The sequence below is a fragment of the Pseudomonas sp. 2,4-D genome, from assembly GCF_030418155.1.
Taxonomy (GTDB): Bacteria; Pseudomonadota; Gammaproteobacteria; order Pseudomonadales; family Pseudomonadaceae; genus Aquipseudomonas; species Aquipseudomonas alloputida.
Genome location: NZ_JAUHUI010000041.1, coordinates 1 through 48,883, shown reverse-complemented (window position 1 = coordinate 48,883; position 48,883 = coordinate 1). Strand labels below are relative to the sequence as shown.

General features: G+C 63.3%; 45 protein-coding genes and 1 pseudogene. 27 read left to right on the top strand and 19 right to left on the bottom strand.

The window, feature by feature from the left end; genetic code table 11:
* Window positions 1-122: 122 nt before the first annotated feature.
* The 5 genes from QYE47_RS22615 to QYE47_RS22595 all read left to right on the top strand — a co-directional run bounded on the left by QYE47_RS22615 (window position 123) and on the right by QYE47_RS22595 (window position 4,041).
* Window positions 123-827: a TetR/AcrR family transcriptional regulator gene (locus tag QYE47_RS22615; protein ID WP_019437363.1), complete on the top strand. Its 705-nt coding sequence runs from the start codon at window positions 123-125 to the stop codon at window positions 825-827.
* 30 nt (window positions 828-857) lie between these two features.
* Window positions 858-1,406, top strand: a complete 549-nt coding sequence (locus QYE47_RS22610; protein WP_014592169.1) for a hypothetical protein — start codon at window positions 858-860, stop codon at window positions 1,404-1,406.
* A 139-nt stretch (window positions 1,407-1,545) separates the two neighbouring features.
* Window positions 1,546-2,823, top strand: a complete 1,278-nt coding sequence (locus QYE47_RS22605; RefSeq protein WP_003252215.1) for a flavohemoglobin expression-modulating QEGLA motif protein — start codon at window positions 1,546-1,548, stop codon at window positions 2,821-2,823.
* Complete coding sequence (locus QYE47_RS22600; RefSeq protein WP_070384302.1) at window positions 2,795-3,718, top strand: alpha/beta hydrolase; 924 nt, start codon at window positions 2,795-2,797, stop codon at window positions 3,716-3,718. The genes QYE47_RS22605 and QYE47_RS22600 overlap by 29 nt, the downstream gene beginning before the upstream one ends.
* A complete protein-coding gene (locus QYE47_RS22595) occupies window positions 3,715-4,041 on the top strand; it encodes a hypothetical protein (protein ID WP_003252219.1) in 327 nt (108 codons plus the stop codon). Before QYE47_RS22600 ends, QYE47_RS22595 begins: the two co-directional genes overlap by 4 nt.
* A gap of 116 nt (window positions 4,042-4,157) precedes the next feature.
* On the opposite strand, the gene QYE47_RS22590 is transcribed toward QYE47_RS22595, so the two are convergent.
* From QYE47_RS22590 to QYE47_RS22580, 3 genes are all read right to left on the bottom strand, one after another.
* A complete protein-coding gene (locus QYE47_RS22590; RefSeq protein WP_014592167.1) occupies window positions 4,158-4,949 on the bottom strand; it encodes an OmpA family protein in 792 nt (263 codons plus the stop codon).
* Window positions 4,950-4,999: 50 nt separating this feature from the next.
* Window positions 5,000-5,413, bottom strand: a complete 414-nt coding sequence (locus QYE47_RS22585; RefSeq protein ID WP_014592166.1) for a DUF4398 domain-containing protein — start codon at window positions 5,411-5,413, stop codon at window positions 5,000-5,002.
* Between the two features lie 275 nt (window positions 5,414-5,688).
* Window positions 5,689-6,033, bottom strand: coding sequence for a hypothetical protein (locus tag QYE47_RS22580; RefSeq protein WP_014592165.1), 345 nt, complete (start codon window positions 6,031-6,033; stop codon window positions 5,689-5,691).
* Window positions 6,034-6,214: 181 nt separating this feature from the next.
* Between QYE47_RS22580 and ppc the strand changes: the two genes are divergently transcribed.
* The 7 genes from ppc to QYE47_RS22545 all read left to right on the top strand — a co-directional run bounded on the left by ppc (window position 6,215) and on the right by QYE47_RS22545 (window position 13,407).
* On the top strand, window positions 6,215-8,842 hold the full coding sequence (gene ppc / locus QYE47_RS22575; protein WP_070384301.1) for a phosphoenolpyruvate carboxylase: 2,628 nt from the start codon (window positions 6,215-6,217) through the stop codon (window positions 8,840-8,842).
* Between the two features lie 257 nt (window positions 8,843-9,099).
* A complete protein-coding gene (adk, locus tag QYE47_RS22570; protein ID WP_004575467.1) occupies window positions 9,100-9,750 on the top strand; it encodes an adenylate kinase in 651 nt (216 codons plus the stop codon).
* A 139-nt stretch (window positions 9,751-9,889) separates the two neighbouring features.
* The gene (gene tsaB, locus QYE47_RS22565; RefSeq protein ID WP_070384300.1) at window positions 9,890-10,564 is read left to right on the top strand and encodes a tRNA (adenosine(37)-N6)-threonylcarbamoyltransferase complex dimerization subunit type 1 TsaB; all 675 of its coding nucleotides are present in this window, start codon (window positions 9,890-9,892) and stop codon (window positions 10,562-10,564) included.
* A 131-nt stretch (window positions 10,565-10,695) separates the two neighbouring features.
* Window positions 10,696-10,986: a hypothetical protein gene (locus QYE47_RS22560; protein ID WP_070384299.1), complete on the top strand. Its 291-nt coding sequence runs from the start codon at window positions 10,696-10,698 to the stop codon at window positions 10,984-10,986.
* A gap of 3 nt (window positions 10,987-10,989) precedes the next feature.
* On the top strand, window positions 10,990-11,859 hold the full coding sequence (locus QYE47_RS22555; protein WP_014592160.1) for a DUF72 domain-containing protein: 870 nt from the start codon (window positions 10,990-10,992) through the stop codon (window positions 11,857-11,859).
* Between the two features lie 28 nt (window positions 11,860-11,887).
* Window positions 11,888-12,718 carry an oxaloacetate decarboxylase gene (locus QYE47_RS22550; RefSeq protein WP_070384298.1) on the top strand — a complete coding sequence of 277 codons (831 nt, stop codon included), beginning with the start codon at window positions 11,888-11,890 and terminating at the stop codon, window positions 12,716-12,718.
* The gene (locus QYE47_RS22545) at window positions 12,718-13,407 is read left to right on the top strand and encodes an extensin family protein (protein ID WP_014592158.1); all 690 of its coding nucleotides are present in this window, start codon (window positions 12,718-12,720) and stop codon (window positions 13,405-13,407) included. The genes QYE47_RS22550 and QYE47_RS22545 overlap by 1 nt, the downstream gene beginning before the upstream one ends.
* 2 nt (window positions 13,408-13,409) lie before the next feature.
* Here QYE47_RS22545 and QYE47_RS22540 read toward each other — a convergent pair whose 3' ends face one another.
* A complete protein-coding gene (locus tag QYE47_RS22540) occupies window positions 13,410-14,030 on the bottom strand; it encodes an energy transducer TonB (RefSeq protein ID WP_070384297.1) in 621 nt (206 codons plus the stop codon).
* Between the two features lie 104 nt (window positions 14,031-14,134).
* Between QYE47_RS22540 and QYE47_RS22535 the strand changes: the two genes are divergently transcribed.
* Entirely contained in the window at window positions 14,135-14,911 is a 777-nt protein-coding gene (locus QYE47_RS22535; RefSeq protein WP_019752421.1) for a class I SAM-dependent methyltransferase, read from the top strand.
* A 66-nt stretch (window positions 14,912-14,977) separates the two neighbouring features.
* Here QYE47_RS22535 and QYE47_RS22530 read toward each other — a convergent pair whose 3' ends face one another.
* The gene (locus QYE47_RS22530; RefSeq protein ID WP_014592155.1) at window positions 14,978-15,619 is read right to left on the bottom strand and encodes a TetR/AcrR family transcriptional regulator; all 642 of its coding nucleotides are present in this window, start codon (window positions 15,617-15,619) and stop codon (window positions 14,978-14,980) included.
* Window positions 15,620-15,868: 249 nt separating this feature from the next.
* Between QYE47_RS22530 and QYE47_RS22525 the strand changes: the two genes are divergently transcribed.
* On the top strand, window positions 15,869-16,969 hold the full coding sequence (locus QYE47_RS22525) for an efflux RND transporter periplasmic adaptor subunit (RefSeq protein ID WP_070384296.1): 1,101 nt from the start codon (window positions 15,869-15,871) through the stop codon (window positions 16,967-16,969).
* Between the two features lie 6 nt (window positions 16,970-16,975).
* Entirely contained in the window at window positions 16,976-20,041 is a 3,066-nt protein-coding gene (locus QYE47_RS22520; RefSeq protein WP_070384295.1) for an efflux RND transporter permease subunit, read from the top strand.
* A 180-nt stretch (window positions 20,042-20,221) separates the two neighbouring features.
* On the opposite strand, the gene QYE47_RS22515 is transcribed toward QYE47_RS22520, so the two are convergent.
* From QYE47_RS22515 to plsB, 3 genes are all read right to left on the bottom strand, one after another.
* On the bottom strand, window positions 20,222-20,908 hold the full coding sequence (locus tag QYE47_RS22515) for a DUF4197 domain-containing protein (protein WP_014592152.1): 687 nt from the start codon (window positions 20,906-20,908) through the stop codon (window positions 20,222-20,224).
* Window positions 20,909-20,941: 33 nt separating this feature from the next.
* On the bottom strand, window positions 20,942-21,340 hold the full coding sequence (locus QYE47_RS22510; protein ID WP_003252249.1) for a YbaY family lipoprotein: 399 nt from the start codon (window positions 21,338-21,340) through the stop codon (window positions 20,942-20,944).
* Between the two features lie 76 nt (window positions 21,341-21,416).
* Window positions 21,417-23,903, bottom strand: coding sequence for a glycerol-3-phosphate 1-O-acyltransferase PlsB (gene plsB, locus QYE47_RS22505; RefSeq protein WP_019437669.1), 2,487 nt, complete (start codon window positions 23,901-23,903; stop codon window positions 21,417-21,419).
* A 233-nt stretch (window positions 23,904-24,136) separates the two neighbouring features.
* Between plsB and QYE47_RS22500 the strand changes: the two genes are divergently transcribed.
* Window positions 24,137-24,346, top strand: coding sequence for a cold-shock protein (locus QYE47_RS22500; protein ID WP_003252255.1), 210 nt, complete (start codon window positions 24,137-24,139; stop codon window positions 24,344-24,346).
* Window positions 24,347-24,468: 122 nt separating this feature from the next.
* On the opposite strand, the gene QYE47_RS22495 is transcribed toward QYE47_RS22500, so the two are convergent.
* The 4 genes from QYE47_RS22495 to QYE47_RS22480 form a co-directional block, all read right to left on the bottom strand.
* Complete coding sequence (locus QYE47_RS22495; protein WP_010952612.1) at window positions 24,469-24,846, bottom strand: hypothetical protein; 378 nt, start codon at window positions 24,844-24,846, stop codon at window positions 24,469-24,471.
* Between the two features lie 17 nt (window positions 24,847-24,863).
* Window positions 24,864-25,676 carry a putative RNA methyltransferase gene (locus tag QYE47_RS22490; protein WP_014592149.1) on the bottom strand — a complete coding sequence of 271 codons (813 nt, stop codon included), beginning with the start codon at window positions 25,674-25,676 and terminating at the stop codon, window positions 24,864-24,866.
* The gene (gene dapE, locus QYE47_RS22485; protein ID WP_014592148.1) at window positions 25,676-26,827 is read right to left on the bottom strand and encodes a succinyl-diaminopimelate desuccinylase; all 1,152 of its coding nucleotides are present in this window, start codon (window positions 26,825-26,827) and stop codon (window positions 25,676-25,678) included. The genes QYE47_RS22490 and dapE overlap by 1 nt, the downstream gene beginning before the upstream one ends.
* A 128-nt stretch (window positions 26,828-26,955) precedes the next feature.
* The gene (locus QYE47_RS22480; RefSeq protein ID WP_014592147.1) at window positions 26,956-29,547 is read right to left on the bottom strand and encodes a glycosyltransferase; all 2,592 of its coding nucleotides are present in this window, start codon (window positions 29,545-29,547) and stop codon (window positions 26,956-26,958) included.
* A 119-nt stretch (window positions 29,548-29,666) separates the two neighbouring features.
* Between QYE47_RS22480 and tcdA the strand changes: the two genes are divergently transcribed.
* The gene (gene tcdA / locus QYE47_RS22475) at window positions 29,667-30,476 is read left to right on the top strand and encodes a tRNA cyclic N6-threonylcarbamoyladenosine(37) synthase TcdA (protein WP_003252264.1); all 810 of its coding nucleotides are present in this window, start codon (window positions 29,667-29,669) and stop codon (window positions 30,474-30,476) included.
* Between the two features lie 111 nt (window positions 30,477-30,587).
* Here tcdA and QYE47_RS22470 read toward each other — a convergent pair whose 3' ends face one another.
* From QYE47_RS22470 to QYE47_RS22455, 4 genes are all read right to left on the bottom strand, one after another.
* Entirely contained in the window at window positions 30,588-30,998 is a 411-nt protein-coding gene (locus QYE47_RS22470; RefSeq protein WP_014592145.1) for a SufE family protein, read from the bottom strand.
* Window positions 30,995-32,200, bottom strand: coding sequence for a cysteine desulfurase (locus QYE47_RS22465; RefSeq protein ID WP_070384294.1), 1,206 nt, complete (start codon window positions 32,198-32,200; stop codon window positions 30,995-30,997). The genes QYE47_RS22470 and QYE47_RS22465 overlap by 4 nt, the downstream gene beginning before the upstream one ends.
* A gap of 81 nt (window positions 32,201-32,281) precedes the next feature.
* Window positions 32,282-33,316 carry a 2,3,4,5-tetrahydropyridine-2,6-dicarboxylate N-succinyltransferase gene (gene dapD / locus QYE47_RS22460; RefSeq protein WP_019437665.1) on the bottom strand — a complete coding sequence of 345 codons (1,035 nt, stop codon included), beginning with the start codon at window positions 33,314-33,316 and terminating at the stop codon, window positions 32,282-32,284.
* A 31-nt stretch (window positions 33,317-33,347) separates the two neighbouring features.
* Window positions 33,348-33,695 (bottom strand): ArsC family reductase, encoded by a 348-nt coding sequence (locus QYE47_RS22455; RefSeq protein ID WP_003252272.1) that lies wholly within the window; start codon window positions 33,693-33,695, stop codon window positions 33,348-33,350.
* A 610-nt stretch (window positions 33,696-34,305) separates the two neighbouring features.
* Here QYE47_RS22455 and QYE47_RS22450 point away from each other — a divergent pair.
* Window positions 34,306-35,952: a Na+/H+ antiporter gene (locus QYE47_RS22450; protein WP_070384293.1), complete on the top strand. Its 1,647-nt coding sequence runs from the start codon at window positions 34,306-34,308 to the stop codon at window positions 35,950-35,952.
* A 105-nt stretch (window positions 35,953-36,057) separates the two neighbouring features.
* Here the strand turns inward: QYE47_RS22450 and dapC are convergent, their stop codons facing one another.
* Genes dapC through map form a run of 3 tightly spaced genes read right to left on the bottom strand, consistent with a single transcriptional unit; the run spans window position 36,058 to window position 40,810 of the window.
* The gene (dapC, locus tag QYE47_RS22445; protein WP_010952672.1) at window positions 36,058-37,254 is read right to left on the bottom strand and encodes a succinyldiaminopimelate transaminase; all 1,197 of its coding nucleotides are present in this window, start codon (window positions 37,252-37,254) and stop codon (window positions 36,058-36,060) included.
* A gap of 30 nt (window positions 37,255-37,284) precedes the next feature.
* Window positions 37,285-39,987 carry a [protein-PII] uridylyltransferase gene (locus QYE47_RS22440; RefSeq protein ID WP_010952673.1) on the bottom strand — a complete coding sequence of 901 codons (2,703 nt, stop codon included), beginning with the start codon at window positions 39,985-39,987 and terminating at the stop codon, window positions 37,285-37,287.
* 40 nt (window positions 39,988-40,027) lie between these two features.
* Window positions 40,028-40,810: a type I methionyl aminopeptidase gene (gene map, locus QYE47_RS22435; protein ID WP_003252286.1), complete on the bottom strand. Its 783-nt coding sequence runs from the start codon at window positions 40,808-40,810 to the stop codon at window positions 40,028-40,030.
* A 346-nt stretch (window positions 40,811-41,156) separates the two neighbouring features.
* Between map and rpsB the strand changes: the two genes are divergently transcribed.
* The 9 genes and pseudogenes from rpsB to QYE47_RS22390 form a co-directional block, all read left to right on the top strand.
* On the top strand, window positions 41,157-41,894 hold the full coding sequence (rpsB, locus tag QYE47_RS22430; RefSeq protein ID WP_003252287.1) for a 30S ribosomal protein S2: 738 nt from the start codon (window positions 41,157-41,159) through the stop codon (window positions 41,892-41,894).
* A gap of 185 nt (window positions 41,895-42,079) precedes the next feature.
* A complete protein-coding gene (gene tsf / locus QYE47_RS22425; RefSeq protein WP_003252290.1) occupies window positions 42,080-42,943 on the top strand; it encodes a translation elongation factor Ts in 864 nt (287 codons plus the stop codon).
* 181 nt (window positions 42,944-43,124) lie between these two features.
* Window positions 43,125-43,868, top strand: a complete 744-nt coding sequence (pyrH, locus tag QYE47_RS22420; protein WP_003252294.1) for a UMP kinase — start codon at window positions 43,125-43,127, stop codon at window positions 43,866-43,868.
* Window positions 43,865-44,422, top strand: coding sequence for a ribosome recycling factor (gene frr, locus QYE47_RS22415; protein ID WP_003252296.1), 558 nt, complete (start codon window positions 43,865-43,867; stop codon window positions 44,420-44,422). Before pyrH ends, frr begins: the two co-directional genes overlap by 4 nt.
* Window positions 44,423-44,437: 15 nt before the next feature.
* Window positions 44,438-45,193 carry a polyprenyl diphosphate synthase gene (gene uppS, locus QYE47_RS22410; RefSeq protein WP_010952675.1) on the top strand — a complete coding sequence of 252 codons (756 nt, stop codon included), beginning with the start codon at window positions 44,438-44,440 and terminating at the stop codon, window positions 45,191-45,193.
* Window positions 45,193-46,008 (top strand): phosphatidate cytidylyltransferase, encoded by an 816-nt coding sequence (locus QYE47_RS22405; protein ID WP_070384292.1) that lies wholly within the window; start codon window positions 45,193-45,195, stop codon window positions 46,006-46,008. Before uppS ends, QYE47_RS22405 begins: the two co-directional genes overlap by 1 nt.
* On the top strand, window positions 46,005-47,195 hold the full coding sequence (gene ispC, locus QYE47_RS22400) for a 1-deoxy-D-xylulose-5-phosphate reductoisomerase (RefSeq protein ID WP_049587431.1): 1,191 nt from the start codon (window positions 46,005-46,007) through the stop codon (window positions 47,193-47,195). Before QYE47_RS22405 ends, ispC begins: the two co-directional genes overlap by 4 nt.
* 71 nt (window positions 47,196-47,266) lie before the next feature.
* On the top strand, window positions 47,267-48,619 hold the full coding sequence (rseP, locus tag QYE47_RS22395) for an RIP metalloprotease RseP (protein WP_070384503.1): 1,353 nt from the start codon (window positions 47,267-47,269) through the stop codon (window positions 48,617-48,619).
* A gap of 73 nt (window positions 48,620-48,692) precedes the next feature.
* Window positions 48,693-48,883, top strand: a pseudogene (locus QYE47_RS22390) (outer membrane assembly protein); the annotation flags it as partial.

The following is a 48,883-nucleotide window of genomic DNA, read 5'->3' as shown; positions in this document are numbered from 1 at the left end:
TCAGTGCTGGCCCCTTCGCGGGTAAACCCGCTCCTACAAGGCCTTTGTAGGGGCGGGTTTACCCGCGAAGGGGCCAGCACTGACGAAACACTGCCCATGAGGTATCCCCCGTGACACCCGCCATGCCTGACCAAGGCGCCGCCGGCATCGCCACCGCCGTCGCCGAAAGCGTGCAATACCAAGGCCGCAAGACTGCCCGCCAAGGCAGCGAACAGCGTCGCCAGTTGATTCTCGATGCCGCCATGCGCATTGTCGTACGCGATGGCGTGCGCGGTGTGCGCCACCGGGCAGTGGCCGCCGAGGCCGGCGTGCCATTGTCGGCCACCACCTACTACTTCAAGGACATCGAGGACCTCCTCACCGATACCTTTGCCCAGTACGTCGAGCGCAGTGCGGCCTACATGGCCAAGCTGTGGGCCAATACCGAGGTGGTGTTGCGCCAGTTGCTGGCACAGGGCGATGGCAGCCCGCAGGCACGGGCGCGGCTGGCTGACGACGTGGCGCGCATGACCGCCGACTACGTTCAGCGGCAACTGCTGAACCGCCGTGACTTCCTGATGGCCGAGCAGGCCTTTCGCCAGGAAGCATTGCTGTGCCCGCGCCTGGCCGAGCTGGTGTGCGCTCATGAGCAGATCCTGCTGCACGGCACCCGGCAATTGCTGCAAGTCGTGGGCTCGCGGCAGCCGGAGCAGGATGCACAGATGTTGACGGCGATTATCGAGCAGTTGGAATATCAAGGCCTGCTCAAGCAAGCGAATGCGCAAGCCGATGGGCAGATGCTCGCTATGCTTACCCGATACCTGCAGCTGGTGCTGGCATCGGCCTGAGCCGAGAACGACCTTTTCAAGGAGAACCTGATGAAAGCCTGGCGTGTGGTGTTGTTGACTTTGTCATTCCTGCTGCTGGGCGGTTGTCTGGTGACCTTCCATGAGCCCTTGCCCAGCAACCAGGCAGCGCCCAAGGCCCTGCTCGGCAAGTGGAGCAGCAAGGACGCCTGGGGGGAGCCGTTGAAACTGGTGATCAGCCGTAGCGGTGGCGACGCCTACAAGGCGGTGGCCACGGCCAAGGGCAAGGCTCCTGAAGAGTACGTGTTCACCGTGTCACGCCACGGCAACCGCTGGTACTTGTCGGCGGGCGTGCCCAAGCGCCTGGGTGGCAATTTCCTGATTGGCGGCTTCGATATCGTCGATGGCAAGGAACTGGTGGTCTACAACCTGGATGTCGAGCAAGTACAGCAGGCGGTGGACAAGAAGGAACTGAGCGGTCGTAGTACCGAAGTGCCGGAGGACAACGGCGACGGCGTGCTGATCGACAGCCCGGCGGCGCGGGTGCTGGCCTACCTGGACGACCCGGCCAACTCCGACCTGTTCGTTGAAGTGGCGCGGTTCCAGCGTTCCGGCAAGTAGTGGCCTGTACCGGCCTCTTTGCGGGCAATCCCGCTCCTACAGGGGCCTTGCCAGGCCTGGGCTTGTTGATATCCATGTAGGAGCGGGATTGCCCGCGAAGAGGCCGGTACAGGTTTCGTGTACTAGAAAGGAGTCCCCGGTGGACGAATACCAGCAAACCATCCGCGCCCTGTCCGACCGCATCGTCGCAGCACAGACGCCTATCCGGGTCCTTGACGCGGTGAAGTGGGACGACAACATCCGCCAGGGCTTTCTCAAGGCCAAGGGCAAGGAGCCGCCGGCGGTTGACCGCGCCTACTACCAGTCGCGCCCGCTGTCATTCGACTCCAGCGCGGTCAAGGCCGAGTTCCAGGGCATCGAGCGCGACATCATTCGCCAGTTGGGCCAGTTCAACCCGGTCGGGCAGATCATGAAGCGCATGTGCCGCGAATACCGCATGGTGGTGCGCATGCTTGAAGCGCGCGGTACCGAGGACTTCGGCCTGATCTCCCAGGAACTGTACGGCGCCGCCTCGGATGCCTTCCACGCCGGTGACCCGACCCTGGCCGACCTTGGCCTGATGCTGTCGGACTACCTGAACAACATCGATGGCCGTGGTGACCTCAAGGATGAGCCAAAGAATCTCACCGCCAAGGAGGCGGTGGAGATCCTCCAGCACCGGCTGAACAACGTGTTCGGCGAGGCCGAAGGGACCATTCGCGTGTTCGAGTCCGACGGTATCGTCGCCGACGCCGCAGCCGGTGCCGACTACATCAAGGTGCGTGCCGATGCCATGTTCAACGCCCGCGATGTGCGCGCCCTGGAGGTGCACGAAGGGTTGGTGCATGTCGGTACCACGCTCAATGGCCTGAACCAGCCGATCTGCACCTTCCTGGCCAAAGGCCCGCCCTCGTCGACGGTAACCCAGGAGGGCCTGGCGATTCTCATGGAGGTGATCGCCTTTGCCTCCTACCCCAGCCGCCTGCGCAAGCTCACCAACCGCACCCGTGCCATCCACATGGTCGAGGAGGGTGCAGATTTCATGCAGGTCTACGGTTTCTTCCGCGAGCAGGGCTTCGAGATGGCGCAGAGCTACAGCAACGCCAGCCGGGTGTTCCGCGGCTCGGTGCCCAACGGCCTGCCATTCACCAAGGACTTGTCCTATCTCAAGGGCTTCATCATGGTTTACAACTACATTCAGTTGGCCGTGAAGAAGGGCAAACTGGAACAGATCCCGTTGCTGTTCTGTGGCAAGACCACCCTGGAAGACATGCGCACCCTGCGCCAACTGGTCGAGGAAGGGTTGGTCGAGCCGCCCAAGTACCTGCCTGAACAGTTCCGCGACCTGAGTGCGCTGTCGGCCTGGATGTGCTTCTCCAACTTCCTCAACCACCTGAGCCTGGATCGCATTGAAGCCGACTACGCGAACATTCTCTGAGCACTGCCGCCTGCTCGTCCTCGGCCTGGTCCTGCTGAGCCTTGGCGGCTGCAGCAGCCTGTTGTTCTACCCCGAGCGTGGTCAGGCCTTCACCCCTGAGCGTGCCAAGCTGGAATACAGCGATGTCACGCTGACCACGGCTGATGGCATTCGCCTTCACGGTTGGTGGCTGCCAGCCAAGGCCGGGGCCGAGGTCAAGGGCACGGTGCTGCACCTGCACGGCAACGGCGGTAACCTGCCAGGGCACCTGGGGGGGAGCTACTGGCTGCCGGAGCAGGGCTACCAGGTGTTGATGATCGATTACCGCGGCTATGGCTTGTCGCAGGGCCAGCCGAGCCTGCCGGAGGTGTATCAGGACATTGCTGCAGCCATGGCCTGGTTGGAGCAGGCGCCCGAGGTCAAGGGCAAGCCGCTGGTACTGCTGGGGCAGAGCCTGGGCGGTGCCATGGCCATTCATTACCTGGCGGCCCACCCCGAGCAGCGTCAGCGCTTCAGCGCCCTGGTGTTCGATGGTGTGCCGGCCAGTTACCGCGCGGTGGGGCGCTTTGCGCTCAGCACCTCCTGGATGACCTGGCCATTGCAGGTTCCGCTGTCGTGGCTAGTGCCGGACGGCGACAGCGCGATCCGCTCGATCGAGCGATTGAGCAGCCCGCCCAAGTTGTTTTTCCACAGCATCGACGACAACCTGGTGCCGATGGACAACGGCATCCGCCTGTTTCAGCACGCGCCACCACCGCGGGTGCTGCAACTGACCCGAGGGGGGCACGTGCAGACCTTCGCCGACCCGACCTGGCGCCAGGTGATGCTGCGGTTCCTCGATGACCCCAGCCATTTCAACGGCCTGCGGCGGCTTGCCGAAGTGCCCAATTTCCCTGACGAGAAGAACAAGCAATGAGTGAAGAACGCAACGCCATCCCGCTGATCCTGACCGGCGTCGGCAGCATCATCGTGACGGTAGGGGCTTTGTGGTATTACGGTTACCTGCATTTCGCCAAGCCCGAAGATGCCCTGCTGCTGCAGGACTTCACCATGCTCAAGACCATCCCCGGCGAGGACTACAAGGTATCGCTGGACCCGGCGCCGCAAGTGGCCCAGTGCGTCGACGGCGTGCTGGTGCTGTTCGACACCCAACAGAAAGGCCTGACCGGCGTGCTGGTGGACAACCGCAAGCGCGCGGTGCGCTGCATGGGCGAGGAAACACCGCAGCAGGTGCAGTGAGCCATTATCCCTGCTGCCTTAACTCGCCTCTTCGCGGGCGTGCCCGCGAAGAGGCCAGAACAGGCAAAAGAAAGCCCCGCGTCGATCGCGGGGCTTGTCCTTTCAGCTAGCCAGCCTTAGCGCTGAACCTGGCTCACCGAGCGTGGTGCCACCGGCTGGTTGTCGTTGGAGATGGTCACCTCCACCCGACGGTTCTGCGCACGTCCCGAGTTGCTCGAGTTGTCCGCTACCGGGTACTCCTTGCCATAGCCCTGGGAAACGATACGCGCCGGATCTACCCCGGCACGTACCAGTGCCATGCGCACGCTGTTGGCGCGGCGTTCGGACAGTGTCTGGTTGTAGTTGGCCGAGCCGACGCTGTCGGTGTAGCCCTCGACGATCACCTTGCGTTCCGGGTTTTCCTGAAGGAACTGGGCCAGCTTGGTGACGTTCGGATAGGCGTTGCTCTTGAGTTCGGCCTTGTTGAAGTCGAACAGCACGTCACCGAAGGTCACCAGCGTTCCGCGGTCGGTCTGCTTGGCGTTGAGGCTGTCCTGCAGCTTGGCGATTTGCGCGTCGCGGGCGTCCAGCTTGGCTTTGGCGCGTTCAGCCGAGGCGTTTTTCAGATCAGCTTCGGCGGTGCGCAGGGCAATGGTCTGCTTGGCCACTTCGACGCGCTGGTTGGTCAGGTAGGCCAATTGGTCGACTTTCTTCTCGTCTTCACGGTCCATGTAGGCCTTGTCGGCCTTGTTCAGCCAGTCCTGGGCGTCCTTGGTCTCCAGTGCCGCGACTTTGCTCGCTTGCGGGTCGCTCTGCAGCGAGGAGAAGTTGGTGCGGGCCGCTTCCAGGTTGGCATTCGGATCGTGCGAGCAGGCGGCAAGACCGACGCTCAGGGCCAGCAGGGCGGGAATCATGACGTGTTTGCGCATAGTGTTCATCCTTTGATCGTGTGCGAAGGCTAAGGTTGGCAGGGCAGGGCTCACTGAGCGCTGCGCAGGCCTTCCTCACGTACGTCCTGAACGCCCTGGCGGGCATCCTGCACGGCCTTCTGGGCTTTGGCTGCCTGGGCTTTGCGTTCGGCGAGGCGGGCGTCCCACTCGGCCTGTTGGGCCAGGCGCTTGGCCTCGTCGTACTTCTTGTCGTGCATGGCGATTTCGGCTTGCTTGAACTTGTCCTGAGCCGCTTTCATTTCCACGGCAGCAAACTCGGTACCGCCAGCGCTGACGGCGGAGTTCACGGCGGACTGGGTAACGGCATACTGCTCGGTGGGCGGATTGCCTGCACAGCCGGCCAGGACCAGGCTACTGCCCAGCGCCAGCGCGGCCAGCTTGAACCCGCGCACATGAGTGGATGACAGTTTGCTAGTGCGGGTCTTCATGGTGGTCAGCTCCATTGGATCACTCCTGATAACGACGATGTCCGTAGCAGTCCATCGCTCAATCCCTGACTAACCGCGCGCTTCAGCTCAACGGTGCACGAGGGCAGTGTGCAGGGTTTTAGCGTGATGGCTATTGGCTCCGACTCGAAGGTTTTTCGAATAGTTCAGAAAAAAGCCCCGTAATCGGATAACTATTTCTGACTGATCGGTCAGTGCGATTTGCCTGGAACTTTCTCAGGCGGGAGCGGTATTCCGGGCCTTGAGCAGGCCCGGAATGCTGGAGCGCAGGATTATTTGTCGCTGTCGACTGCCGCGTTGCTCAGGTTGTGCAGGTGCTGGCGGGACAGGGAGAGAAAGCGCGGCGTAGGACCAACGTCTTCGTACAGTGGGTCGCCTTCCTCGTCGGTGGCGATGACCTGGCGGCCCTGCACATAGGGGAAGCTGGCCTCCAGTTCTTCAAGGGCGGCTGCGACCAGTTCGCCGAGCAGTTCTTCGGCGGTGCGCTTGGGGTACATGTCGATCAGCGCGGCCAGGCGCGCTTCTGACTCCAGGTCCAGATGCAGGACATGGCCGGTACGGCTGAGGGTGCCGGCGGCATTCTGTTCCCAGTGCTGGGCGAGTTCACGGATTTTCATGATGACCTCTGTTGACGCCTGGAAAGGCTGCACTGCATGGGAGTGCTGTGCTTTCACTTTAGTTTGGTTTGGCCGATCACGGCTTGCCATCGTCGCCCGGCTGTGGGCACTCTTGGGGTATACCGCTCGCTCCTGCACAGGGCGCGCTGAGGCTGATAGGGATGCAACGGAGAGAGCGCCAATGACCGATATCGATGTGCGTTTGCGTGAAGATGTCCATGTGTTGGGTGAACTGCTTGGCGAAACCATTCGCCAGCAGCATGGCGATGCGTTCCTGCAGAAAATCGAGGACATCCGCCACAGTGCCAAGGCCGACCGTCGCGGCCCGGGTGAGCAGTTGAGCTCGACCCTGGCAGACCTGGCCGAAGAAGATCTGCTGCCCGTAGCGAGGGCCTTCAACCAGTTCCTCAACCTGGCCAACATGGCCGAGCAGTACCAGTTGATCCGCCGCCGCAACGCCGACCAGCCCGAGCCGTTCGAAGCGCAGGTACTGCCCGAGCTGCTGGGGCGCTTGAAGCAGGCCGGCCACAGCAACGATGCCCTGGCCCGGCAACTGGCCAAGCTCGATATCCAGTTGGTGCTCACCGCACATCCCACCGAAGTTGCCCGTCGCACGCTGATCCAGAAGTACGACGCAATCGCCGGCCAACTGGCCGCGCAGGACCATCGTGACCTGACCTCGGCAGAACGCCAGCAAGTGCGCGAACGCCTGCGCCGGCTGATCGCCGAGGCCTGGCACACCGAAGAAATCCGCCGTACCCGGCCTACGCCGGTAGACGAAGCCAAGTGGGGTTTCGCAGTGATCGAGCATTCACTGTGGCATGCCATCCCCAGCCACCTGCGCAAGGTCGACAAGGCCCTGCTGGAGGCCACTGGCCTGCGCCTGCCGCTGGAGGCCGCGCCGATTCGCTTTGCCTCGTGGATGGGGGGGGACCGTGATGGCAACCCCAATGTGACGGCTGCGGTCACCCGCGAAGTACTCCTGCTGGCGCGCTGGATGGCCGCCGACCTGTTCCTGCGCGACATCGATGCACTGGCCGCCGAGTTGTCCATGCAGCAGGCCAACGACGCCCTGCGCAAACAGGTTGGCGACAGTGCCGAACCCTACCGCGCTGTGCTCAAGCGACTGCGCGACCGCCTACGTGCGACACGCGCATGGGCGCATTCGGCCTTGACCAGCAACCAACCGGTCGATGCCGACGTGCTGGTAGACAACCGCGAGCTGATCGCGCCGCTGGAGCTGTGCTACCAGTCACTGCACGAATGCGGCATGGGCGTGATCGCCGAGGGGCCGCTGCTCGACTGCTTGCGTCGTGCGGTGACCTTCGGCCTGTTCCTGGGCCGCCTGGACGTACGCCAGGATGCTGCTCGTCACCGTGATGCGCTGACCGAGATTACCGATTACCTGGGCCTGGGGCGTTACGCCGACTGGGATGAGGAGCAGCGCATCGCGTTCCTCCAGGCCGAGCTGAAAAACCGCCGGCCCCTGCTGCCTGCGCATTTCAAGCCGCAAGCGGACACCGCCGAAGTGCTGGCGACCTGCAGGGAAGTGGCCGCTGCGCCGGCCGCCTCGCTGGGGTCTTACGTGATCTCCATGGCCGGTGCCGCCTCGGATGTACTGGCGGTGCAACTGTTGCTCAAGGAAGCCGGCCTGACCCGCCCCATGCGTGTGGTGCCACTGTTCGAGACCCTGGCCGACCTCGACAACGCCGGCCCGGTCATGCAGCGCCTGCTTGGCCTGCCGGGCTACCGCGCGGGCCTGCGCGGCCCGCAGGAGGTCATGATCGGCTACTCCGATTCGGCCAAGGACGCCGGCACCACGGCCGCTGCCTGGGCGCAGTACCGGGCTCAGGAGAACCTGGTGCGTATCTGTGCCGAGCATCAGGTCGAGCTACTGCTGTTCCACGGCCGTGGCGGTACGGTCGGGCGAGGCGGCGGCCCGGCCCATGCGGCGATCCTGTCGCAGCCACCGGGTTCGGTGGCGGGGCGTTTGCGCACCACCGAGCAGGGTGAAATGATCCGCTTCAAGTTCGGCTTGCCGGGCATCGCCGAGCAAAACCTCAACCTGTACTTGGCCGCCGTGCTTGAAGCGACGTTGTTGCCACCACCACCCCCGCAGCCGGCCTGGCGTGAGGTGATGGACCAGTTGGCCGCCGATGGTGTCCAGGCTTACCGCCGCGTGGTACGGGAGAATCCCGATTTCGTCGAGTACTTCCGCCAGTCGACGCCAGAACAGGAGCTGGGGCGCCTGCCGTTGGGCAGCCGCCCGGCAAAACGTCGCGCCGGGGGCATCGAAAGCCTGCGGGCCATCCCGTGGATCTTCGGCTGGACCCAGACCCGGCTGATGCTGCCGGCCTGGCTGGGCTGGGAAACGGCGCTGACCAATGCCTTGGCCCGTGGTCAGGGGGAGTTGCTGGCGCAAATGCGCGAGCAATGGCCGTTCTTCCGCACCCGCATCGATATGCTGGAAATGGTACTGGCCAAAGCGGATGCGCAAATTGCCGAGGCCTACGACGAACGTCTGGTGCAACCGCACCTGCGTCCTTTAGGTGCGCACCTGCGCGACCTATTGTCGCAGTCATGCCAGGTGGTGCTGGGCCTGACCGGGCAGCCGGTGCTACTGGCGCACAGCCCCGAGACGCTGGAATTCATTAGCCTGCGCAATACCTATCTGGACCCGTTGCACCGTCTGCAGGCAGAGTTGCTGGCTCGCTCGCGCAGCCGCGAAGCCGCTCTGGACAGCCCGTTGGAGCAGGCCTTGCTGGTGACTGTGGCGGGTATTGCCGCCGGGCTGCGCAACACCGGCTAAGGGCAAGCCCGGGTCATGTCTGGCGCGTACCATACAGGCCCGGCACTATGACGGGGAGGGTGGTTGCGCCTGGCGCAACCGCCTGCCCGGTCAGCCGCAAGTGGCGCATTCCTGCAACTTTGGGACGCTTGTCTGGCTGCCGGGCGCTGTGTATCTTGAGCAGCCTTCTGACCGATTTATGGTCATACCCGATTTTCCGGACTTGGCCCTGGTCGCCGAATCCATTGAATTTCATAAAAAAATTTGAGGAGCACGAGATGCGCGTAATTCTGCTGGGAGCTCCCGGGGCCGGTAAAGGTACTCAGGCAAAGTTCATCACCGAAAAGTTCGGTATTCCACAGATCTCCACCGGTGACATGCTGCGTGCCGCCGTCAAGGCTGGCACCCCGCTGGGCCTGGAACTGAAGAAAGTCATGGATGCCGGCCAGCTGGTCTCCGACGAGTTGATCATCAGCCTGGTGAAGGAGCGCATCGCTCAGCCGGATTGCGCCAACGGCTGCCTGTTCGACGGCTTCCCACGCACCATCCCGCAGGCCGAAGCCATGGTCGCTGCCGGTGTCGACATCGATGCCGTGGTCGAAATTGCCGTGGACGACGAAGAAATCGTCGGCCGCATGGCTGGCCGCCGCGTGCACCTGGCCTCGGGCCGCACCTACCACATTCAGTACAACCCGCCGAAAGTGGAAGGCAAGGACGACGAGACCGGTGAAGACCTGATCCAGCGTGACGACGACAAGGAAGAAACCGTTCGCCATCGTCTGTCGGTCTACCACAGCCAGACCAAGCCGCTGGTGGATTTCTATCAGAAGCTGTCGGCTGCCAATGGCGGCAAGCCGAAGTACAGCCACATCGAAGGTGTCGGCTCGGTTGAAGCCATCACCGCCAAGGTCCTGGCAGCCCTGAGCTGATCCGGCGCCTGACGCACCTCGACAACGGCCCGCTTGCGGGCCGTTGTCGTTTGTAGGCCGCACAGCGCCCCCTCAGGACACAACGCCGCTGCTGCTCTATACTGCCGCTCTTTTTCATTCGCACCTGGATACCCGTTCGATGACCACCCTGCTGGCCCTGGATACCGCCACCGAAGCCTGTTCCGTCGCGCTGCTGCATGACGGCAAGGTGACCAGCCACTACGAGGTGATCCCGCGCATGCATGCCCAGAAGCTGCTGCCGATGATCAAGCAACTGCTGGCCGACTCTGGCGTGGCACTGAATGCGCTGGATGCCATTGCCTTTGGCCGTGGCCCGGGCGCGTTCACCGGCGTGCGTATTGCCATCGGTGTTGTGCAAGGCCTGGCCTTCGCCCTCGAGCGCCCGGTGCTGCCGGTGTCCAACCTGGCCGCTTTGGCCCAGGGTGCATTGCGCGAGCATGGCGTGCAGCAGGTGGCCGCTGCCATCGATGCGCGCATGGATGAAGTGTACTGGGGCTGCTACCAGGCCACGGCGGGCGAAATGTGCCTGGTCGGCCGTGAAGCCGTATTGCCGCCCGAGCAGGTGGCGCTGCCGGCAGGCAGCAATGGCGAGTGGTTCGGTGCCGGTACTGGGTGGGGCTATGCCGAGCGCCTGGCGGTACAGGTGGCGGCGAGCAACCCGGCTGCCTTGCCCAATGCTCTGGACATTCTCAGCCTGGCCACCTTTGCCTGGGCCCGTGGCGAGGCAATCGTCGCCGAGCAGGCGCAACCGGTTTATCTGCGCGATAATGTAGCCACGCCCAAGAAGCACTGAGTGCTGTTCGTCGGTTATCGCCGAACACGCTAAAACCTTTTGCGCGATCTGTGGTCCAGTTATCACTCAAGCATTAGCGACGGAACCCTGATGCTGCTAAATTGCCATCATTGGTCCTGAGTGCTCATGCCATGCGTATCGACGGTTTCTCATCGCAGTCCTACCCGCTCAAGCGCACCTCCCGCAAAGCAGCGGTGCGTGACGAGGCCATCGACGATGTCGAGGTGATCGAGGAGGCAGAGGCCGCCCCGCAGGAAGCCACTGCCCGCCGCCCTGGTGGTGGCCTGCCAGCCCGCCAGCAGGACATGGTTTTCCCTCGCGCCCGTGACCGCCGCACCGCCACCGCACTGGCCAGCTACCTGAGCACTGCCGGCTTTACTGACTGGGACATGGAAGTACTGGGGCTCGACCTGTACATTTGATGGATGAATCCCTCACCACTGCCTTACTTTCTCGGTTGCCCGTCGTGGAGCGAAAACGCCTGGCGCGACTACCTGTACCCCGCTGACGCCAACAGTAATCAAATGCTTGGCTTCTACAGCCAGGTGTTCAACGCGGTCGAAGGCAACACCACTTTCTACGCACGTCCTGCTCCCGGCACCATTGCCCGCTGGGCGCAGGTCATGCCCGAGCACTTTCGCTTCACTGCCAAGTTTCCGCGGGATGTCAGCCATGAGGGCGACCTGCGTGACCAGCTTGAACCTGCCTTCGACTTCACTCGGCTGATGGCCCCGCTGGGCCAGCGCGTATCACCCTACTGGTTGCAGTTGCCGGCCCAGTTCGGCCCGGCGCGCCTGGGTGAGCTTTGTCACTTCCTCGATCAGATCGCCGTGCCCGTGGCTGTGGAAGTGCGCAACCAAGCCTTTTTTGCCAAGGGTGAGGAAGAACGCCTGCTCAATCGCCTGCTGCACGAACGCGGTGTGGAGCGTATCTGCCTCGACCCGCGCGCGCTGTTCAGTTGCACCTCGCGCGACCCTGCCGTGCTGCATGCGCAGTCGAAGAAGCCCAGGGTGCCACCGCGGCCGGCAGCCTTCAGCCAGTACCCGCAGGTTCGCTTCATTGGCCATCCGGAACTGGAGGCCAATCACACCTTCCTCAGCCCTTGGGTAGAAAAAGTCGCCGCCTGGATTGAAGAAGGCCGTAATCCCTATATCTTCCTGCACACCTCGGACAATCGCCTGGCTGCCGCGCTGGCCCAGCGTTTCCATCAACGCCTGATGGCACGCCTGCCGGGCCTGGCACCTTTGCCGGAATTGCCGCGCGCCCCTGAGGTCGAACAATTGGGGCTACTCTGACCTTTCCCTGACTGCCGGAGGTTGAACCATGGATGTGCAAACCCTGCGAGCTGAGGCCTTCAAGGCGTTACACGAGCGCGACGGCGCGTTCGTCATCCCCAACCCGTGGGATGCCGGCTCCGCCAAGTTGCTCGCCAGCCTGGGTTTCGAGGCGCTGGCTACCACCAGTGCAGGCCTGGCCTTCAGCTTTGGCCGGCCGGACGCCGAAGGCGCCTTGAGCCTGGACGATACACTGGACAATGCCGGCGAGATCGTCGATGCCACCGCGCTGCCGGTGGCCGCCGATCTGGAAAACGGTTTTGGCGACTTGCCCGAAGACTGTGCCCAGACCATTCTGCGTGCCGCCGAAATTGGCCTGGTGGGCGGCTCCATCGAAGATGCCAGCGGCCGCAGTGATGCGCCCATCTATGACTTCGGGCTGGCTGTGGAACGCGTGCGCGCTGCCGTGCAGGCTGCGCGAAGCCTGCCATTCCCGTTCACCTTGTGCGCTCGTGCAGAAAACCTGCTGCACGGGCGCATGGACCTCGACGACACCATCCTGCGCCTGCAAGCCTATGCCGAAGCCGGTGCCGACGTGCTCTACGCGCCCGGGTTGCGCACCGTGGAGGAAGTCCGTGCCGTGGTGCAGGCAGTCGCACCGCGACCTGTGAATGTGCTGATGGGCATGGCGGGCGTGCCGCTGAGCGTCAACCAGTTGCAGGACCTGGGCGTGCGCCGCGTCAGCGTTGGCTCGTCGCTGGCCCGTGCTGCACTCGGGGCCTTCTACCGGGCGGCGCAGGAAATTCGCGATGAGGGCACGTTCGGCTACGGTGAGCAGGCAATGCCGTTTGCCCAGCTGAACGATCTGTTCCGCCGCTGATGAGGGCATTGCTGGCGCTACTGGCCGGCCTGCTTACGGTGGCCGGCCTGGCCTGGCACTTCGGCTGGCGCCTGCCTGCCACATGGAACCCCTGGGCGCCGCTGGACGTACGCCAGCCGCCCAACCTGCTGACCCCCTACAAACTGTCGCGCCTACGCGATGACCCAACGCTGTGCCGGCAGGCGCTGGAAACCAGCCACCTGCGTTACCGGGCACAAGCCGACAGCCCGGCGTCGGCCAACTGCCCGCTGCAGAACGTATGGCGCATCGAGGGCGGCCAGGCGCGGCTGAGCAGCAGCTTTCTGGCCAGTTGCCCGTTGGCGGTGGCCTATGCACTGTTCGAAAACCATGGCTTGCAGCCGGCGGCGCAGGAAGTGTTTGGGCAACCGGTGACGCAGGTCGATCACCTGGGCAGCTTTGCCTGCCGCAATGTCTACCACCGCAAGCAGGGCCGTTTGAGCCAGCACGCCACGGCCAATGCGCTGGACATCAGCGGATTTCGCCTGAAGGACGGCCAGCGCATTATCCTGGCGCGTGACTGGCAGGCGGGCGGGCAGAAGGCGGAATTCTTGCGTCAGGTGCAGCAGGCCGCATGCGAAAGCTTCAGCACGGTATTGGGGCCGGACTACAACGCTGCGCACCGCAACCACTTTCACCTGGACATGGGGCGCTGGCAGATCTGTCGTTAGCCTCAGGCGTACGCGCGCACGTTGTTCAGCACCACTGGGCGCGCCCAGTGGATGTCGAACTCCAGGTCATTCTGCTGCTTGGCCAGGGTGGCTTCGTCGAACGGTTCGGGCGCCGGGTCCAGCAGGTTGGTCTCGAACTCGGCAATGGGCAGGAACAATGACCGTGGCGTGGGGCCAGGGCCGGGTTCGGCGATCGGCTGACCCTGCTTCATCACCACCGGGCGCAGCCAGCTGTTGTTGATGTCGAGCTGGCGCTGTTGCTCGATCAGTTCCATGGCGCTGAACGGCTCGGGGGCGGGCGGCAGCAGCTTGGCTTCAAGCTCGGCCTTGGGCAGAAACAACGGTTCGGGCGGCGCCACGATGGTGTCGTGCACCGGGCAGGCGCGCTGGGCGTCGATCAAGGCCAGTGCACGGGCGCCGCCGATGGGTTCGCCGCTGTCCTGGTCGTACTGCACGAACGACTGGCTGACGCCGTCTACGGGCTCTTCCTGCTGCTCGGCCATGGCCCGGGCAAAGAAATCCTGCCACAGGTGGCTGACGCCCCCGAGTGCCTGGGTGTTGTGCTGACTGTAGTTGCCGACAGGCGACAAATAGGTCAAGCCGATGGGAAGAGTATCTGACATGGCAGTCGTGCGCGCTGTGCTCTGGCAGAATAGCGGGATATTGCCTGTATCGGCCGTGGCTGCCGATTCATTAAGGGCTTGGTTTGATTTTTCGGGTGTGAACGATGGAAGAGCAAGGCACGGGTATCAGGGTCGAGGCGATGACAGCTGAGTATGCGCAACAGGCCAGGGCGTGGGCTGAACGCCTGGGCCTGCCGCTGCAGGACGATACCGCTGCCTTCGCGGTGCAGGTGGGCGCCGACGGCTTGCAGATTCAGCAGCTTGGCCCGCAAGCGCCCGGGCCGGTGCGTGTAGACTTCGTCGAAGGCCAGGCTGCGCATCGCCGCCAGTTTGGCGGTGGCAACGGGCAGATGATCGCCAAGGCTGTGGGCATTGCCCAAGGTATCCGGCCGCAGGTGCTGGATGCCACGGCAGGGCTGGGCAAGGACGCGTTCGTGCTGGCCAGCCTTGGCTGCCAGATGACCCTGATCGAGCGCCAGCCGCTGATTGCCGCGCTGCTGGAGGACGGCCTGGCGCGGGCGCGAGCGGATGAAGAGGTGGGCCCGATTGTCGGGCGCATGCGCCTGCTGACCGGCAACGCCATCGAGCGCATGCGCGCCTGGGAAGGGGAGGCGCCGCAGGTGATCTACCTCGACCCGATGTTCCCACACCGCGACAAGAGCGCCCTGGTGAAAAAGGAAATGCGCGTGTTCCGGCCTTTGGTCGGTGACGACCTGGATGCCCCGGCCCTGCTCGAAGCCGCCCTGGCGCTGGCCAGCCACCGGGTGGTAGTGAAGCGCCCGCGCAAGGCACCGATCATCGATGGGCCGAAGCCGAGCCATAGCCTGGAAGGCAAGTCGAGCCGGTATGACATTTATCCGAAGAAGGCGTTGAAAGCCTGACGTTTGTGTGGCCTGCCCAGGCCTCTTCGCGGGTAAGTTCGCGAAGAAGCCTGCTAAAACCAGAAATCAGGGCTGGAACGCCCGCAAGAACACCCCCACCACCTCGCGCACATGCGCCTCGGCTTGATTGCCTTCCAGCGGCCCCGCACATCCCAGCAGCAACCGGTAATCCGGTGCCCCTTTTACCAGGCAGAAGAAGTGCTCCGCGGCGCGCAGCGGGTTGTCGATGCGCAGCAGCCCACGCTCATGAGCCCGGCGCAGTAGCGCTTCCATGCCTGCGAGCACGCGCTTGGGCCCGGCTTCGTAGAAGTACTCGCCAAAACTCGGGTCCAGGCTGCCCTGGGCCATGATCAGGCGGCTGAGTTTGACCGCTTCGTCACTGCTGATAAGCGCCTGGAAGTTGCGGGCAATGGTCAGCAGTACTTCTTCTACCGGCACCCCCTCGGGATACTCGAACAGCAGGTCAGGCAACTGGACCTGGCAGGTGGCCATGACCGCCGAGCAGAACAGGGTCTGTTTGTCGGTGAAGTGGCTGTACACGGTGAGCTTTGAAACACCTGCCGCCGCAGCGACCGCATCCATGCTGGTGTTGGCGTAGCCTAGGCTGAGGAAGAGCGTCTTGGCCGCTTCGAGGATAGCCTCGCGCTTGGCCAGGTCCTTGGGCCGGCCCGGGCCGATGGGTGCGTCGTTGGGCATTGTGGTCTGCATCTGGTTTAAGAATCTCCATCTTAACGGGTCAGCCGCGATACGGCTAAAACTAGCTGACATTTACCTGCGGCCTGCCAACGTTCAGCTGATCGACAGGGGGGCGTTCAGCCGCCGCTTGATCTCACAGGCGCCAGAGGGCTCTAGCCAGGTCGTCGAAAAACCAGCGCATGCCCTTCCCGGCATCGTTGCGCTGATTTAATATACCAGCCAGTACAAATATTAAATGTGCACTCCGCGAAAGGATTCATCATGTTGCGCCATGCCTTGTCCATCGCTCTGCCCGCCGCTGCTGCCCTGCTTCTGGCGGCGTGTGGCCAGGAAGCTGCCCCACCCGCCGCGCCGCGCCCGGCGCTGGTGGTGCAGCCACAGCCGGCCGAAGCCGCTGCCGACAGTTACCCCGGCGAAGTGCGCGCGCGCTTCGAGCCGGAGCTGGCCTTCCGCATTGGCGGCAAGGTCAGCAAGCGCCTGGTGGAGGAGGGGCAGCGGGTCAAGGCCGACCAGCCGCTGGCCGAACTGGACCCGCAGGACGTGCGCCTGCAACTTGAAGCCAATCGCGCCCAGCTGGCGGCTGCCGAGGCCAACCTGGCATTGGTGCGCGCCGAGCGCGACCGCTACCAAAAGCTGCTGGAACGGCAGATGGTCAGCCACTCCCAGTTCGACAACGCCGAAAACCTCTACCGCGCCGGCCTTGCCCGTCTGAAGCAGGCCAAGGCCGAGTTCGATGTGGCGGGCAACCAGGCCGAATATGCCGTATTGCGTGCGCCGCAAGCCGGGGTGATCGCCAAGCGCCAGGTTGAAGTGGGCCAGGTGGTCGCCGCCGGGCAGACCGTGTTTACCCTTGCCGCCGATGGCGAGCGAGAAGTGGCCATCGGCCTGCCGGAGCAGCAGTTCGCCCGCTTCGCTGTGGGCCAACCGGTGAGCGTGGAGCTGTGGTCGCACCCGCAGGCGCGTTTCCAGGGGCGCATTCGCGAGCTGTCACCGGCCGCCGACCCGCGCTCGCGCACGTTTGCGGCGCGCATCGCCTTTACCACGGCCACCGTACCGGCTGAGCTGGGCCAGAGCGCCCGGGTGTTCATCGCCAAGGATGGGCTGATCCCGCTGGCGGTACCGCTGTCGGCAGTGACTGCGGAAAACGGTCAGTCCTATGTCTGGCGGGTGAACAAGGAAAGCCGCCTGGAGCGGGCGACCGTGCGCCTGGGGGCTTATGGCAGCGACAGTGTGCCGGTGCTCGAAGGCCTGGACCCGGGTGACTGGGTGGTTGCCGCTGGTGGCCATGTACTGCGCGAGGGCCAGGAGGTACGCCCCGTGGACCGCAGCAACCGTGTAGTGAACCTGACGGCCAAGGAGTAAGTCCCGATGGGTTTCAACCTTTCTGCCTGGGCGCTGCGCAACCGCCAGATCGTCCTGTTCCTGATGATCCTGTTGGCCGCCATTGGCGCCATGTCGTACACCAAGCTTGGCCAGAGCGAGGACCCGCCATTCACCTTCAAGGCCATGGTCATCCGCACCCTGTGGCCAGGCGCCAGCGCTGAGGAAGTGGCGCGGCAGGTGACCGAGCGCATCGAGAAGAAGCTGATGGAAACCGGTGAGTACGAGAGAATCGTCTCGTTCTCTCGCCCCGGCGAATCGCAGGTTACTTTCATGGCCCGCGACTCGCTGCACTCCAAGGACATCCCCGAGTTGTGGTACCAGATCCGCAAGAAGGTTGCGGACATTCGCCACACCTTGCCGCCGGAGATCCAGGGCCCGTTCTTCAACGACGAGTTCGGCACCACCTTCGGCAACATCTATGCGCTGACTGGCGAAGGCTTTGACTATGCGGTGCTCAAGGACTACGCCGACCGTATCCAGATCCAGCTGCAGCGGGTCAAGGATGTGGGCAAGGTCGAGCTGATCGGCCTGCAGGACGAGAAAGTCTGGATCGAGCTGTCCAACCTCAAGCTGGCCACCCTCGGCGTGCCGCTGGAAGCCGTGCAGAAGGCGTTGCAAGAGCAGAACGCGGTGAGCACCGCCGGTTTCTTCGAGACGCCCAGCGAGCGCTTGCAACTGCGCGTGAGCGGGCGTTTCGACAGTGTCGAGCAGATCCGCCAGTTCCCCATTCGCGTGGGTGATCGCACCTTCCGGATTGGTGATGTCGCCGAGGTGCACCGTGGCTTCAACGACCCACCTGCACCGCGCATGCGCTTCATGGGCGAGGATGCCATTGGCCTGGCGGTGTCGATGAAGGACGGTGGCGACATCCTGGTACTGGGCAAGGCCCTGGAAGGCGAGTTCGAGCGCCTGGCGCATAACCTGCCTGCCGGCATGACGCTGCGCAAGGTTTCGGATCAACCGGCGGCGGTCAAGGCCGGCGTGGGCGAGTTCGTGCAGGTGCTGGTCGAGGCGTTGGTCATTGTGCTGCTGGTGAGCTTCTTCTCGCTGGGCCTGCGCACTGGCCTGGTGGTGGCGCTGGCCATTCCGCTGGTGTTGGCCATGACCTTTGCCGCCATGCACTACTTCGGCATCGGCCTGCACAAGATTTCCCTTGGCGCGCTGGTGCTGGCCCTGGGCTTGCTGGTGGACGACGCGATCATTGCCGTGGAGATGATGGCGATCAAGATGGAACAGGGCTATGACCGCCTCAAGGCAGCCAGCTATGCCTGGACGAGTACGGCCTTCCCGATGCTCACCGGTACGCTGATCACGGCAGCAGGCTTTCTGCCGATTGCCACCGCGGCCTCCAGCACGGGCGAATACACCCGGTCGATCTTCCAGGTGGTAACCATCGCTTTGCTGACCTCTTGGGTGGCGGCTGTGGTGTTCGTGCCTTACCTGGGCGAGCGCCTGCTACCCGACCTGGCCAAGCTGCATGCGGCGCGTCATGGCAAGGACGGCCATGCTCCAGACCCATACGCCACCCCGTTCTACCAGCGCGTGCGACGGCTGGTGGAGTGGTGCGTACGGCGGCGCAAGACGGTAATCCTGCTGACCGTTGCCGCTTTTGTCGGCAGCCTCCTGCTGTTCCGCTTCGTACCCCAGCAGTTCTTCCCGGCCTCCGGGCGCCCGGAGCTGATGGTTGACCTGAAGCTGGCCGAAGGCGCCTCGCTGGCCAATACCGCCGAGCGGGTCAAGCAGCTGGAGGCGCTGCTCAAGCAGCAGGACGGTATCGATAACTACGTGGCCTATGTGGGCACCGGTTCGCCGCGCTTCTACCTGCCGCTGGACCAGCAACTGCCGGCAGCCAGCTTTGCCCAGTTCGTGGTGCTGGCCAAGTCGATGGAAGACCGCGAACGCCTGCGCAGTTGGCTGATCAGCACTGTGGACCAGCAGTTCCCCGACCTGCGCGCCCGGGTCACGCGCCTGGAAAACGGCCCGCCTGTGGGCTACCCGGTGCAGTTCCGGGTCACTGGCGAGCATATCGAGAAGGCCCGTGCACTGGCCCGTGAAGTGGCGGACAAGGTGCGCGAGAACCCGCATGTGGTGAACGTGCACCTGGACTGGGAGGAACCCAGCAAGGCGGTGTTCCTCGAAATCGACCAGGACCGCGCCCGTGCGCTGGGCGTGAGCACTTCGCACCTGGCGAGCTTCCTGCAAAGCTCGCTGATTGGCACCACGGTCAGCCAGTACCGCGAGGACAACGAGCTGATCGAGATCCTGCTGCGCGGCACCCTCCAAGAGCGCAGCGAGCTGGGCAACCTGGGTAGCCTGGCGTTGCCCACCGACAATGGCCAGAGCGTGGCGCTGTCGCAGGTGGCGACCCTGGAGTACGGCTTTGAAGAAGGCATTATCTGGCACCGCAACCGCTTGCCGACGGTGACCGTGCGTGCCGATATCTACGACCAGGAGCAGCCGGCGACGCTGGTGAAGCAGATTCTGCCGACCCTGCAGGAAATCCGCGCCAAGCTGCCCGATGGCTACCTGCTGGAGGTGGGCGGCACGGTGGAGGATTCCGAGCGTGGGCAGAAATCGGTGAATGCCGGCATGCCACTGTTCATCGTGGTAGTCCTGAGCTTGCTGATGATCCAGCTGCGCAGTTTCTCGCGCACGGTGATGGTGTTCCTCACCGCGCCGCTGGGGCTGATCGGTGTGACCCTGTTCCTGCTGGTGTTCCGCCAGCCGTTCGGCTTTGTCGCCATGCTCGGCACCATTGCCCTGGCGGGGATGATCATGCGCAACTCGGTGATCCTGGTGGACCAGATCGAGCAGGACATCGCAGCGGGGATGGAGCGCTGGCAGGCGATCATCGAGGCTACGGTGCGGCGCTTCCGGCCGATCGTGCTGACTGCGCTGGCGGCGGTGCTGGCCATGATCCCGTTGTCGCGTAGCGTGTTCTACGGGCCGATGGCGGTGGCGATCATGGGCGGGTTGATCGTGGCCACGGTGCTTACACTGCTGTTCCTGCCGGCGTTGTATGCGGCATGGTTCAGGGTGAAGAAGGGCTGAAGACCGCAGGGGGAGGGCTTAGCCCTCCCTTCGCGGGTAAACCCGCTCCTACGACGGCCTGTGTCCAACCCCGCCGCCGTGTAGGAGCGGGTTTACCCGCGAATACGGTAGCGGCAGCAACGGTGAACGGCTGGTGAAAATTGGCCAGCAGGCCCGGCCCTTTCGCGGGTGAACCCGCTCCTACAGCGCGCCGAAGACCTTCTTGGCCAGGCTGGTAGCCGCCGCTGCCGGGTTCTGGCGAATGTTCTGCTCCTGTTTGCCGATCATCTCGAACAGGCCATCCAGCGCCTTCTCGGTCACGTAGTTCTCGATATTGGCGTCATCCTTGACCAGCCCCAGGCCTTTGGCCTGGGCAGCGAAGGCATTGTACTGCTGGGCCACGCCGACCTTGTCGGTGGCCTGCTTGACGATTGGCAGGAACTTGGCGCGGATCTGCTCGCGGCTGCTCTTGTTCAGGTACTGGGTGGCCGAGTCGTCACCGCCGCTGAGAATGCCCTTGGCATCGGTCACGCTCATGTTGTTCACGGCATCCACCAGAATCGCCTGGGCCTGTGGCACGGCTGCCTCGGCGGCTTTGTTCATGCTGGTTTCCAGGGCTTCGACCTGTTCACCCTTGCCGAACATCTTCATCGCCTTGGCGGCTTTGCCCAGGTTGCCTGGCAGCTCGATGCGCACGTCCGGATTGTTGCTGAAGCCGCCTGGGGTGCTCAGTTGCTTGACGGCCAGCTGCGCACCTTGGGTCAGGGCATCTTTCAGGCCGCCGGTGGCGTCTTTCTGGCTGAGGTCGCCCAGCGACAGGGCCAGGGCACTGGCCGACAGCAGCAGGCCGGCGCACAGGGTGGTGAAGCGCAGGGAAGTGCGGATCATGAAGCTTTCCTTGTAAACGGATGAGTGCGGGTATCAGCGAACCTGATCTACCTTGATGCGTACCGATTGCGGGTCACTGCCATCAAGCGCGACACCGTGGTGTTCGGTATTGATGAACAGCAACTTGCCATTCAGCTCGATGCGCGCGCTCACCGCATAGCGGTGGCCAGGCTTGACCTGCGCGGGGTCATAGGTGAGATGGAACGGCAGCGGCACGTTGCCTTTGACCGGACCGGCCTGGCGCGCGAGGGTCACGGCAGGGGCGTCCATCAGCGACACATCCTGCAGTTCCACGCTCAGGGTGGCGGCAGGCGGCAGGGCAATGCGCTGCAGGTAGAAGACTTCGCCGTCCAGGCTGGCCTGGTTGGGTGGGGTTTGGCTGGAGCAGGCTGCAAGCAGGGATGCGCAACACAGCATAAAGAGCTTTTTCATGGAATCTCCGGTGTCCTTGGAGCTGGCTTGTGGCCAACCCCACGGACTTTAGCGGATTTTGCCGACCGATGAACCGTTAGAGGGTCGAAGTTTCCAGCCCGTCGTCACGGTGCAGGGCCACCTGGCGGATAGACAGGCGCAGCTCGGCCGACAGTACTCGCTTGGCTACGCCCTCGGCCAGCTCGCCGAGCTTGTCGTGATAACCCAGCTTGCCTTGCGCGTCGGCGTGCAGCACGCCTTGCTGAAGCAAGGTCTGGATGAAGTGGCGGAACAGCGTCTTGTCGAAGAACTCCGGTGCGTTCAGGCCATGCAGGATCGACAGGCGCTGGGCCATCATCACGCACAGGTCTTCCAGCGCTTCGGCGCTCAGGCTGTTCTGCCCGCTGTTGATCAGCAGCGAGGTGGCCATGTAGAAGCGCTGCAGGGTCTGGGTGATGGTGCGGGCGAGCAGGGTCAGCAACACGAACTGCCGCGAGCTGGGCGCCGGGCGCACGTACAGGTCGTTGTCCTGGCGCAGCAGGCCCTGTTCCACCAGCGCGACCAGCCATTGGTCGATGACCTCGTCCAGCTGTTCCGGCGTCCAGCGCAGGAACAGTTCGGCCTGCAGATAGGGATAAAGTGCATGCACATACTGGCCCAGCAGTTGGCGGCTCATGCGTGAACTGCTGAGGAAGAAACTGGCGAGCAGCGCCGGCAGGGCGAAGATGTGCAGCACATTGTTGCGGTAGTAGGTCATCAGCACCGCGTTGCCTTCATCCAGGTAGAGGATGCGGCCCAAGGCGTCCTTCTGCTCGGCCACCAGGTTCATGCTGCGCACATGTTCGATCAGTGCTTTGCCGTCGCCCTCGGGCAGGGTGGTGTGCGGCGAGTAGGGCACTTGGCGCAGCAGCGCCAGGTACAGGTCGAGAACGCGGGTCAGGGCGCGCTCGTCCAGGGCAAGGCGGCTGGTGGACAGCAGTGCCAGGGCCACCAGGTTGACCGGGTTGATGGCGGCCGCCTCGTTGAGGTGACGGGCCACGGTTTCTCCAAGGCGGGCGGTGGTGGCGTTGAGCCAGTCCGGACGGTACTGCGGACCGTGATCCTGTTCACGCCAGCCGGGCTGCTGCTGGTCGAGGAAGCCAGCCAGGCGGATGGGCTCGCCGAAGTTCACGTAGACCTGGCCAAAGCGCTGCTTGAGTGCGCCGAACACCTTGAAGATGTCGAACACCGACTCCTTCTTCTTGCTGGCGCCGCGCAGTTCGCCCAGGTAGGTACGGCCTTCGAGCACGCGCTCGTAGCCGATGTACACCGGCACGAACACGATTGGCGTACGCGACGAGCGCAGGAAGCTGCGCAGGGTAATGGCCAGCATCCCGGTGCGCGGCTGCAACATGCGCCCAGTACGCGAGCGGCCGCCTTCGACGAAGTACTCGACCGGGAAGCCCTTGGTGTACAGGGTGTGCAGGTACTCGTTGAACACTGCCGTGTAAAGCGGGTTGCCCTTGAACGTGCGGCGCATGAAGAAGGCGCCACCACGGCGTAGCAGGTTGCCCACCACCGGCATGTTGAGGTTGATGCCCGCAGCCACGTGCGGCGGGGTGAGACCGTTGCGGAACAGCAGGTACGACAGCAGCAGGTAGTCGATGTGGCTGCGGTGGCATGGCACGTAGATCACTTCATGGCCAGGGGCGATACCCTGCACCTGTTCGATGTGGTTGACCTTGATGCCGTCGTAGATCTTGTTCCAGAACCAGCTGAGCACCACTTCGAGGAAGCGGATGGCGGTATAGGTGTAGTCCGAGGCTATCTCGTTGCCATAGCGCAGTGCCTGGGCCTCGGCTTTGGCCAGCGGCAGGTTCTCGCGCTGCGCTTCGTCGGCAATCGCCTGGCGCACTTGCGGGGCATGTACCAGGCCTTTGACCAAGGTTCGTCGGTGCGAGATGTCCGGGCCGATGACGGCAGTCTTGAGGTTGCGAAAGTGCACGCGCATCAGGCGCTGGGCCATGCGCACGGTGCGCTCGTGGCCTTTGTTGTGCTGCACCAGTTCGCGCAGGTGGATTGGCGCGGAGAACTGTACCCGGGTCTTGCGCCCCAGGATCAGTACGGTCAGCAGCCGGCGCAGGCGCCCGGTTACCGCCCAGCTGTCGGCGAACAGCAGCTTCCAGGGGCTGGACTCGCTGGCCGGGGTCTGGCCCCAGAACACGCTGACAGGAATGATCTGCGCATCTTCTTCGGCATGCTGGCTGACGGCAGCCACCAGGCGCTCGAGCGTGGGCGGGGCGCCGCTTTTGTCCTGGCGGCCGAGCCAGTCCGGGTCGGGGGTCAGGTAGAAGAACGCGGCGGGTTCCTGCAGTGGGCCGACGGCTACCGGCAGCACCGGGCGCGGCAGCCCCGCCTTGGTGCACTCGTGGTCGAGCACGGCCAGGTCAGTGAGCGCGGGCGAGGGCAGCGCATAGAACACCGGCCGGCTGCGGTCGAGGTTGAGGGTCATGGAAGACTGGTTGATGGTCTCGGAGCGCACCCACAGGTACAACAGGCGACGCAGGCCGCCGAAGATCAGGCGGTGCAGGGGGGAACGGGTCATGGGGTGTGTGCCCTGGGTGTGATTTTCAGATGGGTATTCTGCTATTTAGTCTGCCGTATCGGCGTAAGTTCAGCAAAATTCGGCCAACGACGGGACCGTCATCAATTTTTTTTGTTCTGTGTCATATACTCGGCCTGCCACTTGCAGGATATTTCGGCAAGCGGCGTTGGCACGGGGCAGGTGACCTCGTGCCTGCAAGGCGATCTTCACAATAAAAATCCGGAGTAGTTCAGATGTCGTCTCGTGAGACTGGGAATGTAAAGTGGTTCAACGATGCCAAGGGTTATGGCTTCATTCAGCGCGAAGGTGGTGCGGATGTCTTCGTCCACTATCGGGCGATTCGCGGTGAGGGGCATCGTACCCTGGTCGAAGGGCAGCGGGTGGAGTACGCCTGCGTGCAGGGCCAGAAAGGCCTGCAAGCCGAAGACGTAGTGGGCCTCTGAGCCTCTGGTTTCAAGCCGTAGGAGCGGGCTTGCCCGCGAAGCAGCCACCACGGTGGCTGCCACGGGCATAGCCCGTGTTCGCGGGTAAACCCGCTCCTACAGAAACGAGCAAGGCTGCCGTTTCATGATGTACGCCAGGTGATTTCCTCTTCACCGTCGGCGCTGATGCGGACCCAGCGGTCAGCATCTTCTTCCCCGTCTTCCTCGACCCAGCCACCCGGCGCGCAGCGCACTTCCACACCCAGCGCGGCAAATGCGGCGCGGGCGCAGGCAACGTCATCGGCCCACGGCGTCTGGTCGCTTTCCAGGTACAGGCTGTTCCATTTCCCTACAGCCTTGGGTAACCAAGTGACCGGAATGTTACCGGCCTGGCATTTGAAGGTATGGCCTTTCTGCTTCCACTCGGTGCACGGGCCGATTGCCTGGGCGAGCCACTCGGCAATCTGCTTGTGGTCGACGTCGGCGTCCTTCAGGTAGATCTCGATATCAGGTTGACGCATAAGGGCTCCGGGTGTGCTCAGTCTTGGCGCACGAAATAGTCATAACGCATGGAAACCGTGACCTCGAACGGCTCGGGCTGGTCGATCACCCGGGCACGTTTTTCGGCGCTGGCGCGCCAGCCGTGTGGGGTCATGGCCAGCAGGTCGGCGCGGGCCTTGGACGCGGCCAGGCTCAGGCGGAACTCGAGGGTTTCGCTGTGGGCGTGGGCCATGCCTTCAGGGACCAGGGCCAGGTGCTTGTCGTCGGCGTAAGGGCGTACTTCATCGTAGAGCACTTCACGCAGTTCCATCAGGTGGCCGCTGGTCGGGCCGACCCGCATCAGGCCGCCGCCGGGGCTGAGCAAACGCTTGGCCTCGGCCCAGTCCAGCGGGCTGAAAACGCTGGCGATGAACTGGCAGCTGGCATCGGTCAGCGGTACCCGGGCCATGCTGGCGACCATCCAGGTGACCGCCGGTGCTCGGCGGCAGGCGCGCTTGACCGCTTCGCGGGAGATGTCCAGCGCATAGCCGTCGGCGGCCGGCAAGGCCTGGGCGATCTGTGCGGTGTAGTAACCCTCGCCGCAGCCGATGTCCAGCCAGGTGCCAGGCTGGCGCTCGGCGGCCAGCTCGGCCAGGCGGCGGGCGACTGGCGCGTAATGGCCCGCGTCGAGAAAGTCGCGGCGTGCCTCGACCATGGCCTGGTTGTCACCGGGGTCGCGGCTGTTCTTGTGCTGCACCGGCAGCAGGTTCAGGTAACCCTGGCGGGCGCGGTCGAAGCGGTGGCCAGCCGGGCACACCACACCATTGTCGAGCCGGCTCAGCGGCGCCTGGCAAAGCGGGCAGGCAAGCATCAGGCGAGCAACCGGACCAGGGTCTGGTAGTAGATTTCGGTCAGCAGATCGAGGTCGCTGGCCAGGATCCGCTCGTCAACCTGGTGGATGGTGGCGTTGACCGGGCCGAGTTCGACCACCTGGGTGCCCATGGTTGCGATGAAGCGGCCATCGGAGGTACCGCCGCTGGTGGAAGGCTGGGTATCGCGACCGGTGACGCCCTTGATGCTGGCCGCCACGGCGTCGAGCAGCTCGCCTGGTTCGGTCAGGAACGGCAGGCCCGACAGTGCCCAGTCGACCGACCAGTCCAGTTCATGCTTGTCGAGAATCGCAGACACTCGGGCCTGCAGGCCTTCGACGGTGGACTCGGTAGAGAAGCGGAAGTTGAACAGCGCGGTCAGCTCGCCCGGGACCACGTTGGTAGCGCCGGTGCCGGAATTGAGGTTGGAGATCTGGAAGCTGGTTGGCGGGAAGAAGGCATTGCCTTCGTCCCAGTGCTCGGCAGCCAGTTCCGCCAGGGCCGGGGCGGCCAGGTGGATCGGGTTGCGCGCCAGGTGCGGGTAGGCCACATGGCCCTGCTTGCCGCGTATGGTCAGTTTGGCGCCCAGCGAACCGCGGCGACCGTTCTTGACCACGTCACCCAACAAGGTGGTGCTGGACGGTTCGCCGACGATGCACCAGTCCAGGCGCTCGTTGCGCGCTTTCAGGCGTTCGACCACCGCTTTGGTGCCGTGGTGGGCGGGGCCTTCCTCGTCGCTGGTGATCAGAAACGCGACCTTGCCGCGATGGTTCGGGTAGTCCTGCACGAAGCGCTCGCTGGCGATGACCATGGACGCCAGGCTGCCCTTCATGTCGGCGGCGCCACGGCCGCAGAGCATGCCGTCGGCGTCGATCAGTGCCTCGAAGGGTTCATGCTGCCATTGCTGGACCGGGCCGGTAGGCACCACGTCGGTGTGGCCGGCAAAACACAGTACCGGGCCGTCCTGGCTGCCGTGGGTAGCCCAGAAGTTGTCGACGTCTTCAATGCGCATCGGCTCCAGCTGGAAACCGACGGCGCCCAGACGGCTCATCATCTGCGCCTGGCAATCGGCGTCGACGGGGGTGACCGAGGGGCGACGGATAAGGTCGCAGGCCAGTTGAAGGGTAGGCGAGAGCTCGGCAGGGGCCGTCATGGGGGACTCCGGGGCAAGGCAAGGCGGGGAAATCTGAGGGGCGTTATCTTATATCAAATGGTTTCGGGCAGCACGGCCCATTCGCGAGCGTGCCCGCGAATGGGCTGCACAGGTCAGCCCAGGCAGCTTCAAGCCTGCTGCGCTTCGGCAGCCTTTTCTGCGGGCTTGGGCAGCGACGACAGGAACGCCATCACCAGCGCAGCCACATAAGGCAACGACTGCACCAGCAACATCGCCACCCAGAAGCGCATGTCCGAACTCGGCAGCCCCTGCACCAGGTAGATGCCCAGCGCCGCGCCCCACAGCATCAACATGATGAACAGCTCTTCACGGGCTTCGGAAATCGCCACCAGCAACCCATGGCTGTCAGCGTTCTTCGGCGTTCGGAAGAACGGCATGCTGCTGGTGAAGAAACCATACAGTACCGCCTTGGCGATGGTGTGCGACAGCGCCAGCCCGGCCAGCGCAGCTGCGAAGGCATCCTTGAGGTTCACCCCCACCGCTCGGCGGTATAGGAAGATGATCTTGCCGACCTTGAAGAAGAACAGCGCCAGCGGCGGGATGGCGAAGATCATCAGGGGCGGATCGACCCGATGCGGCACGATGATCATCGCCGCCGACCACAGCAGCGCGCCGATGGTGAAGAAGATGTTCATGCCATCGGCGATCCACGGTAGCCAGCCGGCCAGGAAGTGGTAGCGCTGGCCACGGGTCAGCTGGCTGCCTTTGCCGCGCAGCAGCGCGCCGGCGTGGTGCTTGATGATCTGGATGGCGCCGTAGGCCCAGCGGAAGCGTTGCTTCTTGAAGTCAATGAAGGTGTCGGGCATCAGGCCTTTGCCGTAGCTGTTGTGGGCGTAGGCGGCGGACAGGCCCTTCTCGAACACGCGCAGGCCCAGTTCGGCGTCCTCGCAGATGCACCACTCGGCCCAGCCCAGTTCTTCCAGCACACTGCGCCGGGTCATGGTCATGGTGCCGTGCTGGATGATCGCGTCACGGTCGTTGCGGGTGACCATACCGATGTGGAAGAAGCCCTTGTATTCGCTGTAGCACAGCTTCTTGAAGGCGCTTTCGTGCTGGTCGCGGTAATCCTGCGGTGACTGCACCACGGCAATTTTCGGGTCGGCGAAGTGCGGCACCATGTGCTTGAGCCAGTTGCGGTCGACGCAGTAGTCCGAGTCGATTACCGCGATCACTTCGGCGTCCTTGGCCGTGTGCGGGATCAGGTAATTCAGAGCGCCACCCTTGAAGCCGGCCAGAGGCGCGACGTGGAAGAACTTGAAGCGCTCGCCAAGCTTTTCGCAGTGGGCCTTGAGCGGCTCCCACACGGCCGGGTCCTTGGTGTTGTTGTCGATCACCAGCACTTCGTAGTCGGGGTAGTCCAGGGCGGCCAGGGCGTCCAGGGTCTGTTTCACCATCTCAGGTGGCTCGTTGTAGCACGGCACATGCACCGACACCTTGGGCCGGTAGGCACTGTCGGCCTGCACGGGCAGGAATTCGCGTCGGCGCTTTCGTATCCAGACCGCCTCGGCCAGTTCGTGGGCCTCGGTGAGCAGCACGATGAACACGCCCAGCGCGCCGAGGGCCAGCAGCACGCCCACGGTCAGGCTGAACCAGGTGCTGTATTGCTGGCTGTAGTCATAGGCGATCCACACCAGCACCGACCCGCACAGGAAGGTGATGAACGTCAGGAAGGTACGGCCACGCTGGCGCAAGGCCGAGCCATCGATGAACAGCACCATCAGGGCGATCACTGCCAGCACCACCGACGCCACTGCCAGGGCCCGCCACTGCGGGATCGCCACCACGGGGCCGTCGAAGTTGAACTTCTGCTGCCGCTCGGCGTTGTAGACGCCCCAGTAGGCGCCTACCGAACCTTCGTCGCTGGCCTTCCAGGGTTGGTCATAGGCTTCAATGACAAAGTAGTTGTAGCCACGGCGGTTGAGGGTGTTGACCAGGGTGCGCAAGTAGATGGCCTGGTCGGCCTGTGTGGCATCGGCACCGCCGCGCATGCGGCCGTTGCTCGGCCAGCCGACTTCCGACAGCAGCAGGGGTTTGCGCGGGAACTGATGCTTCAGTTCACGGGCGCGGTCGAGGACGAACTCGACCGAATCCTTCATCGGCACGAACTCCCAGTAGGGCAGGATGTGCGCGGCAATCAGGTCGACGTGCCTGGCCAGCTCAGGATGTTCCTTCCAGATGTGCCATTGTTCACTGGTGGTCACGGGCACCTTCACGGCTGCGCGTACGCGGTCCAGGTATTTGATCAGGTTTTCCGGTGTGACTTCTTCACGGAACAGCGCCTCGTTGCCGACCACCACCCGCACCACGCTGCGCGACGTGTTGGCCAGCTGGATGGCCGTGGCGATTTCGCGCTCGTTGCGCTCCAGGTCCGGGCTGATCCATATCCCCAGCGTCACCCGCAGGCCGAACTCCTCGGCCAGGCGCGGGACGTCGGCCTGGGTACCTTCCACGGTATAGATACGGATGCTGTCGGTCAGCTTGCTCAGTTGCTCCAGATCCTGGCGCATTTCGTCGTCAGTGGGGTACTGACCCTTCTGTGGGCTTTCGCCCAGGCGGAACGGCGAATACGAAAAGCCAGAGATCTGTTCTGGCCAGGCGGGGGCGGAGACCGGGCGGTTGATCAGTGCCCAGAACCCGGTGAACAGTGCGGCGATGGCCAGCACCACTACCAGGTTCAGGCCGAATTTACGTGAAGACATCGTCGTCCATTCATGTGGAAGTGATAGGACATTAAAGCAGGGTTGGCAGTCTCTTTCCTAACGATGCAGGCCAAGGGTCCACTGGCATATAATGCGCGCCGGTTTTTTGGGGTATGAACATGAGCACAGAAGATCCACGCTTTGCCGGCGTTGCCCGGCTGTATGGCGACCAGGGGCTGCAACGTCTGGGCCAGGCCCATGTGGCTGTGGTCGGTATTGGCGGGGTGGGCTCGTGGGTGGCCGAAGCACTGGCACGCAGCGGCGTGGGCGAGATCACCCTGTTCGACCTGGACGATGTCTGCGTCAGTAACACCAACCGCCAGGCCCATGCGCTGGAAGGGCAGGTGGGGCGGCCCAAGGTCGAGGTCATGGCCGAGCGCCTGCGGGCGATCAACCCAGGGTGTACGGTGCATGCGGTGGCCGACTTCGTCACCCGCGAGACCATGGCCGAGTACATCACCGAGCATCTCGATTGCGTGATCGACTGCATCGACAGCGTCATGGCCAAGGCGGCGTTGATCGCCTGGTGTCGGCGGCGCAAGATTGCCATTGTCACTACCGGTGGCGCGGGCGGGCAGATCGACCCGACGCAGATCCAGATCGCCGACCTGAACAAGACCTTCAACGACCCATTGGCTTCACGGGTGCGTTCCACCCTGCGCCGCGACTACAACTTCTCGCGTAATGTCAGCCGCAACTATGGCGTGCCGTGCGTATTCTCCAGTGAGCAGCTGCGTTACCCCAAGGGGGATGGCAGCGTTTGCCTGCAGAAAAGCTTTGTCGGTGAGGGCGTGCGGCTGGACTGCTCGGGTGGCTTTGGTGCAGTGATGATGGTGACCGCGACCTTTGGCATGGTAGCGGCGAGCAAGGCGATAGAAAAACTGGTGGCTGGAGCGCGCCGGCCGTCGGAACGGGTAAAGCCTGAATAGACCGCGTGGGCGTCTTCACGGGCCCGACCGCTTCCACAGGTACTGCATCTCTCTCAAGCATGATGCCGTACCTGTGGAAGCGGGCAGGCCCGCGAAGAAACCGGCGCCGATTCAGCGGCTGGACGCCAACTCCGCCATCCGCTGCAACACCGCATGCAGCCCATTGCTGCGCGACGGTGACAGTTGGCGTTCCAGCCCGAGCTGGGTAAACCACTCGCGCAGATCAATCCCGGCCAGCTCCTCACTGGCCAGTCCCTGCACCCGCACCAGCAACAGCGCCAGCAGCCCACGCAACAAGCGGGCATCGCTGCTGGCCTTGAACCGCCACACGCCCTCGATCTGCTCGGCCACCAGCCACACCAGGCTCTCGCAGCCATGCACCCGGTTGGCCTCGGTCTTTTCGGCGTCTGCCAGCGGCTCCAGGCGGTCACCCCACTGCATCAGCAGCCGCGCACGCTGTTCCCAGCCTTTGCCCTGTTGAAAAGCTTCCAGCGCTTGGTGCGCCTGTTCCGGCAGGCTCATCGCAACAGCTCCAGGCCTTGGTCCAGCGCGTCGAAGAAACGCTGCAAGTCATCGCTGTCGTTGTACAAACCCAGCGATACCCGTATCGCGCCTTCCAGCCCCAGCCCCTTCAGCAGTGGCATGGCGCAGTGGTGACCCGCACGCACGGCAATGCCCTGTTCAGTCAGCAGGTGAGCGATATCGGCGTTGTGCACGCCCTCGATGACGAAACTGGCCAGGGCCGCCTGCGGTGTGCCCAACACCCGCACGCCCTCGCGGTCGCCCAGGCCACGCAGCAGGTGCTGGTGCAGGCTGGCTTCATGCGCTGCGACCGCATGGGCATCGAGGCTGGCCAGATAGTCCAGTGTCGCACCCAGGCCGATCACCCCGGCAATCGGTGGCGTACCCGCTTCGAAGCCCAGGGGCGCGGGACGGAAGCTGGCGCTGTGGTACTCGGCCAGCTGCACCATCTCGCCACCGAACTGCCAGTGGCGCAACAGCGCCAGGGCCTGGGCGCGGCCATAGAGCACGCCGACGCCGTCCGGGCCGTACAGCTTGTGGCTGGAAAACACATAGAAGTCGCAGCCCAGTTGCTGCATGTCCTGGCGACCATGCACCACACCCTGGGCACCATCGACCACCGTCAGCGCGCCCTGGGCGCGGGCATGGGCCAGCAGCGCAGGCAGCGGTTGCCAGGTACCCAGCACGTTGGACAGCTGGCTGATGGCGAGTACTCGGGTGCGCGGGCCGATCAGTTGCAGTGCCTGGTCCTGGTCGATACGACCATGGGCGTCCAGTGGCAGCACCACCAGGCGCAGGTTGCGCCGGTACGCCAGCTGTTGCCAGGGCAGCAGGTTGGCATGGTGCTCCAGGGCACTGATGGCAATTTCGTCACCGGCTTCGAGGCGGTGCTCCAGGCCATAGGCCAGCAGGTTCAGTGCCGAGGTGGCGCCGGGGGTGAACACGATCTGCCGCGAGTCTGCGGCATTGAGCCAGGCGGCGACTTTGTCGCGGCTGGTTTCGAAGGCCTGGGTCGCCAGCGCACCTGGCAAATGCTGGGCACGGTGCACGTTGGCTGCGCCATGGCCGTAGTAATGGCTCAGGGCATCGAGCAAGGCTTGCGGCTTCTGGGTGGTGGCGGCGCTGTCCAGATAAGTCTGGTGCTGCCGTTGCAGGGCGGCGATGGCGGGGAAGTCGGCACGCCAGGGAGAGGGCTGGAACATGTTTGCGAGGCCTGGAATGAAAATCGGGTCTGGTGCATTGGCGCCAGACCCGATCTTAACACCTCAAACCCGGCAGGGTTCTCAGTTGTGAGCGTGCAGCGCTTCGTTCAGCTCGATGGCCGACTTGTGGGTCTTGCACTCTACCGCGCCGTTCAGCGAGTTGCGGCGGAACAGCAGGTCGGTCTGGCCGGCCAGGTCGCGGGCCTTGACCACTTTGACCAGTTCGTTGTTCTCGTCCAGCAGGTTCACCTTGGTGCCCGCGGTGATGTACAGGCCGGCTTCGACAGTGTTGCGGTCGCCCAGCGGAATACCGATACCGGCGTTGGCGCCGATCAGGCAGCCTTCGCCTACTTTGATGACGATGTTGCCGCCACCGGACAGGGTGCCCATGGTCGAGCAGCCGCCGCCCAGGTCCGAGCCCTTGCCGACGAATACGCCCGCGGAAACGCGGCCTTCGATCATGCCCGGGCCTTCGGTACCCGCGTTAAAGTTGACGAAGCCTTCGTGCATGATGGTGGTGCCTTCGCCAATGTAGGCGCCCAGGCGCACACGGGCGGTGTCGGCGATACGCACGCCGGCCGGAACCACGTAGTCGGTCATTTTCGGGAACTTGTCCACCGAGAACACTTCCAGCAGCTCGCCCTTCAGGCGTGCTTCCAGTTGCAGTTCGGCCAGCTCGCCCAGGTCGACTGCGCCCTGGTTGGTCCAGGCCACGTTCGGCAGCAGCGGGAAGATGCCGGCCAGGCTTACGCCATGCGGCTTGACCAGGCGGTGCGACAGCAGGTGCAGCTTGAGGTAGGCCTCTGGGGTCGAGCTCAGGGCAGCGTCTTCGGCCAGCAGGGTGGCGACCAGCGGCTTGTGGCTCTCTGCCAGGCGGGTCAGCAGTGCGGCTTGCGCGGCGTCCACGCCTTTCACGGCTTCGGCCAGTTGCGCGGCCTGGGCGTTGCTGAAGGCGATGGCCTGGTTACCACCTTCGTAACCGAGAACAGGGGCTACTGCAGCAACCAGTTCGGCGCTCGGGTTGAGCAGTGGTTGTGCGTAGAACACTTCCAGCCAGGCGCCCTGGCGGTTCTGGGAGCCGACACCGAAGGCCAGGCTGAACAGGGTATTGGACATGTGATTACCTCGTGCGAAATAGGGTAGGGGCTCAGGCCAGGGCAGCGGCGTACAGGTCGGGCTTGAAGCCAACCAGGGTACGCGCGCCAAGGTCGAGCACCGGGCGTTTGATCATCGACGGCTGGGCCAGCATCAGCTCGACGGCCTTGGCCTGGTCGAGGTCTGCCTTGCTGGCGTCGTCCAGCTTGCGGAAGGTGGTGCCGGCACGGTTGAGGATGACTTCCCAGCCGTGTTCGTCGCACCAGCGGTTCAGGCTGTCGCGGTCGATGCCTTGGGTTTTGTAATCGTGGAATTCGTAGGCGATGGCTTTGTCTTCGAGCCAGGTACGCGCCTTTTTCATGGTGTCACAGGCTTTGATGCCGTAGAGCGTGTAGGTCATTGTGTACATTGGGGTTACAAGTCGCCCCAATCTCTCCGTTTTTCGATGTCAGTCGCGGGATTATGCGGGAACGAGACTGGGAGCGCCACGGGTGTGCGAGTCTTGGGGTTTGGTGGGGCGTGGTTAGGTCTGCCTTGAGTCTTGTAGCGCCTTTGAGATCGAGCGCCGCCCGCGCGGCGCTTCGCGGGTAAACCCGCTCCTACGTTTGTTTCTGGCCAGTTATGCCTGTGGCATTTGCGCGCGAACGCCTTGGCGCACGCCTCGATATCGCGTCGTACAAACAAGGCGGTCGCGCGGGTCTGGCACAGGCGATACTGGCCCGAAACAAACGTAGGAGCGGGTTTACCCGCGAAGCGCCGCGCGGGCGGCGCTCGATCTCGCAGGCGCTGTATGTCTTAAGCCGGGAACCTGGCGGCGCTCGATCTCAAAGGCGCTACAAGACTCAAGGCAGGCCCTACCATCAAACCTAAGTATCATCATGTTACATATTCAACCTCCACCTGCGACTATCGTGCAGCGGCCCCAGCTTGCCGATCGCCGCTAACATATTGTTTCAATGGCGATGTTTCGCCCCGTTGTCGTTTCTGGTTCACAAAGGAAGCTTTCCCGGATGCAGTCCGCCTACACCGTTCTCATCCTGCTGACGCTGGTCAGCCTGTCGAAGCTGGTCGGCCGTGTGATCCCGCTGCCATTGCCGCTGGTACAGATTGCCGCCGGTGCCTTGCTGGCGTGGCCGACGCTGGGCCTGCATGTAGCCCTTGACCCCGAATTGTTCCTGTTCCTGTTTCTGCCTCCGCTGCTGTTCGCCGACGGCTGGCGCATCCCCAAGCGTGAGTTATGGCGCATTCGTGGCCCGGTAGTGGCGCTGGCCGTGGGGCTGGTGTTGTTCACCGTGGTCGGTGCCGGTTATTTCATCCACTGGTTGCTGCCGAGCATCCCGTTGCCGGTTGCCTTCGCCCTGGCCGCAGTGCTTTCGCCGACCGACGCCGTGGCCGTTTCGGCCATTGCCCAGGACCGCCTGCCCACTCCCCTGATGCACATGCTGCAGGGCGAGGCGCTGATGAACGACGCGTCGGGCCTGGTAACCTTCAAGTTCGCCTTGGCGGCGGCGATCTCCGGGGTGTTTTCGTTGGCTGACGCCAGCTTCAGCTTCGTGTTGGTCGCACTGGGCGGCCTTGCGGTGGGCGTGGTACTGAGCTGGTTGATCGGTCGCCTGCGCATGTGGATGATCACCCGGGGCTGGGACGATCCGGCTACCCACGTGGTGTTCATGTTGCTGCTGCCGTTCGCAGCCTACGTGCTGGCCGAGCGCCTGGGCGTTTCGGGTATTCTCTCGGCGGTGGCGGCCGGCATGATGCAGAGCTGGCTCGACCTGCTGCCGCGTCAGACCAGTACCCGCCTGCTCAACCGCAGTGTCTGGTCGTTGCTGGAGTTTGCCTTCAATGGCCTGATCTTCCTGTTGTTGGGCTTGCAGTTGCCAGACATCATCAAGGCTGTGGTCAGCCACGAAGCGACCCTCTGGCCGACATTGGCCTACCGCTGCCTGGACGTGGTGGCGATCTTTGCCGCACTGATTCTGTTGCGGTTCATCTGGGTCCAGAGTATCTGGCGCTCAATCGGTGTGGTACGTCGCTGGCGCGGCAAGCCGGCATTGGTGCTGATGCCTACGGCGCGTTCCTGCTGGTTGCTGACCTTGGGTGGTGTGCGCGGCGCGGTCACCCTGGCGGGTGTCATGTCGATCCCGTTGCTGATAGGGGCTGGTACAGCTTTCCCGGAGCGTGACCTGCTTATCTTCATTGCTGCGGGGGTAATACTGCTGTCGTTGATCAGTGCCTGCATCGCGCTGCCGCTGTTACTGCGAGGGGTGACCAAGAGCCCTGACGAGCGCTTGCACCAAGAGGTGCAGGAAGCCTGGCGGCGCACAGCCGAGGCGGCGATTCATGCCTTGGAGGCAGAAGAGGTGATCGACAGCAACGCCCCGCAGGACGCTGCGCAGGCAACCTTGGCGACCGAGCTGAAGGCGCGCTTGATGGCTGAATACCGGGATGAGCTGGACAGTTACAACGACAGTGCCGAAGCCAAGGCCCTGGCCGCACAGATGGACTTGTTGGAGCGGCGTTTACGTTTGCGTGCCCTGAGGGCGCAGCGGTTGGAGTTGTACAACCTGCATCGCCAGCACCTGGTGGGGGATGAGGTGGTGCGGCAAGTACTGGGTGAGCTGGATATGAGTGAGGCGAACCTGGGGCAGGTCAAGTAGACCCTATCAAGGCCCTTCGCGGGCACGCCCGCTCCCACGGGTACTGCGCTGCGCTTGAAACCAGCGCAGTACCTGTGGGAGCGGGCGTGCCCGCGAAGGGGTTGATCAGCGGTTTTGCAGGAAGGCGCGAATCCGCTCCGCCGCTTCGATGCATTCGGCCAGCGGTGCAACCAGTGCCATGCGCACGCGCCCGGCACCCGGGTTCACCCCATCCACTTCACGCGACAGGTACGACCCCGGAACCACGGTCACATGCTGGGCTTCGAACAGGTCGCGGGTGAACTCGGCATCGTCGCCCGGTACCTTGGCCCACAGGTAGAAACTGCCGTCCGGGCGCTGCACGTCCAGTACCGGCTGCAGAATATCCAGCACGGCATCGTACTTGGCCCGGTATTGGTCGCGGTTCTCGCGCACATGCGCCTCGTCCTGCCAGGCGGCGATGCTGGCCAGCTGGGTTTGCACTGGCATCGCGCAGCCGTGGTAGGTGCGGTACAGCAGAAACGGCTTGATGATCTGGGCATCGCCCGCGACGAAGCCCGAGCGCAGCCCTGGCAGGTTGGAACGCTTGGACAGGCTGTGGAACACCACGCAGCGCGCAAAATCGCTACGACCAAGCTCGGCGCATGCCGACAGCAGGCCTGGCGGTGGCGCATCCTCGTCGAAGTACAGCTCGCTGTAGCACTCGTCGGCGGCGATCACGAAGTCGTGTTCGTCAGCCAGGGCAATCAGCTTCTTCAGGGTGTTCATCGGCACCAGCGCACCGGTAGGGTTGCCCGGCGAGCACAGGAACAGGATCTGGCAACGCTTCCACACCTCGGCCGGTACGGCGTCGAAGTCTGGGTTGAAACCGTTGTTTTCCAGGCACGGCAGGTAGTGCGGGGTGGCACCGGCCAGCAGCGCTGCGCCTTCGTAGATCTGGTAGAACGGGTTGGGGCTGATCACCAGGCCGTCATCGGCGCGGTTGACCACGGCCTGGGTGAAGGCGAACAGCGCTTCACGGGTGCCGTTGACCGGGAGAATGTGGCGGTCGGCGTCCAGCCAGCCGGCGGGCACGCCAAAGCGTCGTTCGCACCACTGGCCGATGGCCTGGCGCAGGGCTGGCAAACCAAGGGTGCTGGGGTAAACCGCCAGCTTGTCGAGGTTGTCGGCCATGGCCTGGGCGACGAACGCCGGCGATTCGTGCTTCGGCTCACCGATCGACAGGGCGATGGCGCGTTTGTCCGCCGCAGGCTTCACGCTGCCCAGCAGGGCGCGAAGCTTTTCGAACGGATAGGGCTGAAGCTGGGTCAAGGCATGGTTCATCGGCGCAAGGTCTCGTCAATCGTCTAATCGTTAAAAGGTCACGCGGGTCTGGCTGGTGTCACTACCTTGACCGGCCTGCAGTTGCTGCACGATGGCTTCCTGCAGGCGGCTGCACAGCTGCGGGTCTGACAGCGGCTGGTTGTCGGCATCGGTAATGAAGAACACGTCTTCTACCCGCTCGCCGAGGGTGGCGATCTTGGCGTTTTGCAGTGACAGGTCGAACTCCAGGAAGATCCGCCCCAGCCGGGCCAGCAGGCCCGGGCGGTCTGGCGCGGTGATTTCGAGGATGGTCACCGGCCGCTGGGCATCGTTGAGGATGGTCACTTGCGGCGGGAAGTCGAAGTGCTTGAGCTGGCGCGGTACGCGGCGCTGGATGATGGTCGGGTAGTCCTCGGGGTTGCGCAGGGCTTCGGTCAGGCCATCGCGAATCTGCTTGACCCGCTGCGGGTTGTCGCCGATCGAGCCACCGTCGTTGTCCAGCACAATATAGGTGTCGAGGGTGAACTGGCTGCTCGACGTGATGATCCGTGCGTCGTGGATGTTCAGGTTCAACTGCGACATGGCCGCCACCGTCACGGCGAAGAAATCGTGCTGGTCGGGGGCATAGATGAAGATCTGCGTGCCGCCTTCGAACTCGCGCTGGGTGGTTTCCTTGATCAGCACCAGCGGCCCGCCATCGGCCGGTTGCTGCAGGATCGCATCCGTGTGCCAAGCCACGTCGGCGGCGGTGTGCTTGAGGAAATAGTCATCGCCCAGTTGCGCCCATAGCTGCTCGACATCGTCCGGGTCGGTGCCCTCACGCACCAGGATATCCAGTGCTGACGACTGGGTCTGGCGAATCTGCTCTTCGCGGTCCAGCGGGTTTTCCAGGCCCCGGCGCAGGGCGCGCTTGGTTTCGGTGTACAGCTGGCGTAGCAGGCTGGCCCGCCACGAGTTCCACAGGCTCGGGTTGGTGGCGTTGATGTCGGCCACGGTCAGTACGTACAGGTAGTCAAGGCGCGTCTCGTCGCCCACGTGCAGGGCAAAGTCGTTGATCACCTGCGGGTCGGACAAGTCCTTGCGTTGAGCGGTGGTCGACATCACCAGGTGGTTCTGCACCAGCCAGACGATCAGGCGGCTGTCCCAGGCCGGCAACTGGTGCCGTTCGCAGAACTTCTGCGCGTCCACTGCACCGATTTCCGAGTGGTCGCCCTGGCGGCCCTTGCCGATGTCGTGGTACAGCCCGGCCAGGTAGATCAGCTCGGGTTTGGGCAGGCGCCCCATGAGCTTGCTGGCCAGCGGGAATTTCTCGGACACCGGCGTGTATTGCAGCTTGCGCAGGTGCTTGATGAGGTTGAGGGTATGCGCGTCGACCGTATAGATATGGAACAGGTCATGCTGCATCTGCCCGACGATCAGGCCGAACTCTGGCAGGTAACGGCCGAGAATGCCGTAGCGGTTCATCCGGCGCAGGTTGCGGTGGATGCCGATTTCGCACTTGAACAGCTCGATGAACAGGCTGGTATTGCGGATATCGGTGCGGAACGTGTCGTCGATCAGGTGGCGGTGTTCGCGCAGCAGGCGCACGGTATCGGCACGCACGCCCTTGATCTCGGGGTGTTGGGCCATCAGCACGAAGATTTCCAGCATGGCGAATGGCGTGCGTTTGAACACGTTCGGGTGAGTGGCCTCGATATAGCCGTCATGCAGGCGGAACCGCGCATTCAGCGGCTGGGTGCTGCCACTTTCCTCATCGGCGAGGATAACCTCTTCGAAGTGCTGGATGATCAGGTCGCACAGCTGGCTGATGCTCATCACCACCCGGTAGTACTGCTGCATGAACTGTTCGATCGCCCGCTTGGGGTTTTCATCGCTGTAGCCCAGCAGCGTGGCGATGCTGCGCTGGTGGTCGAACAGCAGGCGGTCTTCGGCGCGACCGGCCAGCATGTGCAGGGCATAACGGACTTTCCAGAGGAAGTCCTGGGATGAAGCCAGCAGTTCATTCTCGCTTTCCAGCAAGAAGCCTTCGCCGGCCAGTGCGTGCAGGTTGAGCGTCCCGTACTGGCGGCGGGCCACCCACAGGACCGTCTGGATGTCACGCAGGCCACCTGGCGAACCCTTGACGTTGGGTTCGAGGTTGTACTCGGTGTCGTTGTACTTGTGGTGGCGGGCCTTGAGTTCGGCGCGCTTGGCCAGGAAGAACTCCTTGCTCGGCCACATGTGCGCGGTGCTGGTGACTTCCAGCATGCGCTGGCGCAAGGCCTCGGGGCCGGCGATGGTGCGGCTTTCCATCAGGTTGGTGATCACCGTCAGGTCGGCGCGGGCCTGTTCGGCGCACTCGTCGACGGTGCGCACGCTCTGGCCGACTTCCAGGCCAATGTCCCACAGCAAGGTCAGAAAGCGCTCGATGGCGTCGCGGTACTGCTCGTGCTCGGCAGCGCCCAGCAGAATCAGCAGGTCGATGTCCGAGTGCGGGTGCAGTTCACCGCGCCCGTAGCCGCCCACCGCAACCAGGGCAATGCCGCTCTGGTCGCCCCAGTCGAACTGGTTCCACGCCTGTTGCAGGATATTGTCGACGAGCCAGGCGCGGGCCTCGATCAGCGGGCGGATGTCGCTGCCGGCGCGAAAACGTTTGTCGAGCACCTCGCCGGCCAGGCGGATGGCTTTCTTGAAGGCGGCGATGGGGCTCGCCTTGAGGGCCAGTTCCGCCTGGAACTGGCCACGGTCGAACAGCTCGGGGTCCACCTGGGGCATCGCGTCACGTTCCTGTCGTGGGTGGCCTGTCGGGGTGTGGTCAGGCCGAAGTGCGCGGGATGGTGTCGTCCTTGCGCAGGGTGAAGATCTCGTAGCCAGTCGCGGTCACCACCAAAGTGTGTTCCCACTGGGCCGAGAGCTTGCGGTCCTTGGTGATGGCGGTCCAGCCGTCGCCCAGCACCTTGGTGTCGGCCTTGCCCTGGTTGATCATCGGCTCGATGGTGAAGGTCATGCCTTCCTTCAGCTCCATGCCCGTGCCAGCGCGGCCATAGTGGAGGATCTGCGGCTCTTCGTGGAACACCTTGCCGATGCCATGACCGCAGAACTCGCGTACCACCGAGAAACCGTTCTTTTCCGCGTGCTTCTGGATCACTTCACCGATGTCGCCCAGGCGGCAGCCCGGCTTGACCAGCTCGATGGCCTTGTACATGCATTCCTGGGTGACCTTGGACAGGCGCTCGGCCCAGACCGGCACGTTACCGACGTGGAACATGCGGCTGGTATCGCCGTGGTAGCCGTCCTTGATCACGGTGACGTCGATATTGAGCGTGTCACCGTCCTTGAGCGGCTTGTCGTTGGGGATGCCGTGGCAGACCACATGGTTGATCGAGGTGCAGATCGACTTCGGGTAGCCCTTGTAGTTGAGCGGTGCCGGGATGGCCTGCTGAACGTTGACGATATAATCGTGGCACAGGCGGTCGAGCTCTTCGGTGGTGACACCGGGCTTGACGTGTTCTTCGATCATTTCCAGCACTTCGGCGGCCAGGCGGCCAGCGATGCGCATCTTCTCGATGTCTTCTGCGGTCTTGATGGTGACGGTCATTACAGGCTCTCTACGGCGCCGTGCACGGCGCGAACAAACGGGAAAGGCCGGATTCTAGCAGAGCAGGGCGCCGATCGGTCGGGATAAAGGCGGCCATGCTGTTGTCTACAGCTGGCATTCTGGCGCGAAAGCCGGGGTGCTGCAAAAAGTGCTGACAGACGCAACAGTATCCGGGTTCCGTTCGCTCGCGGTCTGTGGTATAAAATGCGCCGCTTTCGGGGACGACCCCGTCAGCACTTAACCCACACACGTGTCGACACGATGACCTGGGTGCCCCGAGTTGCAGAATTCGCGGGTTGGTCATTGGGATACGTGGAGGCCCAACCCGACTTATCAAGGAACTATCATGTCCCAAGTCAACATGCGCGATATGCTGAAGGCCGGTGTGCACTTCGGCCACCAGACCCGTTACTGGAACCCGAAAATGGGCAAGTACATTTTCGGCGCGCGTAACAAGATCCACATCGTCAACCTGGAAAAAACCCTGCCAATGTTCAACGACGCTCTGTCGTTCGTAGAACGCCTGGCCCAGGGCAAGAACAAGATCCTGTTCGTCGGCACCAAGCGTTCCGCCGGCAAGATCGTCGCCGAGCAAGCAGCTCGTTGCGGTTCGCCGTACGTTGACCACCGTTGGTTGGGCGGCATGCTGACCAACTACAAGACCATCCGCGCTTCGATCAAGCGTCTGCGCGACCTGGAAACCCAGGCCGAAGACGGCACTTTCGCCAAGCTGACCAAGAAAGAAGCCCTGATGCGCTCCCGCGACCTGGAAAAACTGGATCGCAGCCTGGGTGGCATCAAGGACATGGGCGGTCTGCCAGACGCTCTGTTCGTCATCGACGTTGATCACGAGCGCATCGCGATCACCGAAGCCAACAAACTGGGTATCCCGGTTATCGGCGTTGTCGATACCAACAGCAGCCCGGAAGGTGTTGACTACATCATCCCAGGTAACGATGACGCCATTCGCGCTATCGAGCTGTACATGACTTCGATGGCTGACGCAGTCATCCGCGGCCGCAACAACGTTGCCGGCGGCACCGAAGTTTACGCTGAAGAAGCGGCTGCACCTGCTGCTGAGTAATAGGCGCTAGCGTCTACTTGGCACGCAAAAAGGGGGCTTTGCCCCCTTTTTGCCACCTTGAAATCCTGCTGTCAGCATCGGCCCCGCATCATGGGCCTGCTGAAATGAAAACAGCGGATTTGCAGAATTGAACGCCCGTGATTGACGGGTGGAATGGTTGAAAAACTTTCCAAGAGGATTTTGAAATGGCAGCAATTACTGCAGCGCTGGTAAAAGAACTGCGCGAGCGTACCGGCGAAGGCATGATGGATTGCAAAAAGGCCCTGGAAAAGGCCGGCGGCGACATCGAGAAAGCCATTGACGACATGCGTGCCTCGGGCGCCATCAAGGCCGCCAAGAAGGCTGGCAACGTCGCTGCTGAAGGCGCTATCGCCGTCAAGACCGACGGTACATCCGCCGTCCTGCTGGAAGTGAACTCGCAGACCGACTTCCTGGCCCTGCAAGACGACTTCAAGAACTTCGTGGCCGAAAGCCTCGAAGAAGCCTTTGCCCAGAAGCTGACCGACGCCGCTCCGCTGATCGCCTCGCGTGAAGCTGCTCGTGAAGCCCTGGTTGCCAAGTGCGGCGAGAACGTCAACATCCGTCGCCTGGTGCGCGTTGAGGGTGACGTTGTCGGTGCCTACCTGCACGGCAACAAGATCGGCGCTGTCGTCGTTCTGAAAGGCGGTGACGTGGAGCTGGCGAAGAACATCGCCATGCACGTTGCAGCTTCGAACCCTGAGTTCCTGGATTCGTCGGAAATCTCCGCCGAGGCCATCGAGCGCGAGAAGAATGTCTTCCTGCAGCTGAACGCCGACAAGATCGCCGGCAAGCCGGAAAACATCGTTGAGAACATGATCAACGGTCGTATCACCAAGTTCAAAGCCGAAGCCTCGCTGAAAGAGCAAGCCTTCGTCATGAACCCGGAAGTCAAGGTTGGCGAGCTGGCCAAGAAAGCCGGTGCTGAAATCGTTTCCTTCACCTACTTCAAAGTAGGCGAAGGCATCGAGAAGCCAGTCGACGACTTCGCTGCTGAAGTTGCCGCTCAGGTCGCTGCTGCCAAGCAGTAAGACAGCCCCGTCTGTCGCCCCAAAGAGGCTGCCCGCTCACGCGCGCAGCCTCTTTGTCAAAACGGGGAGGGGTTTATACGACTCCCTCTTCGCTGGCACCGAAGCGGTGCCACGCTACAGTTAGCAGGCTGCAAGCAGCCCGCACGAATTTTCTAAAAGTACGCCGCAGGAGAGACTCGCAATGGCTCAGCAGGTGAGTGGTCGCCAACCTCGCTATAAACGCATTTTGCTCAAACTTAGCGGCGAGGCCCTGATGGGCTCGGAAGACTTCGGGATCGACCCGAAAGTGCTGGATCGCATGGCGCTTGAAGTTGGCCAGTTGGTAGGGATCGGCGTCCAGGTCGGCCTGGTGATCGGTGGTGGCAACCTGTTCCGCGGCGCCGCGCTCAGCGCTGCCGGCATGGACCGCGTCACGGGTGACCACATGGGGATGCTGGCTACCGTGATGAACGGCCTGGCCATGCGCGATGCGCTGGAGCGCTCGAACATCCCGGCCCTGGTCATGTCGGCCATTTCCATGGTGGGTGTCACCGATCATTACGATCGCCGTAAAGCTATTCGTCACCTCAACTCCGGGGATGTGGTAATTTTCTCCGCCGGTACCGGCAACCCGTTCTTCACCACCGACTCCGCGGCCTGCCTGCGCGCCATCGAAATCGATGCTGACGTGGTGCTGAAGGCGACCAAGGTCGATGGTGTGTACACTGCCGATCCATTCAAGGACCCGCATGCCGAGAAATTCGATCACCTGACCTACGATGAGGTTCTGGATCGCAAGCTGGGTGTGATGGACCTGACCGCAATCTGCCTGTGCCGTGACCACAAGATGCCATTGCGGGTATTCAACATGAACAAGCCTGGCGCCCTGCTGAACATCGTGGTGGGTGGCGCTGAAGGCACACTGATCGAGGAAGGCCAAGCATGATCAACGACATCAAGAAAGACGCGCAGGAGCGCATGGGCAAGTCCATCGAAGCCCTGTCCCGCAACCTGGCTGCAATCCGCACCGGTCGCGCTCACCCAAGCATCCTGGACAGCGTCAAGGTTACCGCCTGGGGTAGCGAAATGCCGCTGAACCAGGTCGCCGCGATCACCGTCGAAGATGCCCGCACCCTGAAGATTGTCGCTCACGACAAGAACCTCAGCGCTGCCATCGAAAAGGCCATCCTCACCTCCGATCTGGGCCTTAACCCGTCCAGCGCCGGTACCACCATCCGTGTGCCGATGCCGGCCCTGACCGAGGAAACCCGCAAGGGCTACACCAAGCAGGCCAGCGGTGTTGCCGAGGATGCCAAGGTGGCCGTGCGCAACGTGCGCCGCGACGCCCTGGCTGACCTGAAAAAGCTGACCAAGGACAAGGAAATCAGCGAAGACGAAGAGCGTCGCGCCGCGGACGAGATCCAGAAGCTGACCGACAAGTTCGTCGCCGAAGTGGATGCTGCCTTCAAAGCCAAGGAAAAGGACCTGATGGCCGTCTAAGGCCGGGGTTTTTTAATGGAAAAGACCAAGCCAGCGGCGCCGTCCTCGGTGCCGCGTCATGTCGCGATCATCATGGATGGCAACAACCGCTGGGCGAAAAAACGCCTGCTGCCCGGCGTGGCCGGGCACAAGGCGGGTGTGGATGCCGTTCGCGCGGTCATCGAAGTCTGTGCCAAGTCCGGGGTCGAGGTACTGACCCTGTTTGCCTTCTCCAGCGAGAACTGGCAGCGCCCTGCCGAAGAGGTCGGTGCGTTGATGGAGTTGTTCTTCTCGGCGCTGCGCCGTGAGGCCAAGCGCCTTGACGAGAACAATATCAGCCTGCGCATCATCGGCGACCGTTCGCGTTTCCATCCTGAGCTGCAGGCCGCCATGCGCGAGGCCGAGGCAGTGACCGCTGGCAACAACCGTTTCATTCTGCAGATAGCAGCCAACTACGGTGGTCAGTGGGACATCGCCCAGGCTGCCCAGCGGCTGGCGCGGGAAGTGCAAGCCGGGCACCTGCGCCCGGAAGACATCACCCCGGGTCTGCTGCAGACCTGCCTGGCAACCGGCGACCTGCCATTACCGGACCTGTGCATTCGCACCGGTGGCGAGCACCGCATCAGCAATTTCCTGTTGTGGCAGCTGGCCTATGCCGAGTTGTACTTCTCCGACCTCTACTGGCCGGACTTCAAACACGAGGCCATGCGCAATGCCCTGGCCGATTTCGCTTCGCGCCAGCGCCGCTTCGGTAAGACCAGCGAGCAGGTCGAGGCTGGAGCTCGTGCTTAATGCTTAAACAACGCATCATTACTGCGCTGATCCTGCTGCCGGTCGCGCTGGGTGGTTTCTTCCTGCTCAATGGCGGGGATTTCGCCCTGTTCATCGGCTTCGTAGTGACCCTCGGTGCCTGGGAGTGGGCGCGCCTTGCCGGGCTGATGGCCCAGCCCCTGCGCATTGCCTATGCAGCGGTGGTCGCGGGGGCGCTGATGCTGCTGTACATCCTTCCGGAGCTGGCACCCTGGGTGCTGGGCGCTGCCGTGATCTGGTGGGGGCTGGCCACTTGGCTGGTGCTTACCTACCCGCGCAGCGGCGAACTGTGGGCCAGTGCTGCCTGTCGGTTGTTGATCGGCCTGCTGGTGTTGCTACCGGCCTGGCAAGGGTTGGTGCTGCTCAAGCACTGGCCCCTGGGCAATTGGCTGATCCTGTCCGTCATGGTGCTGGTGTGGGCCGCCGACATCGGTGCGTACTTCTCTGGCCGGGCATTCGGCAAGCGCAAGCTGGCTCCTCAGGTCAGCCCGGGCAAGAGCTGGGAAGGCGTGTACGGTGGCCTGGCGGTCAGCCTGTTGATTACCCTTGGTGTCGGCATCAGCCGCGACTGGGGCTTTGGTCAGATCCTGCTGGGCCTGTTGGGCGCTGCGTTGCTGGTGATGTCCTCGGTGGTCGGTGACCTGACCGAGAGCATGTTCAAGCGTCGCTCAGGTATCAAGGACAGCAGCAATCTGCTGCCCGGGCATGGGGGTGTGCTCGATCGCATTGACAGCCTGACTGCGGCAATCCCGATTTTCGCCGTGCTGTTGTGGGCTGCCGAATGGGGTGTGATGTGAGTCGCCCGCAGCGTATTACCGTACTCGGGGCCACCGGTTCCATTGGCCTTAGCACGCTGGATGTGATTGCGCGTCATCCTGACCGTTATCAAGCGTTCGCCCTCACAGGCTATTCGCGCATCGACGAGCTGTTGGCGCTATGCGTGCGTCATCGTCCGGCATTTGCTGTGGTGCCGAGCACTGAGGCGGCGGTGAGGTTGCGTGCGAGTCTGGCTGCGGCCGGTTGCACCACCGAGGTGCTGGAAGGTGAGGCCGGGCTTTGCCAAGTAGCGTCGGCCGCTGAAGTGGATGCAGTGATGGCAGCCATTGTCGGTGCTGCCGGCCTGCGCCCCACGCTGGCGGCAGTCGAGGCAGGCAAGAAGGTGTTGCTGGCCAACAAGGAAGCACTTGTGATGTCGGGCGCGCTGTTCATGGAGGCGGTGCGGCAAAAGGGTGCGGTGCTGCTGCCGATCGACAGTGAACACAACGCTATCTTCCAGTGCATGCCAGGCGACTATGCCCGTGGCCTGAGTGCCGTCGGTGTGCGCCGGATCCTGCTTACCGCGTCCGGCGGGCCGTTCCGCGAAACGCCGGTCGAGGCGCTGCTGGACGTGACCCCGGAGCAAGCCTGTGCGCACCCCAACTGGTCCATGGGGCGCAAGATCTCCGTGGATTCGGCCAGCATGATGAACAAAGGCCTCGAGTTGATCGAAGCCTGCTGGTTGTTCGATGCCGTGCCGTCCAAGGTTGAGGTGGTGGTGCACCCACAGAGCGTAATCCACTCGCTGGTCGACTACGTGGACGGTTCGGTACTCGCGCAGTTGGGCAACCCGGACATGCGTACGCCGATCGCCAACGCGTTGGCTTGGCCGGAACGGATCGATTCCGGGGTTGCCCCTCTGGATCTGTTCGCCATCGCCCGTCTGGATTTCCAGGCGCCCGACGAACAACGCTTCCCTTGCCTGCGCCTTGCGCGGCAGGCTGCCGAGGCTGGCAATAGCGCGCCTGCCGTGCTCAATGCGGCCAACGAAGTCGCGGTCCAGGCATTTCTTGAACGGCGCATCCGCTTTCCGGAGATCGCGGGTATGATCGAACAGGTACTCGACCAGGAACCGGTCGTGCCGCTGCCGTCGCTGGATGCGGTGTTTGCCGCCGATCAGCGTGCCCGGGAGCTTTCCCGTGAGTGGCTGAGGCGTCACGGCCGCTGATGCAGCCCCGCCAAGGTTCGTGAGGGGGCTGGGCAGGATGCCGGCCCGCTGAACATCATTCGGAGATGGACATGACAGCGCTCTACATGATTATCGGCACCCTCGTGGCGTTGGGTGTGTTGGTCACTTTCCACGAATTCGGTCACTTCTGGGTGGCGCGCCGCTGCGGCGTCAAGGTGCTGCGTTTCTCAGTGGGTTTCGGCACGCCGCTGCTGCGGTGGCATGATCGCCACGGCACCGAGTTCGTTGTTGCGGCCATTCCTCTGGGTGGCTACGTCAAGATGCTCGACGAGCGCGAAGGCGATGTGCCGCCGGCGCTGGCCGGGCAGTCGTTCAACCGCAAGTCGGTGCGCCAGCGTATTGCGATTGTCGCGGCAGGCCCGATCGCCAATTTTCTGCTGGCTATCCTGTTTTTCTGGGTGCTGGCGATGCTGGGTACCCAGCAAATCCGCCCGGTTATCGGCGCGGTCGACAATGGCAGCCTGGCAGCATCTGCAGGGCTGACCGCAGGTCAGGAAATCGTTTCTGTAGATGGCAAGCCGACCAACGGTTGGTCGGCGGTCAATTTGCAGCTGGTTCGTCGTCTGGGCGAGAGCGGTACCTTGCAGATTGGCGTCCGCGATGAGGGCGCCAGCGCCGAGCGTCAGTTGCAGGTCAAGCTGGACAATTGGCTCAAGGGCGCCGACGAGCCGGACCCGATTCAATCCCTGGGGCTGCGTCCTTGGCGACCGGCGATCACACCTGTGCTGGCCGAGATCGATCCGAAGGGGCCGGCTGCCGCTGCGGGCCTGAAAACCGGTGACAAGCTGCTGGCTCTGGATGATGTGGCAGTGACCGAATGGCAGCAGGTTGTCGACCGCGTACGCGCCCGCCCGGATGCCAAGGTCGTGGTGCGAGTGGAGCGCGATGGCGCTGCCCTGGAGCTGCCGGTGACCTTGGCCCGCAAGGGAGAGGGCAAGGCAGTCGGTGGCTATCTTGGCGCGGGCGTCAAAGGTGGCGAATGGCCTGCCAACATGCTCCGCGAAATCAGCTACGGCCCGCTGGATGCGGTGGGTGAGAGCTTGTCGCGTACCTGGAACATGAGCGTCCTGACCCTTGAATCGCTGAAGAAAATGCTGTTCGGGGAGCTCTCGGTAAAAAACTTGAGTGGACCGATAACCATTGCTAAAGTGGCGGGCGCTTCAGCCCAGTCCGGCGTGGGGGATTTCCTGAATTTCCTGGCCTACCTGAGCATAAGCCTGGGGGTTCTTAACCTGCTGCCCATTCCAGTACTGGACGGGGGGCATTTGCTGTTTTACCTGGTCGAGTGGGCGCGCGGTCGTCCGCTGTCGGATCGGGTGCAAGGTTGGGGGGTTCAGATCGGTATCAGTTTGGTCATAGGGGTGATGTTGCTCGCCCTGATCAACGATCTGGGTCGACTATAAAGCTTCGCTCAATTGCGAACCTGCCGTTCTGTGACGGCAGGTTGTTTATTGCCAGTTGGAATAAAAGGACTTCATGAAACGTCTGCTGCTAACTGCGGTCATGTCCGCACTGATGATCGCTGAAGTTCACGCCGAGTCCTTCACCATCTCCGATATTCGCGTCAACGGCCTGCAGCGGGTTTCCGCTGGCAGTGTGTTCGGTGCCTTGCCGCTGAACGTTGGCGACCAGGCCGACGACCGCCGCCTGGTGGACTCGACTCGTTC

Excerpts from the sequence above, each read along its gene's own strand:
- QYE47_RS22525 (WP_070384296.1), top strand. The coding sequence starts at position 15,869 with ATGTTGCGCCATGCCTTGTCCATCGCTCTGCCCGCCGCTGCTGCCCTG.
- rpsB (WP_003252287.1), top strand. The coding sequence starts at position 41,157 with ATGTCCCAAGTCAACATGCGCGATATGCTGAAGGCCGGTGTGCACTTC.
- QYE47_RS22535 (WP_019752421.1), top strand. The coding sequence starts at position 14,135 with ATGGAAGAGCAAGGCACGGGTATCAGGGTCGAGGCGATGACAGCTGAG.
- QYE47_RS22405 (WP_070384292.1), top strand. The coding sequence starts at position 45,193 with ATGCTTAAACAACGCATCATTACTGCGCTGATCCTGCTGCCGGTCGCG.
- QYE47_RS22580 (WP_014592165.1), bottom strand. The coding sequence starts at position 6,033 with ATGAAAATCCGTGAACTCGCCCAGCACTGGGAACAGAATGCCGCCGGC.
- QYE47_RS22495 (WP_010952612.1), bottom strand. The coding sequence starts at position 24,846 with ATGCGTCAACCTGATATCGAGATCTACCTGAAGGACGCCGACGTCGAC.
- dapD (WP_019437665.1), bottom strand. The coding sequence starts at position 33,316 with ATGTCCAATACCCTGTTCAGCCTGGCCTTCGGTGTCGGCTCCCAGAAC.
- QYE47_RS22450 (WP_070384293.1), top strand. The coding sequence starts at position 34,306 with ATGCAGTCCGCCTACACCGTTCTCATCCTGCTGACGCTGGTCAGCCTG.
- QYE47_RS22540 (WP_070384297.1), bottom strand. The coding sequence starts at position 14,030 with ATGTCAGATACTCTTCCCATCGGCTTGACCTATTTGTCGCCTGTCGGC.
- QYE47_RS22555 (WP_014592160.1), top strand. The coding sequence starts at position 10,990 with ATGAATCCCTCACCACTGCCTTACTTTCTCGGTTGCCCGTCGTGGAGC.
- QYE47_RS22465 (WP_070384294.1), bottom strand. The coding sequence starts at position 32,200 with ATGTTCCAGCCCTCTCCCTGGCGTGCCGACTTCCCCGCCATCGCCGCC.
- QYE47_RS22490 (WP_014592149.1), bottom strand. The coding sequence starts at position 25,676 with ATGCTTGCCTGCCCGCTTTGCCAGGCGCCGCTGAGCCGGCTCGACAAT.
- QYE47_RS22560 (WP_070384299.1), top strand. The coding sequence starts at position 10,696 with ATGCGTATCGACGGTTTCTCATCGCAGTCCTACCCGCTCAAGCGCACC.
- dapE (WP_014592148.1), bottom strand. The coding sequence starts at position 26,827 with ATGACGGCCCCTGCCGAGCTCTCGCCTACCCTTCAACTGGCCTGCGAC.
- QYE47_RS22515 (WP_014592152.1), bottom strand. The coding sequence starts at position 20,908 with ATGATCCGCACTTCCCTGCGCTTCACCACCCTGTGCGCCGGCCTGCTG.
- QYE47_RS22440 (WP_010952673.1), bottom strand. The coding sequence starts at position 39,987 with ATGCCCCAGGTGGACCCCGAGCTGTTCGACCGTGGCCAGTTCCAGGCG.
- QYE47_RS22590 (WP_014592167.1), bottom strand. The coding sequence starts at position 4,949 with ATGCGCAAACACGTCATGATTCCCGCCCTGCTGGCCCTGAGCGTCGGT.
- tcdA (WP_003252264.1), top strand. The coding sequence starts at position 29,667 with ATGAGCACAGAAGATCCACGCTTTGCCGGCGTTGCCCGGCTGTATGGC.
- plsB (WP_019437669.1), bottom strand. The coding sequence starts at position 23,903 with ATGACCCGTTCCCCCCTGCACCGCCTGATCTTCGGCGGCCTGCGTCGC.
- QYE47_RS22615 (WP_019437363.1), top strand. The coding sequence starts at position 123 with ATGCCTGACCAAGGCGCCGCCGGCATCGCCACCGCCGTCGCCGAAAGC.
- QYE47_RS22520 (WP_070384295.1), top strand. The coding sequence starts at position 16,976 with ATGGGTTTCAACCTTTCTGCCTGGGCGCTGCGCAACCGCCAGATCGTC.
- tsaB (WP_070384300.1), top strand. The coding sequence starts at position 9,890 with ATGACCACCCTGCTGGCCCTGGATACCGCCACCGAAGCCTGTTCCGTC.
- QYE47_RS22470 (WP_014592145.1), bottom strand. The coding sequence starts at position 30,998 with ATGAGCCTGCCGGAACAGGCGCACCAAGCGCTGGAAGCTTTTCAACAG.
- QYE47_RS22455 (WP_003252272.1), bottom strand. The coding sequence starts at position 33,695 with ATGACCTACACGCTCTACGGCATCAAAGCCTGTGACACCATGAAAAAG.
- QYE47_RS22610 (WP_014592169.1), top strand. The coding sequence starts at position 858 with ATGAAAGCCTGGCGTGTGGTGTTGTTGACTTTGTCATTCCTGCTGCTG.
- map (WP_003252286.1), bottom strand. The coding sequence starts at position 40,810 with ATGACCGTCACCATCAAGACCGCAGAAGACATCGAGAAGATGCGCATC.
- ppc (WP_070384301.1), top strand. The coding sequence starts at position 6,215 with ATGACCGATATCGATGTGCGTTTGCGTGAAGATGTCCATGTGTTGGGT.
- QYE47_RS22500 (WP_003252255.1), top strand. The coding sequence starts at position 24,137 with ATGTCGTCTCGTGAGACTGGGAATGTAAAGTGGTTCAACGATGCCAAG.
- adk (WP_004575467.1), top strand. The coding sequence starts at position 9,100 with ATGCGCGTAATTCTGCTGGGAGCTCCCGGGGCCGGTAAAGGTACTCAG.
- QYE47_RS22545 (WP_014592158.1), top strand. The coding sequence starts at position 12,718 with ATGAGGGCATTGCTGGCGCTACTGGCCGGCCTGCTTACGGTGGCCGGC.
- QYE47_RS22530 (WP_014592155.1), bottom strand. The coding sequence starts at position 15,619 with ATGCAGACCACAATGCCCAACGACGCACCCATCGGCCCGGGCCGGCCC.
- pyrH (WP_003252294.1), top strand. The coding sequence starts at position 43,125 with ATGGCTCAGCAGGTGAGTGGTCGCCAACCTCGCTATAAACGCATTTTG.
- QYE47_RS22585 (WP_014592166.1), bottom strand. The coding sequence starts at position 5,413 with ATGGAGCTGACCACCATGAAGACCCGCACTAGCAAACTGTCATCCACT.
- QYE47_RS22595 (WP_003252219.1), top strand. The coding sequence starts at position 3,715 with ATGAGTGAAGAACGCAACGCCATCCCGCTGATCCTGACCGGCGTCGGC.
- QYE47_RS22550 (WP_070384298.1), top strand. The coding sequence starts at position 11,888 with ATGGATGTGCAAACCCTGCGAGCTGAGGCCTTCAAGGCGTTACACGAG.
- tsf (WP_003252290.1), top strand. The coding sequence starts at position 42,080 with ATGGCAGCAATTACTGCAGCGCTGGTAAAAGAACTGCGCGAGCGTACC.
- rseP (WP_070384503.1), top strand. The coding sequence starts at position 47,267 with ATGACAGCGCTCTACATGATTATCGGCACCCTCGTGGCGTTGGGTGTG.
- uppS (WP_010952675.1), top strand. The coding sequence starts at position 44,438 with ATGGAAAAGACCAAGCCAGCGGCGCCGTCCTCGGTGCCGCGTCATGTC.
- dapC (WP_010952672.1), bottom strand. The coding sequence starts at position 37,254 with ATGAACCATGCCTTGACCCAGCTTCAGCCCTATCCGTTCGAAAAGCTT.
- frr (WP_003252296.1), top strand. The coding sequence starts at position 43,865 with ATGATCAACGACATCAAGAAAGACGCGCAGGAGCGCATGGGCAAGTCC.
- QYE47_RS22480 (WP_014592147.1), bottom strand. The coding sequence starts at position 29,547 with ATGTCTTCACGTAAATTCGGCCTGAACCTGGTAGTGGTGCTGGCCATC.
- QYE47_RS22510 (WP_003252249.1), bottom strand. The coding sequence starts at position 21,340 with ATGAAAAAGCTCTTTATGCTGTGTTGCGCATCCCTGCTTGCAGCCTGC.